This window comes from Trinickia camelliae, assembly GCF_053525655.1.
Genome location: NZ_JBCHAA010000009.1, coordinates 227,474 through 270,163, shown reverse-complemented (window position 1 = coordinate 270,163; position 42,690 = coordinate 227,474). Strand labels below are relative to the sequence as shown.

Genomic DNA, 42,690 nt, shown 5'->3' with positions numbered 1-42,690 from the left:
CGCGCAGCGCGTTCGTGGCGTTGGGCTGGGTCGCGAGCGAAGCGAACGAGGCGGGCGGAGTGGACTGTGTGCCGGACGAGTTGCCGCCGCCGGAGGTTGACGAACCCGTGGAGCTCGATGGCGGGGTGTTGATCTTGGCGCTGTCCACCGTCACCACGAGGTCGGTGTGACCGTTCGTGCTGACCGTGACGCCGGTCAGCGTCGACGTGTAGCCGGCGATCGAATAGTTCAGCGAGTTCGCGTTATAAGTGCCGACGCCGGCCGCATCCACCACCACGAAACGCTGACCGGCCGCGAAGCCATAGCCGCCCGTCGTGCTCTTGAACTGCACGGACGAGCCCGCCGCGATCGTCGCATCGCCCGACACCACGAGGCGCCCGTAGCCCGTATCGGTCAGGCTGCCGGAGGAGGTCGCGCCGTTGGCGACGCCGATCAGCAGCGTGGCCGCCTGGCCCTGCGAGTAATTGCCGGTGATCGTCGTGAGGCTGTCGACTTCGAGCGTCGCACCGGTGTTCTTGACCGTGTGCGAGCCGACGATGATGGTGTCGTTCAGCAGCAAGTTGCCCGAAGCGAAGTTCAGATCCGCCGAGGTGCTGATGATCGCGCCCGCCGTGCCGTTGTAGCCGGTCAGCGTGCCGAAGACGGAGCCCGTGCCGCCGCTGATCGTGAACGCCTGGCTCGAGGCGTTCACGATGTTGCCCGCGATCACGCCCGAGTTGGTGATCGGGCCGATCGTGCCGTTCGTGTCGTTGTAGATCGCGTAGCCATTGCTCGTGATCGTGCCGCTGTTCGAGATCGTATCGATCTTGCCGAGGTTGTCGATGCCGATGCTGCCGCCGCTGATCAAGCCGCCGGTGTTCGCCAGCGAGCCGATCGAGCCGCCGCTCTCATTGACGATGCCGTAATAGCCGCTGCCCGTGATCGTGCCGCTGTTGATGAGCGCTTCGATCGTGGCGCCGGAGTTGTTATGGATGCCGTCGTTGCTGCTCGTGATCGCGCCACTACTGTTCAGCGTGGTGATCGAGCCGTTGTTCACAACGCCGTAGTAGCCGCTCGCGCTGATCGTGCCGCTGTTCGTGAGCGTGCCGATCGTGCTGCCGGCGTCGTTCCGGATGCCGGAATTGCCGCTAGTGGCACGGACCGTGCCGCTGTTCGTGAGCGCGTCGATCGTGCCGGCGTTGTAGATGCCGTAGCCGCTGTTCGTGATCGAGCCGCTATTGCTCAGCGTGGTGATCGAGCGGGCGTTGAAGATGCCGTTGATCGAGCCGCTGTTCTTGAGCGCGATGATGGTGCCGACGTTCATGATGATGCCGCCGATGAACTGACCGTCGTTCGTGATCGTGCCGATCGTGCCGTAGTTGAGGACGGCGATGAGGCCAAAGCCGGGGCTGATCGAACCGTCGTTCGTGAGCGCACCGATCGAGCCGCTGTTATAGATGGCGGCGTTATTGCCGATGATCAAACCGTTGTTCGTGACCGCGCTGATCGAGCCGGCGTTGTCGATGCCGTAAATGCCGCCGCTGATCGTGCCGTTGTTCGTGAGCGTACCGAGCGACGACCCGCTCGCCAACACCGCTTCGGGCCCGGCGGGGAGCGTGGCCCCGTTGGCGACCGTGAAATCGCCGCTAGTCCATGCCACCTGGGCCCTCGCCGCGGGCGGCGTCATCGCAGCGAGCGCCGCCGTCACCGCGAGGCTGATCGCCGTCAGCCGTCTTGCCGCCGGCTGCGGCCGAGGTCCCGATTTGCGCATGCTCTTCCACCCGATGATTGTCAGTTTTTCTATCGCTATCGGAGGCCATGCATAGGCTGGCGGCGCGGCCATTTTCCAGCCGCGCAGTGCGCTCGACGCATCTTCCCCGTATATCGATTTTTCAGAATCGGGGCGATTTTATGGGTGCGGGGCGAATTCATCTGTAGCACAAACGTGCTACATCGGGCCTGGCTGGACCGCCCGTAAAATGCCACCTCCGAGCCGAGCGTCCTAAGCCCTTATTCAAAAACAAAATATTTCCGGACCAAGACTGAAGGAAGACACGATAAGGCCGGTGCATCGCGCCGATCGTTTTTGCGTTTGTTCCAAGATCTTTTTTGCGCGGTCTGTTACTCACGAAACGTTGACCCAAGTTTTACCCAACCAGAAAGAACAGGAGCCCATCATGAATGAGCAGCACGCTAAGGAACTCGGAAAGATCGTCGCCAAATGCTGGTCGGACGATGTATTCAAGCAGACGCTGTTGGCCGATCCGGTCGCGACGCTGAAGGCCGAAGGCGTGACGTTGCCTGCCGGCATTACCGTCAAGGCGCTCGAAAATACGGAACAGACATTTCACCTGGTTATCCCTGCCAAGCCGACGGAATTGAGCGACGAGCAACTGGACAGCGTGGCTGGCGGATTCAGCATTCCCACCTTTTGGTGTGGTTGCAGATAAGCGAGCACTGGCCGAATTCGGCTGGACACAAGCGGAAGAAGCACGGCCCCAGGTTTTACCAATCCGGAAAGAACAGGAGCACATCATGAATGAGCAACACGCTAAGGAATTCGGAAAGATCATCGCCAAATGCTGGTCGGACGATGTATTCAAGCAGACGCTGTTGGCCGATCCGGTCGCGACGCTGAAGGCCGAAGGCGTGACGTTGCCTGCCGGCATTACCGTCAAGGCGCTCGAAAATACGGAACAGACATTTCACTTGGTCATTCCCGCCAAGCCGACGGCATTGAGCGACGAGCAATTGGACAGCGTGGCTGGCGGACTCTGCTGGTACGGCGGCTGCTATCGCTGGTAGTTTCAGATAAGAGCGCGCTGGGTGCCTGCGCGGTCTTGGCTCTCACGAAACATCGACCTGAGTTGTACTAATCCAAAACGAACAGGAGCCCATCATGAATGAGCAACAAGCCAAGGAATTCGGAAAGATCGTCGCTAAGTGCTGGTCGGACGATGCATTCAAGCAGAAGCTGTTGACCGATCCGGCAGCAACGCTGAAGGCCGAAGGCGTGACGTTGCCTGCTGGCGTTGCCATCAAGGCGCTTGAAAATACGGAACAGACATTTCACCTGGTCATTCCGGCCAAGCCGGCGGAATTGAGCGACGAGCAACTGGACAGCGTGGCTGGCGGACTCTCCTGCAATTACTGCACTAGATAAGGACGCGCTGGGCGCATACGCGCCCAGCGTCCTCATTTCCCGGTCAATGCCCGCCTCGATCGTCTTGCGTAAAGTCCCATGATTAAAGTGCCTGCTTTCAAAGCCAACCTGCACGCGGCATCCATTTCCGGAGAGGGAGCACTGATACTCTCGGAAGACAAGACCTGGGCCTTGACCGGCACTCCTTACGAAAAAATTGTCCCGTTGATCGACGGCCGTCGCAGTACCGACGAGATTGTCGACGCCTTGGCCAGAACCGTCGATGCGGCCACGGTGTACTACGCCATCGGCAAATTGCGCGACCAAGGGTATGTGGTGGAGGCCACGCCGGAGATTGCACCCTCTGTCGCCGCGTTCTGGCAGGCTGCGGGCATCGAAGCCGCCGCGGCGCAGGCTGCGCTGCGCGAGAAATCGGTGGCGCTGCAAACCCTCGGCCTGGCGGACGCCGCTGGCTTGCGCGCGGCGCTCGAAGCGATGGCGATTACCATGGCGCCGCCCGCGCATGCCGATTTGCTGATCGTGCTGACGGACGATTATCTTCGCCCCGAACTGGCCGCCATCAATGCCAATGCCTTGTCGGCAAAACAGCCTTGGCTTCTGGTGCGCGTAACGGGGCCGGAATTGTGGCTGGGCCCCTTGTTCGAACCGAGCCACAGCGCGTGCTGGGCATGCCTGCGTCAGCGGCTGGAACGCAATCGCGTCGGACACGGCTTCGTCGCGCAGAAGAACCAGCTGGCGACCTTTCCGCTGACCGCGCAAAGCATGCTGCCGGCAACCCAGGCAGCCGCATCCAGCATGGCGGCCACTGCGGCAGCGCAGTTTCTGGCGGGCGCCGCCACCGGATTGCGCGACAGCATGCTCAGTTTGCGTTGGAGCGGGTTCGTCCCGCACACGCACACGCTCGTGCGCCATCCTCATTGCGCGGCCTGCGGCGCGGCCGATGAGCCTGTCTTGCGGACGTTGCAGCTCAGACCGGGGAATGCCAACTTTGTACGCGACGGCGGCCATCGCAGCATTGCGCCGGAAGAGACATTAAAGAAATACGAACACCTGGTCAGTCCGATTACCGGTGTGGTCTCGCGGCTGGAGCCGGTCCCGCTTGCAGATGGGATTGCCCATGTCTACATGGCGGGTCACAACAGTGCCGTCAAGCTCGAACACGTGCAGCAGCTCAAGCAGGGCTTGCGCAGCGCCAGCGCGGGCAAAGGCGTATCGGAAGCGCAGGCCAAGACCAGTGCATTGTGCGAGGCCATCGAACGCTACAGCGGCGAATTCACCGGCTCCGAGTTGCGCCGTACTCGTGCCTTCAGCGACTGGACCGAAGGCGACGCGATCCATCCTCGCGACATCATGTTTTACAGTCAGCGCCAGTATGCCGAGCGCGCAGCCTGGAACGGGAAACACTCGCGTTTCAATAACGTTCCCGAGTGCCTGGATGACGATGCGCTCATCGACTGGACGCCGTTGTGGTCGCTCACGGCACAGCGCCACAAGTATGTGCCGACGCAACTGGTGTATTACGGCGCGCCGGCAAAAGAGGGCGACACCCGCTTTTACAGCATGAGTTGTTCGAACGGGAACGCATCCGGCAATACGCTGGAAGAGGCGATTTTGCAGGGCTTCTTCGAACTGGTGGAACGCGATTCGGTGGCGCTCTGGTGGTACAACCGCCTATCCAGGCCCGGCGTGGACATCGCGTCTTTCGGCGAGCCTTTCTTGCTGCAAATGCAAGATCACTACCGCCAACGACACCAACGCCAGATCTGGGCCCTGGATGTGACGTCCGACCTGGGGATTCCCGCTTTTGTCGCGGTGTCGAAATTGGAGGGGGGCGAGCGGGAACAGATACTGTTCGGCCTGGGCTGTCATCTGGATGCGCGGATCGCCTTGCAGCGCGCCTTCGCCGAAATGAATCAGATGACAGGGTTGGCCTACGCGGTCGACGGGGTGGCCCCGCACGCGCAGGACGCGGAGCTCGTGAACTGGCTGCATCACGCCACCGTGGCCAACCAGCCGTATATGGCGGCCGATTCCAGGCAAGCCCTCAAGCGCCTGAGCGATTATCCGGTGCAGCACAGCGGCGAGTTCCTGAAGGACATCCACCATTGCCGCGGCATCGTCGAAAGCAAGGGCATGGAAATGCTGGTCCTGAACCAGACCCGGCCGGATGTCGGCATGCCCGTTGCCAAGGTGGTGGTGCCGGGGCTGCGACATTTCTGGGCGCGTTTTGCGCCAGGCCGTCTCTACGATGTGCCGGTCCAGATGGGATGGCTGGAAAAGCCGCAGCGCGAAGAAGAGTTGAATCCGATTCCCATCTTCATTTGAGCCGTCGCGGCAGCGCTATTTCTTCGTAACGGGCCAACCCGCCGGCATTGCCGTGCCGGCGGCCGACAACCACTCCAGTTCCTGATCGCTCAAATGGCGGCCGCCGTCGAGGTTAGCCGAATAGCCCGGAAGCGTTTGCAGTTTCTCGACAATGCGTTGAATCAACGGGTCGTTGAGCGGCGGGTGCCCGGCATGCGACTTCTCTAGCGCTGTCGAGCCAGCGGCCCGCAGTTCTTTCAGCAACGCGTCGTCTCTCATCAGCTTTGCCGCTTCGTCCCGGCATTCGCGGCACGCACACAGGTGGGCTTCGATCGTCGCCGGATCGACTGCAAGCGGTGCGCCGTCGAGCCGGTCGCAAACCAGCGCCAGAAATTCTTCGCACGCGATATCGTTCACAGTTGTTGTCTCTTGGCTAGTGCAGCGAAATGGCCATTCAGGGCAAGCAGCTCGTCGTAGCTTCCGGTTTCGACAATCTTGCCGGCATCGATGACGACAATACGGTCGGCTTGCTGGATGGTCGATAGCCGGTGCGCGATGACAATGCGGGTTGCGCCCAGCCGCCCGATGCTGTCGGCCACGATCGCCTGGGTCTGGTTGTCGAGTGCGCTGGTTGCTTCGTCGAACAGCAGCACGGCGGGCCGGTTGACCAGCGCCCTGGCGATCATCAGGCGTTGGCGTTGACCTCCCGAGATCGTGTTCATCCCTTCAGCGATCATCGTATGCATGCCCATGGGCATGGCGCGGATGTCCTCTTCCACGCCTGCCATGCGCGCGGCCGCCCAGGCTTCGTCCAGGGTTCGCGGCGCGGAGCCGACGATGTTGGTGAAGATGTCGCCCGGCATCAGCTTGCCGTTTTGCAGCACCACGCCGAGTTGTCTGCGCACCGATCCGGCATCCAGCCCCGCCAGATCCTGCCCATCGTAATAGACCGCCCCCGATGCCGGTTTTTCGAACCCGAGCAAGAGCCGGAACAGCGTCGACTTGCCGGAGCCGGACGGTCCGACCAGGGCGACGAATTCGCCCTGGCGCACGTGCAGGGAAAGGTCGTCGAGGATCGGCGGGCCGTCCTTGGCATAACTGAACGTGACCCGGCTGATATCGATGCCGCCTTGCAGCGGGCCGGCTTGCGTTTGCGAGGCTTGTTCTTCAGGCGCGGTGTCCAGGATAGGCCGGGCGCGCTCGAAGAGCGGGATGGCGCCGAGCGATTGGGTCAGCGCGGTGGCCAGTGTCAGCGTCGCCGTGAGGAATTGCATGAAGGCGGTGTTGAAGGCAACGAACAGACCCGTGGTGACGCCGCCCCGGAACAACGCGATGGCCGCGAACAGCATGCCCGAGGCGATGACGATGAAGCTGGCGTTGAACACTTCAAGGATATTGCCGAGTGCGCGCACCGCCATGCCGAGTTGCTTTTGGCGTGCAAAGTCGCGTGCCCACAAGACGAAGGCGCGGTTTTCCGCGCCGCCGATGCGCAGCTTGCCGATGCCGTTGAGTATCTGCAGCACCCGGCTTGCGACGGCGCCTTGCAAGGTGAACATGCGCCGTTCGATCCGCAGCCGCCAGAGATTGAAGCCGACCGTCACCAGCAGGATCAGCGCCACCAGCGCGGTCGCGACCAGGCCCAATTGCCAGTTCAGCAGGAACATGTAGACGAAGCTGAACAAGCCGAACATCCAGCTCAGCACCGCGGACTGGGTGGCATGGGTCATCAGGTGCAGGATGCTGTTGATCGACAGCGCGCGCTGCGCCAGATCGCCGGCGGCGTAGTTCCTGAAGAATGGCGCTGGCAGGCTGATCAGGCGTTCCATGATGGCCGCTTCGGCGGCAACGCCCAGACGTCCCTCTATGCGCAACAGAGACCAGGCCCTCAGCAGTTCGAATGCCGCCACGCCCAAGGTCGCCGTGACCAGCAACAGCACCAGTTGCACCAGTTCGCCGCTGCGCGCATCCGGAATGACGTGATCCACCAGGACGCCGGTCGCCATCGGCGTGAACAGGGCCAGCATCCCACCCAGCAAGCCGCAAGCTATCACGGTCAAGCCGTCCTTGCGCGTGCCGGCCAGCCCGAAGCGCAGCAGATCCAGCATGCCGATCGCCCGCGCCGGAAAGGTGCGGAAAAACATCCAGGCGTTTTGCTCCAGCTCGGCCGCGCTGATCGCGTCGAGCTGGGTCACGCGGCCGCTCTCGAGGTCTTCCATGCGGTAGCCGCCGCCTGACAGCGGCAGCAGCGCCACCGGCCGTCCGCCGTCCTTCAGGCTGCCCAGCATGGGCCCGGCATCGTCCCGCCACCAGTGCCGGCCTTCGAGCTTGACTTTGCGCATGGCGACGCGGGCTTGCCGGGCGAGTTGCCGCAAGCTGTCGAACGCATCGAGCGCGGGATCGACGGCCTTGAAGGAGGCATTGACGCCGCTTGCCGCCAGTACGCGCGCCAACGTTGCGGCCAATAGCGTTTCCGGGCCGCCGTCGGCCGGCGCAGGCGCGGCGCCGGCGTCGAGCAGGGCGGCCATCGCGCCCAGCGCCCGGTTCAGATTGCGTTGGTCGGTGCGCTGGCGAAGTTGCAGCGCCAGCGCATCCTGATCGCTGCCGAGGTCCGCATCCGCCGACGGCGCGGGGCTGGATAGTGCGTGCATGGAGGTATCCGACATCAATCGCTCCTGATGAGCCGGCTGTATGCGCCATTGCCGGCAAGCAACTGCTCGTGCGTGCCGCGTTCGACGATGCGTCCGCGATCCATGACGATGATTTCGTCGGCATCGCGCACCGTCGACAAGCGGTGCGCGATGATCAGGCAGGCGCAGCCGCGTGCGCGGATATTGGCGTCGATCGTCATTTCGGTCAGCGGGTCCAGTGCCGAGGTGGCTTCGTCCAGAACCAGGATGCTGGGCCTCAGCGCCAGCGCGCGTGCGATGTCCAGCCGCTGGATCTGACCGCCGCTGAAGCCGGCGCCGGCTTCCCCTACGTAGCTGTCGTAACCGTCCGGGCGGCCGACGATCGTGTCGTGGATCATGGCGTCACGGGCCGCCTGGATCATCTCCGCTTGCGGCAGCGTCGAATCCCATAGCGTGAGGTTGTCGCGCACGCTGCCTTCGAACAGATAGGGTTCCTGCTCGACCCCGGCCAGCGAGCCGACCAGCACCTGACGCTCCACCTGATGACGTGGCGCGCCGTCGAACAAGACCTCGCCGGACCAAGGATGATGGAGCCCCAGGACGATGCGGGCCACCGTCGATTTGCCGCTGCCGGAACCGCCCACCAGCGCCACACGGCGCCCTGGCGCCAGGCTCAGGTTGAAATCCTCGATCAGCGCGGGCTCCAGCCGGCTGTAGCCGAAGCTGACGTTGCGCAGCTCCAGATGGCCCCGCAATTTCGCATGGGCCGGCGGCGCGGCATCGACGGCCGGCGTCGACGCCGCAAAATCGCGATCCACGGGATAGCGCATGACGTCGTTTAGCCTGGCCATGTCGCCCTTGGCTTCCTGATACTTGCCGGCCAGCGTCATCAACTTGCTCACGGGCGCCGTGAAACTGCTCATGAGGCTTTGGAACGCCACCAGCGTGCCGACCGACATGGCGCCGGCGATGACCTGCGCGCCGCCCATGCCGAGAATGGCGACGCCGATCAGTGCATTGAGCAAGCCGGGCAAAGCCGACAGCAGCCGGGTGTGGAACTCCAGCCGTTGCTCGGTGTTGTTGACCTTGGCCCGGTAGCCCGTCCAGCGCGTGAAAAAATCGCTCTCGGCGCCGCTGGCCTTGATGGTCTCGATCGTCTGGATGCCGCCTATCGTGGCTGCCATGAGTTTGCCGCGATCTTGCAACAGCAGCATGTTGCCGTCGGTGCGCAGCCGGTCGATCGCCTTGAGGGCGATCAGGTTGAGCGTCGTCAGCGCCACGCCTGTCAGCGTCAAGCCCCAGTCGTACGTCAGCATGACCGCGAGGTAGAAGACCAGCATGACCGTGTTGACGGCATTGGTGGCGAGCTCGCCCGACAACAGCTGCGCCACGCGGTCGTTGGCTTCGACACGCTGGCTGATGTCGCCCGCATGACGCTGCGCGAAGAACTCGAGCGGCAGCCGCAGCACATGCCAGAAAAAGGTGCTGGAGCCGGTTACCGAGAGATGCGTCTCCAGTCGCAACAGATACTTTTGCTGCAGCCAGGTCAGCATGCCGCGCACGGCGGCGGTGGCGGCCATGCCGATCAACAGCGGTTTGATCCATCCGTCCATGCGGCCGATCAGGTAGTTGTCGACAAAGACTTTTGAAAACACCGGGATGAGCAAGCCGGGAATGACCAGCGCCAGGCTGGCCAGCGTCACGAACCACAACGCGCTCTTCACATGGCTCAGGCGCGCGCCAAGGGCCTTGATTATGCCGGGCGTGCGTCCACTGGGCTCAAAGCCGGGGGCGCGGTCGAACAGCAGGGTCACGCCGGTGAAGGCTTTTTCGAATTCCTCGTAGCTGACTTGGCGCGGGCCGCCGGCCGGGTCGTTGAGGTACACGCCACGCCTGCCGAAACCTTCGAGCACAACGAAATGGTTGAAATTCCAGAACAGGATGGCGGGAAATGTCTGCTTGCGCAGTTCGGCGATTTCGAGGCGCGCGCCGCGCGCCGTCAGGCCGTAGGTACGCGCGGCCTTGACCACGCTGCTGGCCTTGGCGCCGTCGCGGGAAACGCCGCAAACGATGCGCAGTTCTTCCAGTGGCACGTACCGGCCGTGAAAACCCAGCACGATGCCCAGCGCGGCTGCGCCGCATTCCACGGCTTCCATTTGCAAGACGGTAGGCGTGCGCACCCGCGGGCTGGCGGCGGCCGTTTTGCCGGGTCTGCGCAGGCCGGTGCGCCAGGCGAGGAAGGATCTTAGCGGCATGAGCTTGCGTGGCTTGTCGTTTGCATGGCGTGCCCGAGGTTCACAGGCCGCCGGCTTGTTTGAGCAGGGGAATCACCAGGCTGATCGGCTTTTGCACTTCAAGGGTGACTGTCGCCGAGGCCAGCGTGCCGCTGTTGAGGTCCAACTGGCTCGCGGCGCGCGACGACCATCGATACCCGCTCCTCGTCGTGGCGTCGGGGATCAGATCCACCGTGACGGCAACCGGCGGACCGTCGCGGGACAGCTCGCGCACCAGGCCGGGGTTGTCGACGACGGCCAGCATGCCGCGATCCGTGGCTGGATACTTGGACACGGACCTGACCTTGCCGACCAGGTAGCCGTAGCGCTCCTTGCGCGCGGTGGCGGGCGACAGTTGAACGGTCATGCCGGGGCGGATGGCCGCGGCTTCGCTGCGTGGAGGCACATAGATCAGCGCTTCGAGCGAGTGCTGCGCGGCTTCCACCGACAGCAAGGGCTGGTTGGCGGCGACGACATCGCCCTGATTGGCCAGGACCTCCACCACGACGCCGTCGTACGGGCTGACCACCTTATCGTTCAACGCCAGCTGGGCCGACAATTCATCCAGACGATGGCGCGCGCTCAGAACCTGGGCATCGATCTGCCGGGTGAGCGGGTCAATAGGTCCGCGGGCGGTGATGCCGGCGCGCTTCTGATCGAGTTGCTGCAGTTCCTTGCGTGCGGCATCGCGCTGGAGGGTCAGCAGAGGTTGGGCGATGCCGCCGAGCACTTGCCCCTTGTGGATGGCTTGCCCGCCCTGAAAACCGCCGAATTCCGTCAGCACGCCGCCGCCGGTCGCGACGATGTTGTACGTGCCGCCCTCGCGAATGAGGATGCCTTGCCCGCTGATCGTGCTGGGCAGGGAACCGAACACGCTCCACAACAAGACGGCGGCGAGCACGAGACCCAGGATGAGCAGGACGATCCAGGCACGGGGCCGGGTGATCCGGATGGCTTGGTCCAACTGCTCTGGCGAGGCCAGGTTCTGCAGGGCGGCATCCCGAAACAAGGGGCTGGGCATGATGCGATTACCAGAAAATTTCGTCGGATTTGATGGGAGCGGATGCTTCCGGTATGGCTAGTCAACCAGGCCGTGATGTTCCAGGGTCTTGCGCAACAGCCGCCGTGCGCGGTTCAGGCGGCTTTTGAGTGTGCCTATCGGTATCGCGAGCACGACCGCTGCCTGGTCGTAGGGAATGTCATCCAGCGCGATCAGCGTCAGTGGCAGGCGCAACTCGGTGGGCAATTGTCCGAGCGCGGCCAGCAAGGCATGGTGGCGGCTGCTTTCGGCAAAGGTGCGCTCCGGGTCGTGGCTGTTGCTTGGGCCAGTCGCTTCGTCATCCTCATCGAGCGTGCCGTGGACGTGCCGCAGATGCGGGTTGCGATTGGCATGGTTGCGCGCGAGATTGAGGGCGATGCCGATCAGCCAGGTCGAGAATTTCGCTTCCGCCCGCCAGCTCGGCAGCTTGAGATAGGCCTGGACAAAGGTTTCCTGCGTCAGGTCGGCGACGTCGTCCGGCTGCTGGGCATGGCGTAGCAAAAAGCGCCTCACCCTAGGCTGGTGGCGGATCACGAGTTCAGTGAAACGGTCTCTGCGGCCATTCAATACATCGACGATGCAGGCCGAGTCGGCTGCATCGTCATCGGGGAGGGCCGAGCCTTTGGCGTGGACTCCTGGCGCTTGCGCACGAGCGTCTACGGCAACTACAGAATCTGTCGACGCGGCAATGTCCTCGGTCGCTCCGGGCGAATCGTGCGTTAAATTCATTTACTTTTCGCGCGGCCCGCTCATGACGGCTTGCTGGAAAGCATGAACTCACCGACCGACGATTCCTCGAAAGCGTCGAGGCCCGCCGCGCGTACAAATTTATCGGGGTTGCCGGAGCCCAAGGCGCAAGGCGCAAGCCCGAGCGCTGTGGCAACCAGATACATTTGCTGGTACATCACGCCGACGTGTTTCAGCGTGGCAGCGTAGGCCATGCCCTGGTATTTCCACGCGATGCGATCGAAGCGGGAGGCGAGGGTAATCAAGATGTCGGGCATCTCTTGCATACCCGACGCGCTTCTTGCATCACTGAGCAACGCAATCTGCGGTTGTATAGGATCGCTGATGAATTCGAGTTCGTGATTCAGCGGGGCATAACGATACATCCCTGGCGTCAGGCCTTGGCATCGATGCACGGTCAAATAGAGTTCCAGCTCATGCATGGCTCCGCCACCCGCGCAAGGTCGATGCGTCCTCTCGTATTCTTGTGGACGGCCGGGGGTGGCCAGGACGTGAGACTTGATGCGCGCCACATGCCAGAGAAACTCGCTGAGTTGACCGATCTCCAGCGCTTGCTCGCCTTTTTCCCTGATCGAACACCGGCTTTCCAGGACTTCGAAAAATTCGGCATGTCGCGTCGGCGGGGGAGCCAGCACGATTTTTTGCCCTTGGCCGGCCGGTTTGATGGCAGGGACGCGCGGCGGCGTGTCAAAGAAACGCGGCCTGACGCCGAACGCGGGGTTATCGCCACGAAGACGCGAACGCGTATGAAACAGCAGCTCGTGATAATCCCAGTGCTGCAGTACCGGATCGCTATCCTCGGCGATCAGGCCGTCGGCATCGCACGGAAATACCGCTCGCATGTGTCTTAGCAGCCAGACGAAACCGGCAGCCGTTTGCGGCGTCGTGCCGGGCAACGCGGCTGCCAGGGAACTGGCCGTCTGGGGCTGCGCCAACATACCGATCCAGGCCGCCATGCGGCCATCGAAGAGCGACAAGCTGGCGTGGCCCAGGCCGCATTCCAGCAGGGTCGCATCGCCCGCGCGACGCAGCCAGGCAAACCGCGAAAGGCGGAATGCGGCCGTCATATCTTCCGGCGGCAGGAGTTCGAAACCGGGCGCGACAGGTTCCAGGCTCGCGAGTGGAGCGGTGGCTGCCGTCAGCGTGAACGCAAGAAATCCCTTGGCTGCCAGCCGGTCGAGCAATCGCAGCAGCCTGGCTTCATCGGCATCTGGGCAGCCGGCGGCGACCTGTGCGATCAAGTCGTCCCGGAATCCTCCGCCGTTCGATAAGGCGGCAAGAAGCGCGTGTTGATCAGGCTGGATGGCATGACAGCGTATTGCCGAGCCGTCGGTATTGACGATCAATCTGTCGCTGCCGTCGTCGCGCATTTCCACGCGTTGGCGCAGATGAAGGCGGTAATCGCTCCACATGATGGTTACGACCTCGCCCTTCGATGCTCGCCGCGCATGGTGATTCCCCGTTCTGTCTTGGCTTTCTAGATGGAATTTGCGCGAATATATTTCCGTCGGCGGATCTCGTCTGTAGCCCAAACGTGCTACAGACGCCGTGTCCCATCCGTCGTAGCCGGCAGCGGATATCGCCCGGTCTACCGCCTCGCCACGGCGAGCACGACCGGCACGCTCAACGCGTAGATCGCCACGCCCGCGATCCACACGAAGCCGTTCCATCCCGGCCGCGACAGCGCGTAAATCCAACTGAAGACGAGCGGGCCCAAAATCGCGGCCAGGCTGACGAGGCTCGCGATGACCCCCTGCAACTGGCCCTGACGTTCGCGATCGACCGCCTTGGTCTGCAGCGATCGCAGCGCGGGCAGCCCGATGCCACCGAACGCGAGCAGCGGTATCACCGCGAACGCAATCCAGCCCGCCCGCGCGAAGGCGAGGACGAGCAAGGCCGCCGCTTCGCAGACGATGCCGACGAGCAGCGTGCCGCGCTCGCCGAGCCGTCGCGTGACCGGACCCACGGCGAAACCCTGCGCCAGGGCGACGAGCGCGCCGAAGGCGCCGAGCGAAAGGCCGACTTCGGTTGCGGTCCAGCCGAAGCGATCTTCGACGAAGAGCACCCAGACGGTGGAGTAGGTCTGGCCGACGAGACTGATCAGCAGGAACACGGCGAGCAGCGGAACGAGCGCGCGGAAGGTGAGCGCCCAACGCAGCGGCACGAAAGGATTGAGCGCTCCCCAGTCGATCGGCTTGCGCTCGGGGCGATGCGACTCGGGCAGAAAGAACAGCGCGAGCAACAGGTTCAGGCCATTGAGCGCGGCGGCGGCGAGGAACGGGTCGCGCACCGAAACGTCGCCAAGCGCGCCGCCGATCACCGGACCCATGACGAAGCCTGCGCCGAAGAAGGCATGGAACAGGCCATATCGGCGCGCTCGCTGAGCCTCGGGCGTGATGTCGGCGAGGTAAGCGATGGCGACCGCCGTGTTCGCCGCCGTCAGCCCGGCCACGGCACGGCCGGCGAACAGCAGCCACAGATGCGGCGTGAACGCCATGACCCAATAGTCGATGGCCGTGCCCGCGAGGGACAGGAGCAGCACCGGCCGGCGCCCATGGCGATCCGACAGGACACCGAGGACGGGCGCGAAAACGAACTGCGTCAACGCGTGTATCGCCAGCATCGCGCCGAACAGCGAGGACACCTCGTTGGCGCCGGTCATCGAGCGGAGCAGCCCCGGCAGGATCGGGAAGATCAGCGCGATGCCGGCCGCATCGAGCGCGACGGTGGCGAAGATCACGGCCAGCGCTCGGCTCATGGTCCGCGCGTCACGCCGTCAGCGTCGAGTGCACCGCTTCCACCGCCAACGCCGCCGCTTCATCGTCCGCGATCGTCGCGGCCGCCGAGTGCAGGAGGTCGGGCCGCTGCCGCTGCGCAACGGCCAAAAATGGATCATTGGGGATCGGATGCCAGAGCCAAAACGCCGCCGGCTGTTCAGCCGTGAACCTGCCGATCTGGATGGCGAGCCTTTGGGTGAGATCGGCAGCCGCGTCCTGCTCGGGCATCGATGGGTCGTATTCGATCGGGGCGAGAATGTTCATCGAGAAACCCGTCGCGTCCCGGCGCGATGCGAAGCCCGGAAGGACCAGCGTTCCGGACCGCGCGTACCTTGCAGGTCCGGGGGGATAGGTGAACTCGGCATCATGCACCCGGGCCGCGATGCCTTTGTATCGGGCGCTGGGGTAGACATCCACGACCATCAACACGACACCGTTGTTCTCGAGAACCCGTGATATCTCGGCCCCGGTGTGCCTTCGCCCGAAGGCGATCGGTGTTCCGTGAGTGGCATGCCGGCCTTCATGAATCCACTGTTCCGTGGGCGTTGGCCGATCGCCGATCGAATAGACGAAGCCGAGGTTGAATCCGCGATCTGTGAGGCAAGCGGCGAACAGTTCGATGCTGCCGATGTGGGGGACCGCAAGGATGCAGCCGTGGCGCGATCTCGACAGCGCCTGGGCAAGACTCGCCAGCGCCTCGCCGGGAATGCCGGCTTCGAGGTCCAGCGCGCGGCGCCGGTCGTGTTGCAGGTTGCCGAGATCGAAGAGGACTGTGACCCACGCGGCCAGGCCCTCGATCACATGTTCCTCGGTCGCCGTGCCTCCGCGGATGATGCTTTGGCGCAGGAACATGGCGTTGGCCATGGAACTGGGTCCGCCGGCGATCACTTCAGCGATGGTTCGCGCGACAAATGGCTGATTTGCTATGGGGACAAGCGGCGCCACGCGGTCGACGAGGTTCACGACCGCGGTTTGGATGTCTCCGTACCGACGCGGCAGTGGCGTGATGGGGCCGGTGCGCGATAGGGGCTCTTGACCGGCGCGTGCGGGTTCCATAGGGACGTCATTCTATGCGCAGTAGGAGGCCCGCCGATGTAGCACGTTTGTGCTACAGAAGGGATCGGTCCGCATCCCTATACTCGTGCCCGTCTTAAAAAATCATATTCCACGGGGAAACGATGCGCCACGCCCACCGCATGGCGGGGAAGCTGACGGCAATCAGTCTGGCGGCGAGCTCGCTCGCGACTTGCCCGCCCGCCTGGGCCGCACCGGCCGGCGGACAAGTCACGGCCGGCACGGGCGCGATCAATGCCACGGCGAATTCCGCCGGCGGCACCAGCACGGTGATCCAGCAAAACAGCAACCGGCTCGCGATCAACTGGACGAGCTTCGACATCGGCGCGAAAGACACCGTCACGTTCGCGCAGCCGAGCGCGAGCGCCATTGCCTTGAATCGCGTGACGAGCCAGAGCGCGACGCAGATCCTCGGCACGCTGAACGCGAACGGGCAGGTGTTCATCCTGAACCCGAACGGCGTGCTGTTCGGCAAATCGGCGCAGGTCAACGTCGGCGGGCTGCTGGCGACGACGCTGAGCCTCTCCGACAGCGACTTTCTCGCGGGCAACTATCGCTTCACCGATAGCGGCGGCACCGGCAGCATCGTCAACGAAGGGCAGATCACGGCGAACGGCGGCTATATCGCGTTCATCGCGCCGCACGTCTCGAACCAGGGCACGCTCGTGGCTGACAACGGCACGGTGGAACTCGCGGCGGGCGCGGCAGCCACCGTGACGCTCGCCGGCGATCAGCTCGTTTCGCTGACGATCGACCAAGGCACGCTCGACGCGCTCGCCGAAAACGGCGACTTGATCCGCGCCGACGGCGGCATCGTGATCCTGACGAGCAAAGGCCGCGACGCCGTGCTGTCCGGCGTCGTCAACAACACGGGCGAAATCCAGGCGCGCACGGCCGCGAACGTGGGCGGCACGATCAAGCTGCTGGCGGACGGCGGCACGACGCTCGCCGGCGGCACGCTCGACGCCTCCGCGCCCGACGGCGGCAACGGCGGCACGATCGAAACCTCGGGGCAGGCGTTCCAGCTTCTCTCTGGCGCGACGATCACGACGCTCGCCGCGAGCGGCAAGACCGGCACCTGGCTCATCGATCCGTCGGACATCACGGTGGCGGCGTCGGGCGGCAGCATGACGGGCGCGAGCCTCGCTTCGCAATTGGCGAGCACGAACGTCCAGTTGCAGACGAGCACGGGCACGGGCGGCAACGGCGACATCACGATCAGCGACAACGTCGCATGGAGCTCGGGCAACACGCTCACGCTGACCGCCGATCGCAACATCGACATCACCGGCACGCTCAATGCCGGCACGACCGGCTCGCTCGTGGCCAATGCGACGGGCAACGTAACGCTGGCGGGAGCGTTCACCGGGCTTGCGCTCACGGCGACGAGCTCGACCGGCAACATCGCGCTTTCCGCGCCGGTCACGCTCAATTCGACGAGCGGCACGCTCACGCTGTCGGCCGCCGGCACGATCACGCCCGATCAGAACGCGTCGATCACGACGGGCACGTTCGATCTCACGGGCGGCCAGTGGGTCCAGGTCGGCAGCGGCTCCGTCGCGAGCTTCAGCGCCTCGAACTTCGAAGTGACGGGCGGCTCGTTCCTGCGCGCCTTGAGCGGCAGCGGCACCACGGCCGATCCCTATCTGATCGGCGACGTCTACGGCCTGCAGGGCATCGGCACGTCCCCGGCGCTGCTCGCGGATGCCTACCGGCTCGCCAATTCGATCGACGCGAGCGGCACGGCGAACTGGAACAGCGGCGCGGGCTTCGTGCCGATCGGCAGCGTCGACGCGCCGTTCACGGGCGCCTTCAACGGCAACGGCAAGACCATCAGCGGCCTGACGATCAACCTGCCCAGTACCGACGACGTCGGCCTGTTCGGCCTCATCAAGGACGGCTCGGTATCGAACCTTTCGCTGACGAACTTCACGGTCGTCGGCTCGCGCTTCGTCGGCGCGCTGGCCGGCATCAACGAAGGCGGGACGATCTCCGGCGTCTCCGTCGATACCGGGACGGTGACGGGCACGGGCACGGGCACGAGCGCCTCCGACATCCTGGCGGGCTCGAACGCCACGACCAACGTCGGCGGCTTGGTTGGAGAAAACCTCGACGACGGGGCGACGATCGCGACGATCGCCGACTCGAGCAGCGGCCTGGGCGTGACCGTGACGGCCAGCGACGGCAGCAGCGGCCCGCTCACGCTGGGCCAGGTCGGCGGCCTCGTCGGCTTGAACGTGGACGGATTGGTCACGAGCTCGTGGTCTGCGGCCTCCGTCACGGGCGACCGGTTCGTCGGCGGGCTCGCCGGCAGGAACGACGGCACCGTCTCGCAGTCGTTCGCGAGCGGGGCGGTGGACTCGGTCTGGGGCTATGTCGGCGGCCTGGTCGGCCTGAACACGGGCACGATCACCGACAGCTACGCGCTCGGCTCGGTGACAGGCCCCTTCGCGACCGCCGGCCTGGTCGGCCAGAACATGGGCACGATCACGGACAGCTACGCGGCCGGTTTCGTGCAAGGCGGGACCGGCGTGGCGGGCGGCTTGGCCGCGGTCGGCATCGGCACCGTCACCAACAGCTACTGGAATATCGACACGACCGGTCAGAGCACGAGCAACGGCGGCACGGACCTCACCAACGCGCAGATGCTGACGAGCACGGCGGCGAGCTTCGCCGGCTTCGATTTCAGCAGCGTCTGGCGCTTCATTCCCGGCACCTCGTATCCGTATCTCGCATCGATCTTCACGAGCACGCCGACGGTGTTGTCCGGCACCTACACCGGCACATCGGGGACGATCAAAACCGGCTCGACCCTCGACTTCGCCGCGAACGATTCGCTGATCGGCCGCGTCGTGACGGGCGCGAACGGCTTCTACTATCTGATGCTGCCCTCGACGACGTTCAGCAGCGGCACGACGGCCGTGGCCGTGTTCTCGCCGAGCGGCAGCGGCACCACGTTCGGCGCGGCCGAGACCTCGGGCGCGAGCGTGGCGATGAACCTCCAGGACAACGTCGTCACGCTGGGCGGCACGAGTGTGAGCCTCGGCGACATCGCGGCGGCGCTCGGCAATCCGTTCTCGGGCGGGACCGTTTCGGCGGTGGCCTCGCTGTTGCCGTCCGTGCTGACCAACTTGCAATCGAACGCGCTCGCGACGGCAAGCGGCGTCTCGCTCGTGTTCAACTCGGGCACGACGCTCGACTTGAGCGGCGACACGACGATCTCCGCGTCGCAAATGACGCTCGGCTCCGTAAGCGGCAGCGGCTCGACGCTGACCTTGCAGACCTCGGGCGGCGACATCACGCAAAGCGGCGCGTTCACGCTCGGCGCGCTCGGCGTCACGAGCGCGGGCAACGTGACGCTCGACGGCGCCAATCAGATCGGCACGGTGGCCGCCAACGTGAGCGGCGCGTTCAGCCTCGACGATTCGACGAGCCTGACCGTCGGCCAGGTCGGATCGACGGCGGGCATCACGGCGGGCGGCGCGGTCGCGCTGTCCGCCGCCGGCAATGCGTTGACGCTCGCCCAAGGCATCACGTCGTCGGCGAGCGGCGACGCGGTCGTGCTCGCGAGCTCCGCCTTCGCGAACCTCGCAGGCTCCAGTGCGATCACCGCGAGCAATGGGCGCTGGCTCGTGTCCTCGAGCAGCCCCGACGCCGACACGTTCGGCGGCCTGCAAAGCGGCAACGATGCGTTGTGGGGGCAAAGCTACCAAATCGGCTCGACGGTCTCGGCGAGCGGCAATCGCTACCTCTTCTCGACCGACCAAGTGATTCTCGTCAACGCGAACGCCAATCAGAAGGTGGTGGGCACCACCGCGCAGGAAAGCGCGACGCTGTCGTTGAAGTACGCCGGTTCGAACTACGGCAACGCCTTTACCGATGCCAGCGTGCCGGCGGGCGTGTCGGTCTTCGTCTACAGCAACGGCGACGCGGCGAGCGCGACGCGCGCGAACGGCGACGACGGCGTGGGCCGCTATCGCATCCGCTACTCGGTGTCGGGCCTGCCGGCGGGCTATGCCGTGGCCGACGGCCAAACGGCGGACCTGACCGTCACGGGCTCGACTTCACTCGCGGTCGTCGATCAGGTCAACGCGATCGCGAACAGCGACGCCGACAGCGGCGCCTCGGGCAACAGCACCGTGCGCAGAAGGGAAGCCGCGGCCGTCGCCGCGGCGTTCAGCACGGCCCAGCAAACGATCGTCGTTGCCAATGGCGGCCATTCGTCGGCGCTGCCGGCATGGCCGGTGGCCGCGGCATGCGTGCCGTGAGCGTCAGCGAGATGATTGCCACTGACTTCATGAGTTCGCGCCATCCGGCTCGGCTGACAGTCCTCGCCGGTCTCGGCGCGGCGCTCGCTTGCGCGGCGATGTCCGATGCCTCGGCGCAATCGTTCACGCCGGTGCCGAACATGCCCAATGTGCCCGACGCCGGCAGCACGCTGCGCAATCAATTGCAGAGCCTGCCGCCGCCGGCGCTGCCCGCATCGAATGCCGAGATCCACATCGAGGCGCCCGCCGCAACACGGCCGTCGGCTTCGACGCTGCGCTTCGCCGTCAAGGGTTTCCAGATCGACGGCAACACGAAGTTCAGCAGCGCGAAGCTGATGCCGCTGCTCGCGCCGGCGCTCGGCGACGAGCGCACGCTGGGCGATCTCGACGAAGCCGCCGCGCGCATCACGCGCTTCTATCGCGCGCACGGCTATCTCGTGGCGCGCGCCTATGTGCCCGCGCAGGACATTCGCGACGGCATCGTCGGCATCGCCGTCGTCGAGGGCCGCTATGGCAAGGTCGAGTTGCACAACAGCTCGCCCGTGCGCGACGCCGTGCTGCAGCGCTACGCGAGCCCCGCGCATCTCGGCGACGTGATCGACGAGCGGCGCCTCGATCGCGCCGCCTTGCTGATGCAGGACGTGACGGGCGCGAGCGCCGTCACCGGCAACCTGAGCGCGGGCGAAGTGCCGGGCACCTCCGATCTCGCGCTCGACGTGCCGCCGGTGCGCGCGCTCACGGCGAGCCTGCAGGCCGACAACTACGGCATCCGGCCGACAGGGCGCGTGCGCACCGGCGGCGCGCTGCAATGGCTGAGCCCGCTCGGCTTCGGCGACAGGCTCGATGCGTACGCGCTGACGTCGATCACGGGGCAGACGCTGGGCCAGCTCGGCTACAGCGTGCCGGTCGGCAGCGACGGCCTGCGCACGGGCCTCACGCTCACCGAATCGACGTACCGGCTCGGCGCCGATTTTTCGTCGCTCGATGGCTATGGTCACGCCACGGTGCTCTCGTGGACGACGAGCTACCCGCTGATCCGCTCGCGCACCCTCAACCTCAACGCGGAAGGCGGGTTCGACCGCAAGAGCCTGACCGATCACGCGGACGGCAGCGTCGACCAGAAGTTCGACAACGTCTATCGCGCCGGCATCAACGGCAATGTGCTCGCCGGCAAGACGTTCGCCAGCTACGCGCTGCGCGTCGAGGCGGGCGACGTGCATTTCGAATCGGCCGATGCGCTCGCCGCGGACCAGGCCTCGGCGCAATCGGCCGGGCATTACCGCAAGACCGCCTATTCGTTCGCGCTCTATCAGGCGCTTACGCCGAAGCTGCAGCTTTACCTCGCGCTCTCCGGGCAGCAGGCCTCGAAGAATCTCATCTCGTCGGAGAAGTTCTCGTTGGGCGGCCCGTACGGCGTGCGTGCGTATCCGACCGGCGAAGCGCCAGGCGACGAAGGCTATCTCGCGACGGCGGAAGTGCGCTGGGCCGTTACGCAGTCGCTGTTGCCGGGGCAGCTCGGCGTCTATGGGTTCGTCGACACGGGGTTCGTGCGCGACAACGTCGATCCGTTCACGACCGACTCCAATCACCGGCGGCTGTCCGGCGCGGGCGTTGGTGTCACGCTCGCGAACGCGCCGAGCTACGAGGTGCGCCTCGTCTATGCGCACAAGCTCGGCGACGCGGTAGCGGTGGCCGACACCGACCACGCGGGCCGCGTGTGGCTTCAGTTGACCAAGGCGTTCTGATGAGGCGGCCAATGCATGCATTCATCCGTCTCCTCGCGTGGCTCGCGGCGCTGGCTGCCGCCTCGTCCATCTCGTCCGCCGCGTGGGCGGCCGATCCGGCCGGCACGGTGGCCTATACGTCCGGCGTCGTGGCGATCCAGGCGGCGGCAGGCGCGAAACGTTTCGCGGTGGCGGGCTCCGCGATCGAGAGCGGCGACACGATCCAGACCACGAAAAACGCCGAAGCGGTGCTGCTGATGGCCGATCACCAGCGCGTCTACCTGAAGGGCGACACGGTCTACCGGATCGACGACTACCGGTTCGGCGCGGACGATCCGAAGAGCAACGTCAGCGTCTCGTCGCTCGTGAGGGGCGGGCTGCGCGTGATCTCGGGGCTGATCGGCAAGCAGGGCAACCCCGACGCGTACCAATTGAAGACGCAGACCGCGACGATCGGCATTCGCGGCACCGAGTGGTCGGTGCTCGAATGCGGGATCGAATGCCCGAGCGGCGAGGCCGGCGAGCATCTGCGCGTCTATCACGGCACGATCGACGTCCGCACCGACACTGACCATCACGAATTGTCCGAGGGCTACGGCACGATCATCCGCTCGCGGCATTCGACCTTCGCCCCCTTGCCAGGGACCAGCGTCAAGCCTGTCATCCCGTCTCCCGCCGCCTGCAAGTAATGCCCATGAACGACAAGACCCTCTCGCTGGAAACGTCCGCCAGTGCTACCTCCGCCAGCGGCGCCTCCGCGGCCGGCGCGGGCGCGCAAGCCCACGCCGGCACGCCGGTGGCGGCCAACGTCGTCGCCGGCCTGCTGTCCGGCTTCGTTTCGCTCTGCTATTCGATTGCCTACGGCTCGCTGATCTTCAGCGGCAGCCTCGCGCATTTCGTGAACGTCGGCATCATGGTCACGCTGGTGAGCGGCGGCATCATCGCGCTCGTCGTCGCGGTGAAGAGCTCGCTGCCGTTCACGATCGGCGGACCCGACAGTAATGCGGTCGCGGTCCTCGTGGGTCTCGCGGGCAGCGTCGCGGCCGGCGCGAGCGCCGCGGGCCTCCCGCCGAGCGGCGTGCTCGCCACCGTGCTCGCCGCGATCGCGGTGAGCTCGCTCGTGACCGGGGCGCTGCTCTATCTGGTGGGCTGGTCGCGCCGCAGCGCGGTGATCCAGTTCCTGCCGTTTCCGGTCGTCGGCGGCTTTCTCGGCGGCTCGGGCTATCTGCTGCTCTCCGGCGCGATGCGCACGCTGACCGGGCACAGCATCGGCTGGCCGGCGTTCGCCGCGCTGCCCGATCTGCCCTGGCTCGCGTGGCTGCCGGCGCTGGTGGTGTGCGGCACGCTGATCGCCGCGCAAGGCCGCGTCAAGCCCTTTCTGCTGACGCCGCTCGGCCTCGGCGCGGGCGTCGCCGTGTTCTTCGCCGGGATGGCCGCGATGGGGCAGTCGGCCCAGCAACTGCATGCGGCGGGCCTGCTGTTCGACCGGGAATCGCTGTCGTCGATGCAAGTGCCGCTCTTGCTGCCGCGGCGCGAGATCGACTGGGCCACGATCGCCGTGCATCTGCCCGAGTGCCTGGCGGTGGCGGCGGTCTCCGCGTTGACGATTCTGCTCAACGCGAGCGGGGCGAGCGTCGCGACCGGGTTCGACGCCGACTTCAACCAGGAGATGCGCGCAGCCGGTCTCGCCAACCTGTTCGCGGGCGTGACGGGCGGGGTCGTCGGCTATCAATCGATGACGCGCACGCTGCTGAACCGCCGCGCCGGCGCCACGGCGCGCTTGAGCGGGATCGTCGCGGGGCTCGGCTGCTTCGCTGTCGTCGGGCTCGTGCCGGGCGCCATCGCGTGGCTGCCGAAGCCCGTGCTCGTCGGGCTGCAGCTCTATCTCTCGTGGGGGATCCTGCGCGAGTGGCTCGTCGCCTCCTATCGCAAGCTGGGTCTCGCCGACTATCTGCTGGTCGTGGTGATCGTCGCCGTCATCGCCGTGAAGGGGGCCGTGGCGGGGATCGTGCTCGGCATCGCCGCGGCCTGCGCGCTGTTCGTCTTCAACTACAGCCGCATCAGCGCGATCGCGCGCGAGTTCGATACGCACGCGTGCCATTCGAACGTCGAGCGCTCGATCGAGGATACGCAGCGGCTTCGCGAGCAGCGCGACGCCGTGGTCGGCGTGCGCCTGCAAGGCTTCCTGTTCTTCGGCACGGCGAACCTCGTGCTGCGCCGGCTCGCCAAGCGGCTCGGCGAGTCCGCCGGCAGGCATCCGCGCTATGTGATGCTCGATTTCCGCCAGGTGAGCGGTCTCGACGTCTCGACTTCGGCCACCTTTCTCCGGCTCAAGCAGCGCTGCGCGGCCAGCGGGGACACGCTCGTCCTCACCGCGCTGCCTCCCAGGGCGCAGGAGCTGCTCGAGCGGGCCGGCGTGCTGAGCGCGGAGGTCAGGACCTTCGTCGATCTCGACGCTGGCCTCGAATGGGTCGAGGACAGGCTGCTCGAGCCGCAGCCCGATAGTCAAGCGGAGGAGGCCGGCTCGCCCGGCCTCGCGGCGATCCGGCCGCACTTCACCGAGACGGCGCTGGCGCAGCTCGAGCGCTGCACGCAGGTGCGCTGGCTCATGAAAGGCGAGCCGCTGTTTGCGCGCGGCGATGCGGGCGATGCGGTGTACTTCGTCGAAGCGGGCCGCGTGACCGTTTCGCTGCCGCTCGCGGACGGCAAGTCCATGCGGCTGCGCTCGTTTGGCGCGGGCACGGTGGTCGGCGAAATGGCGCTCTATACGCAGCAGGCGCGCAGCGCCGACGTGCGCGCCGACGAGCCGACCATGGTGCGGCGTCTCTCGTTCGACGCGCTGCAGCGGCTCGAATCGACGGACGCCGACACCGCGCGGCAATTCCACCGCTTCGTCGTGAAGGTGCTGGCCTCGCGGCTCGCCGTCGCGAACGAAGCCGTGCGGGCCGCCCAATGAGCGCCGCGCTGAAACGCAATCTGCTGCGCTGGATTGCCGGCGCCGCCGTGCTCGCCGTGCTGCTCGGCCACGTCGCCGGCTGCTACCGGCTGCTCGCCGTCGATGTGCTCGACAACCTCATCTACGACGCGCGCCTGCGGCTGACGATGCCGCGCACGCCCGACGACCGGATCGTGATCGTCGACATCGACGAACGGAGCTTGGCTGAAGTCGGCCGCTGGCCGTGGGGGAGGGACCGGATGGCGATGCTCGTCAACCGGCTCTTCGAAGCGGGCGCCAAGGTGGTCGGCTTCGACATCGTGATGGCCGAGCCGGACGGCAGCTCGGGGCTGGCTTCGCTCGACCGGCTGGCCGCCGGCGCATTGCGCGACGACGCCAGGTATGCCGCGGTCCTGGCCGGCCTGCGAGGGCAGCTCGATTTCGATGCGCGGTTTGCCGCCACGCTGGCGGGCCGCCCGGTCGTGCTCGGCTACTACATGAACGGCCGCGGCGCGGCGCATGGCGCGTTGCCGGCTCCGGTCCTGCCGGCGATCGAGTTCGCCGGGCATCGCGGCGGCTTGAGGGAGGCGGAGGGCTACGGCGGGAATCTGCCGGTCTTCCAGCGGGCCGCGGCCGGCGCGGGCTTCTTCAATCCGGTGATCGACTTCGACGGCAATGTGCGGCGCGTGCCGCTGCTGATCCAGCACGGCAACGCGGTGTACGAATCGCTGTCGCTTGCGGTCGTGCGCAGCATGCTCGGCAATCCTGCTGTCGTGGCGGGCTTCGGCGAACGAGGCGAGAACGGCGACGACCCGCTCGACACGCTGGAGATGAAGGGGCTGGACGGGCTGGATGGGCGGAAGGGCGCCCTGTGGATTCCGGTGGACGAGCACGGCGCGGCACTCGTTCCCTATCGCGGCCGCGACCACAGTTTTCCGTATGTGTCGGCGGCCGATGTGCTCGCCGGCCGCGTGCCGCATGCCCAGCTCGCGAATCGCGTGGTGCTGGTCGGCACCACGGCGCCGGGCTTGCTCGACATGCGCTCGACGCCCGTCGGCAGCGTCTACCCGGGCGTCGAGATTCACGCCAATCTCGTGAGCGGCATGCTCGACGGCACGATCAAGCACGAGCTCGACTATGCCGACGCGATCCAGGTGGTGGCGATGGCCGTCATCAGTCTCGTGATGATTTTTGTGCTGCCGTGGCAGGCGCCGTTGCGCGCGACGGCGGGCGCGGTTGCCTTGCTCGCACTCTTGATTGCCGGCGACTTCGCGCTCTGGCAATACGACAACGCCGTGCTGCCGGTGGCCGCGAGCGTCGTGCTGATCGCGGCGCTGTTCGTGCTCAACATGTCACTCGGGTTCTTCCTGGAATCTCGCCATCGCCGCCAGTTCGCCAACCTGTTCGGCCAGTACGTGCCGCCCGAACTGGTCGAGGAGATGAGCCGCGAGCCGAATCGCTACAGCATGAACGGGCGGCGCGCCGAATTGACGGTGCTATTCAGCGACGTGCGCGGCTTCACGACGATCGCCGAATCGCTCGAGCCGGAGGAGCTTACGCGCTGGATGAACGAGTACCTCGGCGCGATGACGGCGGTGATCCGCGCGCAGCGCGGCACGCTCGACAAATACATCGGCGACGCGATCATGGCGTTCTGGGGCGCGCCCGTCGCGGACCCTCGGCACGCGCAGCATGCGGTGCTCGCCGCGCTGCGGATGCGCGAGGCGCTGGCGCCGCTCAATGCCGCGCTGGCGCAACGCGGCAAGCCGACGATTCGCATCGGCATCGGCATCAATACGGGGCCGATGACGGTCGGCGACATGGGTTCCGACGTGCGACGCGCCTATACGGTGATGGGCGACGCGGTCAATCTCGGCGCGCGGCTCGAGGGCATCTCGAAGCACTATGGCGTCGAGATCGTGGTAGGCGAAACGACGCGGGAGCAAACTGACGGCATTGTCTGGCGCGAACTCGATCGCGTGCGCGTCAAGGGCAAGCGCGAAGCGGTGGCGATCTACGAGCCGGTGGCCGAAGCGGACCGGTTGCATCCCGCGTCGAGCGGCGAGCTCGCGCGTTGGCACGAGGCGCTGCGGCACTATCGCAGCGGGGATTGGGACACGGCCGAGGCGGTGCTGCGCCCGCTTGCGGATGCCGCGCCCGAAAGCCGTCTTTACGCGCTCTATCTCGAGCGTCTCGCGACGATGCGCGAGCGGATGAGCGTCGAAGCGTGGGACGGCGTCCACGAGTTCGACACCAAGTGAGCGCAAAACGCTGATGATGAAATTGACCGTGCTTGGCTGCAGCGGAGGGATCGGCGGCGACGCGCATCGCACGACGGCGCTGCTCGTCGACGACGATGCGCTCATCGACGCGGGCACCGGCGTCGCCGATCTCGACATCGACGCGCTCGCCCGCATCGATCACGTGTTCGTCACGCATGCGCACATCGACCATATCGCCTGCCTGCCGTTGATGCTCGATACGGTGGGTGCCAGGCGCGCGAAGCCGCTCGTCGTGCATTGCACGGTGGCGACGGAAGCGATCCTGCGCGCCCACCTGTTCAACGGCGTGCTGTGGCCGGACTTCACGCGGATACCTTCGCGCAGCAAGCCGTTCGTGCGCTTTGCGCCGCTGGAAGAGGGGGAGTCGTGCGCCATCGGCGAGCGGATCTTCACCGCGTTGCCGGCCGAGCACGGGGTGCCGGCGGTGGGCTATCGCGTCGCGACGCCACGCGGTAGTCTCGTGTTCGGCGGCGATTCGACCACGTGCCCGGCATTCTGGGAGGCGGTCGCGCAAATCTCCGATCTGCGTTATCTGATCGTCGAGTCGGCGTTTCCCGATTCACAACGCGAGCTTGCGATCCTCTCGGAGCATCTGTGCCCGGCCTTGCTGGCTGAGCAACTGCCGTCGCACGCCGGCGCGTACCGCGTGCTGATCACGCATGTGAAGCCGGGCTACGCCGACGAGACGATGCGCGATCTGCAGCGCGTGGCCGCGCGCCATGCGCCGGCGATGCTGGCAAGAGGGGACGTTTACTGGATTTGACCAACGTGAATAGTGCAGTGCCTGATATCCGCGCCATCGAGCTTCGCGTTCGTCCGCTCCTCGACGCCGGACGGTTCGAGGAGGCCGAGGCGATCCTGCGTCCTTATCTGGCCGGCGGCAGCGGGCCGCTCGTGCTTTGGAAGCTGCTCGCGGCAGCGCTTCGTCCGCAGGGCCGTATCGCCGAAACGCGCGCGATTCAGGAAATGATCGTCGGCGTGACACCCGGCGATTTCCCGGCGCGTTTCGATCTTTCCGAAACGCTGCTGCTCTCTGGCGAGTTCGAGCGCGGCTGGCGCGAATATCGCTACCGCTACAGCCTCGCGCATACGACGGCCATCGAGCGCAAGGTGCAACGCCCGCGCTGGGACGGCCGCGCCATGCCGGGCAAGACGCTGCTGATTCACGACGAGCAGGGCTATGGCGATACCTTCCAGTTCATGCGCCTGGTGCCATGGGCCAAGGCGAAGAGCGGCGCGCGGGTCGTCCTCGAGATCAACGCGGAAACGCTGTCGCTCGCTCAACGCAGCGCGGGTTTCGACGACATCGTGGTGCGCGGAACGCTGCCGCCCGCATTCGACATGCACTGCGAGATGATGAGCCTGCCGATGGCGCTCGGCCTGAAGCTCGACGATCTGCCCGGCCCGGTTCCGTACTTGAGCGCCGATCCGCAGCGTCTCGCGCACTGGCGGCAGCGCCTCCGCGATCTGCCGCGCCCGCTCGTCGCACTTGTCTGGGCGGGGCGGCCCACGCATTTCAACGATGCGAACCGCTCGCTGAAGCTCGCGCAGCTGGCGCCGCTCGCGCAGGCCGGCGTGTCGTTCGTGTCGATTCAGAAAGGCCCGGCTGCCGCCCAGGCCGACTCGCCGCCGGAAGGCATGCGGCTGCTGTCCTTGAGCGGCGAGATCGCCGATTTCGATGACACCGCGGCCATCCTCTCGATCGCCGATCTGCTGATCTCGGTCGACTCGTCCCCGGTCCACCTCGCCGGCGCATTGGGACGCCCCGTGTGGGTCATGTTGCCGAAGGTGCCGGACTGGCGCTGGTTACTCGAGAGAACCGATACGCCGTGGTATCCGGATATGCGTTTGTTCCGTCAGGACGTGCGTGCGGACTGGGCGGGCGTCATTGCTCGGATGGCGGCCGAACTGGCGCGTTTTACACCGCTATGAGGGGCGTGCCGGGGATGCACAGGTGCAATCGTCTGACGCGATCTGCCGCGTACCGTGCGGCGAGCGCGCTGCTCGTGCCGCTCGTGCTGCTGCTCGCCGGCACGCTGGCGGGATGCGCCGCGCTCGACCCGGACGCGCATGCCGACGCGCTGGCGCAGCCCGCGCATCTGCAGCGCGAAACCGTCGACACCGGCCGCTTCGTGCTGACCGCCTTCTCGCGCATCTCGCAGCCCGGCAAGCCGCTGCGCGTCTACATCGAAGGCGACGGCCTCGCGTGGCTCTCGCGCACCGAGCCCTCGCTCGATCCGACACCGCGTCAGGCCGCCGGCCTCGCGCTCGCAGCGCTTGACCCCGCGCCCAACGTCGTGTATCTGGCCCGCCCCTGCCAGTTCACGCCGATGGCGATGAATCCGCGCTGCGGCATTCCGTACTGGACCGGCAAGCGCTTCGCGCCGGAGGTGATCGCGTCGATGAACGACGCTGTCAACCACTTTGCCGCGCTGACGCCCGGGCAACCTGTCGAGCTGGTCGGTTATTCAGGCGGCGGCGCCGTCGCGGTGCTGATCGCGTCGCGCCGCTCCGACGTCGCTTCGATTCGAACGGTAGCCGGCAACCTCGACGACGAATTCGTCAACCGGCTGCACGGCGTGTCGCCGATGCCGGAGTCGGAAAACGCGATCGATGTCGCGAGCCGGGTCGCCACCATTCCCCAGATTCATTTCAGCGGCGCCGACGATGAGACGGTTCCGCCCTCGGTCGCACAGCGCTTCATCGAGGCAACGGGCAAACAGTGCGCGCGAGCGCTGACGGTTCCCGGCGTGTCGCACGACGGTGACTGGAGCACTCGCTGGCCGGCATTGCTGGACATGGCGCCGACCTGTGTGGACACGGCATCACGGCAGTAACGCGGAAGGTAAGGATCGCTCTAGGGGGCATCGCTTCGGATCCGCTGCGAATTTTGGAGTCACGGATTGTTTCGCAAACCGCGTCGTGGGAAGAGCGTGCTGGCGAGGCGGGCTGGCGATGGCCTGCTAATATCTGCTTTTTTGAGGGACAGTCACAGGACGAAGCATGGGTTTCGAACAACTCGCAGTACTTAAGCAGCAGCTGGCAAACGAAGCGAAGGAAGCAAAGCGGCAGGCGGCGAAGTCCCTTCGACCCGCACAGCCTGCCGAATCCAAGACGGCTGGCCGTACGGGCGCGAAGAGCGGGGCGGTCGATCCGGTCCTGCGTGTGATCGGCAAGTTACAGAAGCGCTTTCCGTCCGCCTTCCCGAAAAATCCAGCGCCGAAGTTGCCGCTGAAGATCGGGATTCTGGCAGACCTCCTTACCCACGCTGGAGAACTCGCGCTGAATGAGGCAGAGATCCGTCAAGCGGTCAGCACGTGGTGCCGCGGCAGCCGTTACTGGGCATGCCTGACCGATGGAGCAGCACGGGTCGACTTGACCGGCGCGTCGGCCGGCCAAGTTACCGCGCGCGACGCTGCGTTCGCGCGCAACCAGGCGAAGGGCGCGCACGCTTCGCGTCGGCAGGGCCGAGGAGCACCACCGCCGAACAACGCGCCAACGGGGCAGCCGCAGTCCGCCGCGGGCGAGGTAGCGTAATCGCGGCTGTTCCATTCGGACATCGATGTGTCCGATAGGTATCGAACTAGCGGCGCGGCGAACCGTCGGAAGAGCGCAGGATCAATTCGGGTGGAGTGAGCGCCACGGTCTCGCCGGTCCGCGCGGAGCGTGTTGCCGCCTCGGCACAGGCGAGTGCCGCGATCCCATCTGCAAGCGTGACGGGCACGGGCTGATCTGTCTTGACGGAATGGATGAACGCGGCCCACTCGGCCTCGTAGGCTCGCATGTAGCGCTCGAGGAAGAAATAGACGGGCTTTGCGGATTGTGTGCCTTCGGCGGTGGTTTTTTCGACCGTATTTTCCAGCTCATTCTTCGCCGCGAGTAGCCCCCCCGAGCCGAGGAGTTCGATACGTTGATCGTATCCATAACCTGCACGACGCGAATTCTTTATCACGGCGATGCGGCCATCGGCCCAGGTGAGCGTCACGACAGCCGTGTCGACGTCGCCGGCCGCGCCGATTTCAGGCTCGACGAGCGATGAGGCGGCCGCTGTCACCTTTGATGGCGCGCTGCCCATGATCCAGCAGGCGATGTCAAAGTCGTGGATCATCATGTCGCGGAACAAGCCACCAGACACCTTGATATAGGCAATGGGAGGGGGCGCGGGATCAAAGGATGTAATGGCCAGCATTTCAGCTTTGCCAATTTCCCCGTTGTCGAAGGCCGTTTTGAGCGCGGCGAAATTTGGGTCGAATCGGCGATTGAAGCCGATCATGACTGGTTTGCCTGTTCTCGCGACCTTGGTCTGGCATTGCAGTGCGCGCTCGAGCGCCAGATCCACCGGCTTTTCGCACAAGACCGCCTTTCCCGCTGCCGAGGCGCGCTCGATGAGGTCGGAATGCGTGTCCGTTGAGGTTGCGATCAGCACCGCGTCGATTGCGGCGTCGGCGAGAATATCGTCGACGGAACGAACCTCGGCGCGATAACGGGCGGCAAGCGTCTGAGCAGCTTCCACGGCGACGTCGGCAACGGCCACGAGCTGGCAATCGGGATTGGCGGAGATGGACCTGGCGTGAACTTGACCAATCCGGCCGGCACCCAAAAGGGCAATTCTTAGCATTTTGAAGGATCTTCCATTCAAAGATTGATGGGCAATCAGATCAAGTTATTGATTGTCGATAATTAATTTGGATTGCTATGTATATAGGAGAAGCGAAGGAATCTTTTTTAGCGCATGTCGCAATGCTGGCAACGAGCTAGACGGTGAAAGCGTCCCTGAATCGGCGCAACGCAACTTCGTCGTCACCGCTTGCCCACGCCTCCATAGCGACCACGCCACGATAGCCGGCTTCCGCCAGTGCACGGGAAACGGCTGGGTAATTGATCTCTCCCGTACCCGGCTCGCAGCGTCCTGGAACGTCGGCAACCTGCACTTCACCAATAAATGGCAATGCGCTGCGGATCAGTTCGATCAGATCGCCCTCGCCAATCTGCGCGTGATATAGATCGAGATTAAGGCGCAAATTCGGGCTGTCGACTGCCTTCACCAGTGCAAGCGTGTCGGCCGCTTTGCCGAAAGGAACGCCGGGGTGGTCCACTTTCGTATTGAGGTTTTCGAGGCAGAAGACCACATCGGCAAGGCGTCCAAGGTCGGCTACCTGGCTGAGCGTATGCTGTGCGGCAAGCCACATCGCACCCGTCACGACGGGCGTCGGCTTGACCGGCATGCCGTTGCCGTCGAGGCCCGTTCCATGCAGGTTCAAACGAGGGCAATGCAGCCGCTTCGCTACCTCGATGGATTGCTCGGCGGTCAGCATCAGCCGCTGGGCTCCCTCATCCGTGATCAGGTCGCCCTCGACATATCCCGTCATCGAAGAAAACGATGCTCCCGTTTCCTGCAGCGCCGCGATATCGTGTTTCGTCCAGTCCCATATCTCCACATGGAATCCGAGTTCAGCAATCTTTCTCACGCGATCGATGATCGGGAGATGGCGAAATACCATTTCTGCGCATACTGCCAGTTGAAACATAGTGAGCCTCTATAGGGGGTGTCCGGGATCGCATCGCGCGCATCAGGGCGAATTTCGACTCGGCGGTGAAATCAGCTTCAGCGATATTGCCCAGCGTACTTTTCGACGAGCGCGACGTTATCGCGCGTCACGAAGCCCGGCCCCGTGTCGACGCCATTGGGGCCGAAGCGCGGTGCGAGACCGTAAGTCTTGATACGTTGCTGAAACTGCGGATTGGCTTGCAGCGTTGCGATAGCCTTGTGGATATCGAGCGATTTGTCCTGTTTCATGATCGCCAGTAGTGCGACCGGGATATATCCCTGCAGGTAGGGCTGCTGGTCAATAGCGAACGCTACCGAGCCTGCCTCAATGCCTTTGTCGATTTCCGGTGTGAGGTCGAACGTGGCGAAGAAGATCTTACCCGTCAGCCCGAGCTTGGCGACTGCCCGCAGGGCGGGAACAGCGGACGTCGGACCAAGCGCCAACACCGCCCGTGTTTCCGGGTGCGTATGCAGCGCGGCAAAAACCTTGTTCTCGACCTGGATCGGGTCATTGCCGGAATCAAGCGTCGATTTCTTGAAATCGGCGCCAATGGCCTCGGCGAAACCGCGGCAACGGTCAAAAGACGAAGGGTTGGTGACGTTGTTATTCACGCAGAGGAAGCTTTTGACTCCGGCCGCCCTGGCGCGCTCGCCGGCCTCCTTGCCCGCGAGATACTCCGGTTGGCCGACATGTAATAGCGCGCCTAGTTCCTTGCTCTCCTGCGCCGTTCCTGAGTTGTAGGTGATGACGGGGATACTCTTTGCGACGATGGTCTTAACAGGCGCACGTACGACATCGAGGTCGGCGATTGTCGTAGCCACACCGTCATAGTTGCGAGCCGCGGCCTGCTGCAGCAGGTGAACCATGTCGGCCAGGTCGCCATTGGGTGGATTCCGGTAGTCGGCTGAGACGCCGAAGTCTTTTTGGGCATCTGCGATGCCGTTCTTCACGACGTTCCAGAACGGATCCGCGTCGGGCGCATGGGATACGACCACAAACCTATCTCCCTGCGCGGCAGCGCTCACACTGAACGCCACTGTCGCCAGTAGGGCGACGAGGCGGGCTACTCCTTTCATGCATGTCTCCTTCTGTTTATAGCCGGACGGTTCGCAAGCAAGTCCGTACGTGCATCCTATGGCAACGCTCCAAAAACGCTGCCAAAAGAAATGACCACTTTGGTTATTTTCATTGTTATCATGAATTTAGGATGATATTCGCTGACAGCAAAGAGTCCCAACATGCATACGCAAGACCGGCTCGCAGCCATCGCCGTGCTCGACAAAGTGGGGGAGATACTGCGCGCCGAACTGGGCGACGAGGCGCAGGCGATCTGGCCGGTCCTGGGCGCTCTTTTGCGGGATCATCTGCGTGACCGGCCAATCACCATCACCGCGCTTGCCGATCTGTCGGGCCTGCCGCGAACCAGCGCGCGTCGTATCGTGTTTGCACTGAAGGCCAAAGGGTGGCTGCAGTTTCGCGCTGTATTGGGTTCAGGTAATCGCTCCGTGGTGTTGCCGACTGCGTCGTTGCTCGATCGACTCGACAGAATCACGGAAGAGACGGTGAGGATGATTGTGGGCGCGAGTCACGACGGCTCAGTCGATCGCTTCGACGCCGGGAGTCTTACGCGAGATTCGGGTATTCCGTGGCCGCGTCCTGCGACGGATGGTTTCAATGACTCCGTCGAGCTAACACTCGTCGCCTATGAGGACCCGGTATTCGACATCCTCAAACGCAACCGGACTGACGTCGAGCGCTTCGTCGGGCATCGCGTGCGCATCATGACATTTCCTCAGGATACCTACCGTTTGGCTCTGGACAAGGCGCTCACGGACACTTCGCCAGTCGAAACCACAGCGCCGCTACTTGTGGCGATTCCGTTTCCGTGGCTCGCGGAAAGGTGCGACGACGGTCATTTGCTCGAGCTGCAAGCCTTGCACGCGGAAAGCAGCTTTTCGGGTGCGGACTTCTATGATGCGGTGTGGCAGGCTGGGTGGTTCGAAAGGCAGTTGTATGCCATTCCGCTGCAACCTGCGGTTGACTTTCTCTGGTACCGGCAAGATCTGTTCGAAGCGGAAGGGCTCGAACCTCCTCGAAGCTTCGACGACGTGCTTCGCTGCGCAGCTCGACTGCAACGCCCGAGTCAAGATCGGGCCGGCATCACATGGAGTGCGGCTTCGGGCTTGCCGATTGCGGAATCGTTCCTGCAGATTCTCGGCGCCCAGGGAGGGCGGATTTTCGAGGACGGCATCTTGCAGGTGGACAATGAAACAGGCAGGCAGGTCATCGACTATCTTCGCGCGCTGGTTCCCTTATCGCCTGCCCAGCTCCGCAGCGTGGGCTGGTCGCGCAATGCGCAGATCTTTGGTTCGGGCAAGGCTGCGATGTGCTATCACTGGTCGAATCGCTACGGCATGCTTGACAGCCATGCGTTGTGGCAAAAGGGTGGCCGCGTTGGACTTCAACTTCACCCGACATTCGCGCCTGGTGTAACGCCGGTATCACCGCTTGGCGGCGCCTTGCTCGCGATACCTGCGAGGAATGGCGAAATTGCTGCACGCCAGGCTTGGCGGGCGATAGAGACCTTGGCATCGCCCGAACTCATGAAGTATTTTGTGCTTCACGGTGCCGCGGGGAGTTCCCGCTATTCGGTCGCCGAAGACTATTACGTATTGCAACGCAATCGCGTCATTGAAGTCATCGATCAACTGGCAAAGAAACGCCAGATCAGAACGGTTCCGTCCCCGGCGATCCCCGGGTATCACGGCCTGGTCCACCTCCTGAGTGATCATCTCGAATCCCTGTTGTTTGACGGGAGTCAGGACATCCGCAAGCGGATTGGTAAGCTTCAGAGTGCTTTGGCACGGGCGCATCGGCAGCGTCAGTCAAGCAAGTAGGTTGTCGTCGCCATCGGGTGATGAATATTGCTTCCCTCGAACGGCGGGAATTTCTCGAAGTCGGTGCGCATCTCGTGACGAACCGATGAGTTCATCGCGGCAGTGATTGCCGCGGCGCTGTCGAACACGAGCTTGTTGCGCTGCATGTAGTGGACGCGTGTCCACGGCATCGCGTCGATCCAGTCGACGCGCGTAAAGATCTCGATCTCGCGCACACCCTCGAAGAATTTCATGATCTGCGGATGATGAGCCAGATAGTAGTTGAGCCACGCGTCGAAGTCGGCGGCGTGCCCGGGGTAGTGGACCAGGAAGCTGCAAGGCAACGTTCCCGGCGTCACGCGCGGTTGCGGATCGAGCACCGGAAACGGTCGTCGCACCATCGCTTGCTGTGTGACGGTGCAGCCAGCAAGACTCGGGTATTCGGTGCGGGCCAGTCCCTGCAAATGGCCGTCGGCCGCTATCGCCGCTTCGAGCGCCGACAAGGTGTCGAAGTCGAGTTGCAGCGCGAACTGCGGAGACGGGCCGTCGTCGGTGTAGAAGTCCTTCGCGGCTTCGGGCGTGTAAAGGCGCGCACGTCGCAGTTGCGGGGTGCCTCTGATGATGTGCGCAATCGACTCGAAATCCTGTGCGTCGATCCTCGCATCGGGATCGGCGTTTTCGAAGGTGACGAGATAGGAAAAGTGCATCGTTGAAGTCCGTCTGAAGTTCAGGCCGCGAGCAGCAGGCGTTGCAGAGCACTGCGCTCGCTCGTCTGCGTGAGCGCGAGTATCAGCAGAATGCGTAGCTTTTGCGGCGCGAGGTCACCGCCAGCCAGGATACCGTCGACCTCGAGAAATCGCTGTGGCGGGACGTAGCCGCGCGGCGTTCGCGTCGCCTGGACGACGACCACGCCTTGCCCAACGGCGTCCGCCAACGCCTGCGTCTGTCCCTTCGCCGGTCGTCCCGGCGCGAGCCCGGCACAGACGATGCCCCGTGCGCCCGCCGCCACGCACGCGTCGATCATCACGCGATCCACGCCCGCATAGGACAAGACGATATCGACTCGCGGCAACGCATCCAAGGCGTCGAGGGCGAACGAGGGCAGTGGGCCCGGCTCACGGGACAGGCGGCGCCGCCAGATCACCTGCGCGTCGGCGTCGACCCAGCCGAGCGGGCCGAACGGCGGCGCTTCGAATGCCGCGAGTTCGAAGCTTGCCGCCTTGCTGACATCGCGGGCCGCGAAGATCTGGTTGTTCATCACCACCAGCGCACCTGCGCCGCGTGAGCCCGGCGCGGTCGCGACCGCGAGCGCGGCGCGCAGGTTCGCGGCGGCGTCGCTGCCGTCGGTGTTGGCGGGACGTTGCGCGCCTGTGACGACAATCGCAGCCTGAGCCGGGGCGGTGAGATCGAGGAACCAGGCAGTCTCTTCAAGAGTCGCCGTGCCATGCGTGACGACGAAGCCATCGAGCGTCGGATCGGCGCTCGCATGCTGTGCAATCAGACGGGCAAGTTCGAGCCAGTCAGCGGGTTCGATTGCGGTGCTGCCGAGCATGCGGAACGGAATCGGCACGAGGTCGACATCCGGCGCGAGTTCGCCCATTTGCTCGATCAGCGTTCCGATTGGATGGACGACGCCGCTTTCGCCGTATTCGACCCAGTCGAAACGGTGCCGGCCGTGCATCGCAAAGGTTCCACCCGTGCCGATTACCGCGATCCGAGCGCGGCGAGCCGCGGGCAGCGAGGAGACGGTCATGGTCGGCTTCCTCTCAATCAGCGAGCCGCACGAAGAGCGTGTCGCCTTCGACGCGGGTTTCGTGCGCGCGCGCGTCGCGCGTCAGCGGCGGCGTGAGGGCTTTGCCGCAGCGCACGTCGAAGAGTCCGGCATGCAGCGGGCATTCGATTTCGTGTCCGTCGAATTCGCCGTCGCTGAGCAGGGCCTGGCCGTGCGTGCAGATGTCGTCGATCGCGAACACGAGCCCCTCGACCCGGAACAGCCCGATTTTCACGCCATCGATCTCGACGCCCTTGCAAGCGCGCTCGCCGAAGAGGTCGCCAAGCGTGCCGATGCAGTGCCAGGTATCGGTAACGGTACTCATAGTGCGGCCCTCCGTTCGAGCATCATGGGTTCGTGCATCTGCATCGCGCCAATCAGGTCGCGAACGTGTGCGAGTCCGCGTCGCGCGCAGAACGCGGTCAGGTCGTCGATCAGCTTCGGCATCGCATTGGGCGACAGGAAGTTGGCGGTTCCAACCTGCACGGCGGTGGCGCCGGCAAGCAAATACTCGACCGCGTCGGCCGCGTCGGTGATCCCGCCGCAGCCAATCACCGGTATCGACACGGCTTGCGCGCATTGATAGGCGAGACGCAGCATGATGGGCTTGGTCGCGCGCCCCGTGAGTCCGCCCATCAAATTGGCGACTTTCGGACGAAAGGTTTCGACGTCGATCGCCATCGCCAGGATCGCGTTGCTGACCACGAGCGCATCGGCGCCGGCTTCTTGCGCGGCCAGTGCGACTTCGACCACATTGCCTGCGTTCGGCGTCATCTTTGGCCAGATCGGCAGCGTGGTGGCCGCCTTCATCGCGCGCACCACTTGATAGGTTGCTTCGGGGTCCATACCGAACGCCTGGCCGTCTTTTTTCAGGTTCGGACACGACACGTTCGCCTCGATCGCGGCGACGCCGGGCACGGCGATCTTGCGCGCCAGGCGGCCGAAATCTTCGGCCGTGTTGGCCGATACGCTCGCGACGAGAGGCGGCGTGTAGCGCCGGTAGAACGGCACCACCTCACGCACATAATGCTCGGCGCCTTTGCTCGGAATGCCGATCGAAAACAGCGTGGCGTCCCGGAATTCGGCGACGCGCGGCGGCGGGTTGCCTTCGCGCACGTCGTCGGTGATGGTCTTGGTGACGATGGCGCCGAGCCGGTTGAGATCGAACACGTTGGCGAGTTGCTCGCCGAACGTGCCCGACCCCGGCATCACGGGATTCGCGAGCGTGAGCCCGCCGATATTGACGCTCAGATCTACCATGAGACGGTCTCCTGCAGGTCGAATACCGGGCCATCGCAACAGACGCGCCGGTAGGTGAGTTGAGTTTCGCCGCCGGGCTTGCGGAACGGCCGCACGCAGGCAAAGCAGGCGCCTAGCGCGCAGCCCATGTGCTGCTCGAGCGCGGTTTGGCCCGGAATGCCGAACTCCTTGGCAAGCTGCTGCAACAGGATCAACAGACGGTTGGAGCCGCACGTGGCCAGCAGGTCGAACGGCTGCTGCGCATGCGTCTCGCGGATCAGCTGCTCGACGTGCACGACGTCGCTATTGTCTTCGTCATCGGTCACGATCCGAATCCGGGCGCCCACCTCGCGCAGGTAGTCCGCCGACATCACGAGGCCGCGCGAGCGCGCACTCAGCAGCGCCGTAACAGCAGCGCCTTGCGCCACCGCGAACTCGGCAAGCGGCGCGAGGGTCGCGAGCCCGACGCCGCGGGCGAGCAGCAGCACGTGCTGTGCGCCTTCAGGCAGCGTGAAGCCGCGGCCGACCGGTCCGAGCGCGTCGAGCGTGTCGCCGGCCTCGAGGAACGCCAGCCCGCGCGTGCCGACGCCTTGCACCTTGTACAGGAATTCAATTTGACCGCGAGCCGGCGATACGCGATAGAGGCTCATCGGGCGGCGCAGGAACGCGGCCTGGTCGTCCGCGGGCGGGCACGCCAGGTGGAAGAACTGGCCCGGCTTTGCCGTGAGCGCGGTAGGGGGCGCGTCGAGCACCAGATGTTTGTATTCGGGATTGACCCATTCGTTGCTGACGACCCGGCACAGGTTCTCTGCGACGGGGAACACCGGATCGCTTGCGCACGAGGGCGATTCGTCGTCTCGCAAGCGGATGTCCGATAGCGATATAAGCTGCTGCATCATTTCCTCTCAGGGCAACCGAGGCCGGCGCGTAACGCGTCGAGCCCCGCAAATGTGGGGGAGAGCGGGAAGGACAGGTCGCTTGCCTGCATCATCTGCAACTCGGCGAAGCGCATCTCGCGGATTCGCCAGATTCCGTCTGCTCCGCGCCGGTAAGCCTCGTCGGTTACACCGGCGAGGAACACCGCGCTGGTGTCGTCATCGCGCAGCGCGAGTTGCCAGAGCCGCCAGTTCGCGCGGGCGCTATCACCGTCGACGACGATGGACTCGCCGTTGTAGAAGTGGATGGCGAAACGCCACGGCGAACGCATGAACCATAGACGCAAGGCCTCGCGGCCGATTCGTTTGTCGCCGAAGCCTTCGCCGCCATGCCAGACCGCGTCTTCGGTAAAGCATTGCGCCTGCTGCGAGGCGACTGCGTTCATGGTTCGCTCGTCGACACGGTCGTAGCCGTCGCTCGTGTACTTCGCGTCCGCCAGTGCGGTGTAGTGGGCCTTGAGCTCGCGAATCGCCTCGATGGCCTCGAGCCTGGCGACACGCGACGCCAGGTCGTCGTGTTGCGGCGGTTCCGTGGTGGAGCGGGTTGGTTCGCCGTTCATTCAGACCATCCCTTTCAATGGCATCGCCGGATCGGCAAGCTGCTCGAGCGAAACCTTTGGTGCGCGGCCGAGCAACGCTTCCAGGTAACGGCGATCGCGGCCCTGGTCGATCATCACGCCGCCCGTCACGCGGCCTTCGCGCAGCAGCACCACGGTGGCCGGGCCCAAGTCGGCGTTCCCGCGGACGATCGCCGTATCACCTGCGTCCGGCAGGCCGACGACCTGGATGTTGTGGCCGAATTGGTCGGTCCACATCCACGGAATTTCGACGTAGGGATCCGTGCGTCCAAGGATGAATTCGGCCACGGCGCGTGCCTGGTTCTCGGCGTTGCGCCAAGTCTCCAGGCGCACATTGCGGCCATAGTGCGTGTTGAACGTGCTCGCCACGTCTCCCGCCGCATAGCACCAAGGCGCGGCCGGGCTGCGGCAATACGCGTCGACAGGCACACCCGCGGCGCCGGCGATGCCGGTTCCGTCGAGGAACGCGAGATCGCATTCGATGCCGACCGCGATCAACACGAGGTCGGCGTTGATTTCCTTAGTGCCTCCTTCGCGTGACGCCAGCACGCGCAGCACGCGCCCGTTCGTGCCGCGTGAGATGGCTTCGACCCGGACTCCGGTCTCGATCGAGACGCCGTGTGCTCGATGCAGCGCCGCGATCCATTCGCTGACCATCGGCGGCACGCTGCGCGCCATTACGCGCTCGCCCGCCTCCAGCACCGTGACGGACACGCCGAGCTCGGAGGCACTCGCTGCGACTTCCATGCCGATGACTCCGGCACCGATGATTACGAGCGACTGCGCGCTTCGCAAAGCCTCCTTGAGCGCGAGCGAATCGTCGATGGTGCGTAGATAGACGACGCCGGGCAGTTGCGTGCCTTCAAGCGCGAACCGCCGCGCCGCGCCGCCCGTTGCGATGACGAGTTGGTCGAATTCGAGCTCGACGCCGTTGTCGAGCAGCAGCGTGCGTTCGGCGGCTCTGAGCCGCTGTGCCCGCGCGTGGTGACGCTCGATGCGTGCATCGTCCGAGCCGCTCGTCCAGAACGTGTGTGGCGTCAGGGCGAGATCGTCTGGTGACTTTCGGCCGAGCAGGAGTTCTTTTGACAGGGCGGGGCGTTCGTACGGGACGTGTGCTTCGTCGCCGATCAGCGCAATGGGGCCGTCGTGCCCCATTGCGCGCAGGTGCTGCGCGACGCGGCCACCGGCATGCCCGGCGCCGACTATCGCGACGCGGCTCGCGGGGGAAGGGGCGTTCATGCGGAGACTCCGGGCAGCGCTGGGATCTTGACGACGACGCGGTAAGCCACGCCGCGCGCCGAGCGGCAACGCCAGCGCCGCTTTGCGCCCGGCGGGATCAGAATCGCTTCGCCCGCTCTCAGCACGTAGCGCTCGCCGGCAGCCTCCACTTCAAATTCGCCGTCGAGAATGGCGCCGATCTCCTCGCCGAGCGCTTGCTCGGCAGCTTCGATCGACTCGTCCGCGTCGAACACACGGATCGACACGTCGAGCGCTTCGCCGCTTGCCGCATACATTGCCTTCGGGACGCTCGGATCGGACCAGCGCGATCCGGCATCGAGGCGCACGCAATGGGCGTCATCCGCGACCGGCTTGTCAGGAAAGCGAGTCATGCGTGCCCCCGATCTCGATCCGCCAGCGGGTAATAAGGCGCAGCCTGGTCTTGCTGGCCATATTCCTCGCGTGGCGGCGTCACGACGTTCAGCCGAAGGCTCACGCCCGCCGGCTCGAAACGGTTGACCCCGTAGTGACTGCAACCCGCGGGGATGAGCGTCGCGTCGCCCTGGTTCATGACCGATTCGCGATCGGCTTCTGCGCCAACCGCGAAAATCGAGCACGAACCGCTCACTTGTAGCGACGCTTCTTCGCCGTGGCTATGTGCTTTCGCCGACAGTTCGCGCCCGGCCTTCTCGACGAACTTGACGACGGCGACGCTGACAGACTGGCCACGGAGCGTCTTCATGTATAGGCCGTCCGCGACGACCTCGTTGAGACCGTCATCGATTGCAAATACGCGGCATTGGGTCATCTTCATTCTCCAAGTACGAAGCCGCTTAAAGCGCCGGGCGCAACACGAACGTCTCGTCGGCCGCGAAGCGGCGCGGATCGTAGCCGTCGACAACTGCGGGCTGCCGGTAAAACTCAATGGCGGGCGCGATCTCGGCAAGCGACAGCAAAAGCTGCATGAGTGCTGTGGCCTCAGCCGGCAACGCGTTCACGTCAAACGCGTTCAGGTAGGACACGATCGCGTCGGCGTGGGCAAGCATCGCGTCGCTGAAGGCGACGATGTCGGCCATCGAGGTTTGGTGGCGCCGGATATTCCGCTCAGTCTCGGTAGGAAGCGCCCAGACACTCACGAACGGCTGCAGCGCGGTGAAGGGTTCGGGCAGCACAGCCTCGGGACGGCTCGAGCGGGCGGGGACGATGACGATGGGTTGTTCGTTCATGGCAGTGACTCTCGTTCAGGCGGCGCGGGCGGCCAGCACCCGTTCGACCACGTGATAGTTGTGTCGCACAAGCAGTTCGTGGTCCTGCAGGATCATGTGTTTCTTA

General features: G+C 65.0%; 37 protein-coding genes (1 of these 37 running past the window's edge). 14 read left to right on the top strand and 23 right to left on the bottom strand.

What is annotated here, in order from left to right:
- A partial coding sequence (locus AAHK20_RS17370; protein WP_449182724.1) for a beta strand repeat-containing protein occupies positions 1-1,750 on the bottom strand: 1,750 nt, incomplete at its 3' end.
- Between the two features lie 406 nt (positions 1,751-2,156).
- Between AAHK20_RS17370 and AAHK20_RS17365 the strand changes: the two genes are divergently transcribed.
- The 4 genes from AAHK20_RS17365 (at position 2,157) to AAHK20_RS17350 (ending at position 5,467) form a co-directional block, all read left to right on the top strand.
- Entirely contained in the window at positions 2,157-2,429 is a 273-nt protein-coding gene (locus AAHK20_RS17365; protein ID WP_449182723.1) for an NHLP leader peptide family RiPP precursor, read from the top strand.
- Positions 2,430-2,514: 85 nt separating this feature from the next.
- On the top strand, positions 2,515-2,784 hold the full coding sequence (locus AAHK20_RS17360; RefSeq protein ID WP_449182722.1) for an NHLP leader peptide family RiPP precursor: 270 nt from the start codon (positions 2,515-2,517) through the stop codon (positions 2,782-2,784).
- 94 nt (positions 2,785-2,878) lie between these two features.
- Positions 2,879-3,142: an NHLP leader peptide family RiPP precursor gene (locus tag AAHK20_RS17355; protein ID WP_449182721.1), complete on the top strand. Its 264-nt coding sequence runs from the start codon at positions 2,879-2,881 to the stop codon at positions 3,140-3,142.
- A 78-nt stretch (positions 3,143-3,220) separates the two neighbouring features.
- Entirely contained in the window at positions 3,221-5,467 is a 2,247-nt protein-coding gene (locus AAHK20_RS17350; RefSeq protein WP_449182720.1) for a TOMM precursor leader peptide-binding protein, read from the top strand.
- Between the two features lie 15 nt (positions 5,468-5,482).
- Here the strand turns inward: AAHK20_RS17350 and AAHK20_RS17345 are convergent, their stop codons facing one another.
- The 8 genes from AAHK20_RS17345 to AAHK20_RS17310 all read right to left on the bottom strand — a co-directional run bounded on the left by AAHK20_RS17345 (position 5,483) and on the right by AAHK20_RS17310 (position 15,872).
- Positions 5,483-5,863: an anti-sigma factor gene (locus tag AAHK20_RS17345; protein WP_449182719.1), complete on the bottom strand. Its 381-nt coding sequence runs from the start codon at positions 5,861-5,863 to the stop codon at positions 5,483-5,485.
- Positions 5,860-8,109 carry an NHLP bacteriocin export ABC transporter permease/ATPase subunit gene (locus AAHK20_RS17340; RefSeq protein ID WP_449182718.1) on the bottom strand — a complete coding sequence of 750 codons (2,250 nt, stop codon included), beginning with the start codon at positions 8,107-8,109 and terminating at the stop codon, positions 5,860-5,862. The genes AAHK20_RS17345 and AAHK20_RS17340 overlap by 4 nt, the downstream gene beginning before the upstream one ends.
- Positions 8,109-10,328 (bottom strand): NHLP family bacteriocin export ABC transporter peptidase/permease/ATPase subunit, encoded by a 2,220-nt coding sequence (locus AAHK20_RS17335; protein WP_449182717.1) that lies wholly within the window; start codon positions 10,326-10,328, stop codon positions 8,109-8,111. Before AAHK20_RS17335 ends, AAHK20_RS17340 begins: the two co-directional genes overlap by 1 nt.
- Positions 10,329-10,368: 40 nt before the next feature.
- The gene (locus AAHK20_RS17330) at positions 10,369-11,367 is read right to left on the bottom strand and encodes an NHLP bacteriocin system secretion protein (RefSeq protein WP_449182716.1); all 999 of its coding nucleotides are present in this window, start codon (positions 11,365-11,367) and stop codon (positions 10,369-10,371) included.
- Positions 11,368-11,424: 57 nt separating this feature from the next.
- On the bottom strand, positions 11,425-12,114 hold the full coding sequence (locus tag AAHK20_RS17325; protein ID WP_449182715.1) for an RNA polymerase sigma factor: 690 nt from the start codon (positions 12,112-12,114) through the stop codon (positions 11,425-11,427).
- A gap of 20 nt (positions 12,115-12,134) precedes the next feature.
- Positions 12,135-13,544, bottom strand: coding sequence for a SagB/ThcOx family dehydrogenase (locus AAHK20_RS17320; RefSeq protein WP_449182714.1), 1,410 nt, complete (start codon positions 13,542-13,544; stop codon positions 12,135-12,137).
- Between the two features lie 176 nt (positions 13,545-13,720).
- On the bottom strand, positions 13,721-14,890 hold the full coding sequence (locus AAHK20_RS17315; protein WP_449182713.1) for a TCR/Tet family MFS transporter: 1,170 nt from the start codon (positions 14,888-14,890) through the stop codon (positions 13,721-13,723).
- Positions 14,891-14,900: 10 nt separating this feature from the next.
- Positions 14,901-15,872, bottom strand: a complete 972-nt coding sequence (locus AAHK20_RS17310) for a lysophospholipid acyltransferase family protein (protein WP_449182712.1) — start codon at positions 15,870-15,872, stop codon at positions 14,901-14,903.
- Positions 15,873-16,087: 215 nt separating this feature from the next.
- Between AAHK20_RS17310 and AAHK20_RS17305 the strand changes: the two genes are divergently transcribed.
- From AAHK20_RS17305 to AAHK20_RS17265, 9 genes are all read left to right on the top strand, one after another.
- The gene (locus AAHK20_RS17305) at positions 16,088-20,251 is read left to right on the top strand and encodes a beta strand repeat-containing protein (protein WP_449182711.1); all 4,164 of its coding nucleotides are present in this window, start codon (positions 16,088-16,090) and stop codon (positions 20,249-20,251) included.
- On the top strand, positions 20,239-21,996 hold the full coding sequence (locus AAHK20_RS17300; protein WP_449182710.1) for a ShlB/FhaC/HecB family hemolysin secretion/activation protein: 1,758 nt from the start codon (positions 20,239-20,241) through the stop codon (positions 21,994-21,996). The genes AAHK20_RS17305 and AAHK20_RS17300 overlap by 13 nt, the downstream gene beginning before the upstream one ends.
- An 11-nt stretch (positions 21,997-22,007) precedes the next feature.
- On the top strand, positions 22,008-22,664 hold the full coding sequence (locus tag AAHK20_RS17295) for a FecR family protein (RefSeq protein WP_449182709.1): 657 nt from the start codon (positions 22,008-22,010) through the stop codon (positions 22,662-22,664).
- A gap of 5 nt (positions 22,665-22,669) precedes the next feature.
- Positions 22,670-24,931 (top strand): SulP family inorganic anion transporter, encoded by a 2,262-nt coding sequence (locus tag AAHK20_RS17290; protein WP_449182708.1) that lies wholly within the window; start codon positions 22,670-22,672, stop codon positions 24,929-24,931.
- Positions 24,928-27,171, top strand: coding sequence for a CHASE2 domain-containing protein (locus AAHK20_RS17285; RefSeq protein ID WP_449182707.1), 2,244 nt, complete (start codon positions 24,928-24,930; stop codon positions 27,169-27,171). The genes AAHK20_RS17290 and AAHK20_RS17285 overlap by 4 nt, the downstream gene beginning before the upstream one ends.
- Positions 27,172-27,187: 16 nt before the next feature.
- Entirely contained in the window at positions 27,188-27,955 is a 768-nt protein-coding gene (locus tag AAHK20_RS17280; RefSeq protein WP_449182734.1) for a 3',5'-cyclic-nucleotide phosphodiesterase, read from the top strand.
- A 5-nt stretch (positions 27,956-27,960) separates the two neighbouring features.
- Positions 27,961-29,124, top strand: a complete 1,164-nt coding sequence (locus AAHK20_RS17275) for a glycosyltransferase family 9 protein (RefSeq protein ID WP_449182706.1) — start codon at positions 27,961-27,963, stop codon at positions 29,122-29,124.
- A gap of 14 nt (positions 29,125-29,138) precedes the next feature.
- A complete protein-coding gene (locus tag AAHK20_RS17270; protein WP_449182705.1) occupies positions 29,139-30,029 on the top strand; it encodes an alpha/beta fold hydrolase in 891 nt (296 codons plus the stop codon).
- Between the two features lie 166 nt (positions 30,030-30,195).
- Positions 30,196-30,729 (top strand): ProQ/FinO family protein, encoded by a 534-nt coding sequence (locus AAHK20_RS17265; RefSeq protein ID WP_449182704.1) that lies wholly within the window; start codon positions 30,196-30,198, stop codon positions 30,727-30,729.
- Positions 30,730-30,775: 46 nt separating this feature from the next.
- On the opposite strand, the gene iolG is transcribed toward AAHK20_RS17265, so the two are convergent.
- The 3 genes from iolG to AAHK20_RS17250 form a co-directional block, all read right to left on the bottom strand.
- Positions 30,776-31,831: an inositol 2-dehydrogenase gene (gene iolG, locus AAHK20_RS17260; RefSeq protein ID WP_449182703.1), complete on the bottom strand. Its 1,056-nt coding sequence runs from the start codon at positions 31,829-31,831 to the stop codon at positions 30,776-30,778.
- Positions 31,832-31,946: 115 nt separating this feature from the next.
- Positions 31,947-32,720 carry a TIM barrel protein gene (locus tag AAHK20_RS17255; RefSeq protein ID WP_449182702.1) on the bottom strand — a complete coding sequence of 258 codons (774 nt, stop codon included), beginning with the start codon at positions 32,718-32,720 and terminating at the stop codon, positions 31,947-31,949.
- Between the two features lie 77 nt (positions 32,721-32,797).
- Positions 32,798-33,817, bottom strand: coding sequence for a sugar ABC transporter substrate-binding protein (locus AAHK20_RS17250; RefSeq protein WP_449182701.1), 1,020 nt, complete (start codon positions 33,815-33,817; stop codon positions 32,798-32,800).
- 162 nt (positions 33,818-33,979) lie between these two features.
- Between AAHK20_RS17250 and AAHK20_RS17245 the strand changes: the two genes are divergently transcribed.
- On the top strand, positions 33,980-35,638 hold the full coding sequence (locus AAHK20_RS17245) for an extracellular solute-binding protein (RefSeq protein ID WP_449182700.1): 1,659 nt from the start codon (positions 33,980-33,982) through the stop codon (positions 35,636-35,638).
- Here the strand turns inward: AAHK20_RS17245 and AAHK20_RS17240 are convergent.
- The 11 genes in view from AAHK20_RS17240 to AAHK20_RS17190 are tightly spaced (at most 25 nt apart) and all read right to left on the bottom strand, a layout consistent with a single transcriptional unit that may run on beyond the window.
- Complete coding sequence (locus AAHK20_RS17240; RefSeq protein ID WP_449182699.1) at positions 35,623-36,324, bottom strand: hypothetical protein; 702 nt, start codon at positions 36,322-36,324, stop codon at positions 35,623-35,625. The genes AAHK20_RS17245 and AAHK20_RS17240 overlap by 16 nt on opposite strands.
- A gap of 20 nt (positions 36,325-36,344) precedes the next feature.
- The gene (locus AAHK20_RS17235; protein WP_449182698.1) at positions 36,345-37,370 is read right to left on the bottom strand and encodes an asparaginase; all 1,026 of its coding nucleotides are present in this window, start codon (positions 37,368-37,370) and stop codon (positions 36,345-36,347) included.
- 13 nt (positions 37,371-37,383) lie between these two features.
- Positions 37,384-37,713: a non-heme iron oxygenase ferredoxin subunit gene (locus AAHK20_RS17230; RefSeq protein ID WP_449182697.1), complete on the bottom strand. Its 330-nt coding sequence runs from the start codon at positions 37,711-37,713 to the stop codon at positions 37,384-37,386.
- A complete protein-coding gene (locus AAHK20_RS17225; protein WP_449182696.1) occupies positions 37,710-38,648 on the bottom strand; it encodes a dihydroorotate dehydrogenase in 939 nt (312 codons plus the stop codon). Before AAHK20_RS17225 ends, AAHK20_RS17230 begins: the two co-directional genes overlap by 4 nt.
- On the bottom strand, positions 38,642-39,526 hold the full coding sequence (locus tag AAHK20_RS17220) for a dihydroorotate dehydrogenase electron transfer subunit (protein WP_449182695.1): 885 nt from the start codon (positions 39,524-39,526) through the stop codon (positions 38,642-38,644). Before AAHK20_RS17220 ends, AAHK20_RS17225 begins: the two co-directional genes overlap by 7 nt.
- Complete coding sequence (locus AAHK20_RS17215) at positions 39,523-40,122, bottom strand: nuclear transport factor 2 family protein (protein WP_449182694.1); 600 nt, start codon at positions 40,120-40,122, stop codon at positions 39,523-39,525. Before AAHK20_RS17215 ends, AAHK20_RS17220 begins: the two co-directional genes overlap by 4 nt.
- Positions 40,123-41,379: an NAD(P)/FAD-dependent oxidoreductase gene (locus AAHK20_RS17210; RefSeq protein WP_449182693.1), complete on the bottom strand. Its 1,257-nt coding sequence runs from the start codon at positions 41,377-41,379 to the stop codon at positions 40,123-40,125.
- On the bottom strand, positions 41,376-41,750 hold the full coding sequence (locus tag AAHK20_RS17205) for a cupin domain-containing protein (protein WP_449182692.1): 375 nt from the start codon (positions 41,748-41,750) through the stop codon (positions 41,376-41,378). The genes AAHK20_RS17210 and AAHK20_RS17205 overlap by 4 nt, the downstream gene beginning before the upstream one ends.
- Positions 41,747-42,166, bottom strand: a complete 420-nt coding sequence (locus AAHK20_RS17200; RefSeq protein WP_449182691.1) for a cupin domain-containing protein — start codon at positions 42,164-42,166, stop codon at positions 41,747-41,749. Before AAHK20_RS17200 ends, AAHK20_RS17205 begins: the two co-directional genes overlap by 4 nt.
- A gap of 25 nt (positions 42,167-42,191) precedes the next feature.
- Positions 42,192-42,584 (bottom strand): hypothetical protein, encoded by a 393-nt coding sequence (locus AAHK20_RS17195; RefSeq protein WP_449182690.1) that lies wholly within the window; start codon positions 42,582-42,584, stop codon positions 42,192-42,194.
- Positions 42,585-42,599: 15 nt separating this feature from the next.
- Positions 42,600-42,690 carry the 3' portion of an aromatic ring-hydroxylating oxygenase subunit alpha gene (locus AAHK20_RS17190; RefSeq protein WP_449182689.1) on the bottom strand. The gene runs 1,190 nt beyond the window's last position, so only the last 91 of its 1,281 coding nucleotides appear in the window; the start codon falls outside the window, past its right edge; it ends in the stop codon at positions 42,600-42,602.

Bases quoted from the DNA above. Each gene is read 5' to 3' on its own strand.
- AAHK20_RS17365 (WP_449182723.1), top strand. From the start codon at position 2,157: ATGAATGAGCAGCACGCTAAGGAACTCGGAAAGATCGTCGCCAAATGC.
- AAHK20_RS17360 (WP_449182722.1), top strand. From the start codon at position 2,515: ATGAATGAGCAACACGCTAAGGAATTCGGAAAGATCATCGCCAAATGC.
- AAHK20_RS17355 (WP_449182721.1), top strand. From the start codon at position 2,879: ATGAATGAGCAACAAGCCAAGGAATTCGGAAAGATCGTCGCTAAGTGC.
- AAHK20_RS17350 (WP_449182720.1), top strand. From the start codon at position 3,221: ATGATTAAAGTGCCTGCTTTCAAAGCCAACCTGCACGCGGCATCCATT.
- AAHK20_RS17340 (WP_449182718.1), bottom strand. From the start codon at position 8,109: ATGTCGGATACCTCCATGCACGCACTATCCAGCCCCGCGCCGTCGGCG.
- AAHK20_RS17335 (WP_449182717.1), bottom strand. From the start codon at position 10,328: ATGCCGCTAAGATCCTTCCTCGCCTGGCGCACCGGCCTGCGCAGACCC.
- AAHK20_RS17330 (WP_449182716.1), bottom strand. From the start codon at position 11,367: ATGCCCAGCCCCTTGTTTCGGGATGCCGCCCTGCAGAACCTGGCCTCG.
- AAHK20_RS17325 (WP_449182715.1), bottom strand. From the start codon at position 12,114: ATGAATTTAACGCACGATTCGCCCGGAGCGACCGAGGACATTGCCGCG.
- AAHK20_RS17320 (WP_449182714.1), bottom strand. From the start codon at position 13,544: ATGTGGAGCGATTACCGCCTTCATCTGCGCCAACGCGTGGAAATGCGC.
- AAHK20_RS17315 (WP_449182713.1), bottom strand. From the start codon at position 14,890: ATGAGCCGAGCGCTGGCCGTGATCTTCGCCACCGTCGCGCTCGATGCG.
- AAHK20_RS17305 (WP_449182711.1), top strand. From the start codon at position 16,088: ATGCGCCACGCCCACCGCATGGCGGGGAAGCTGACGGCAATCAGTCTG.
- AAHK20_RS17300 (WP_449182710.1), top strand. From the start codon at position 20,239: ATGCGTGCCGTGAGCGTCAGCGAGATGATTGCCACTGACTTCATGAGT.
- AAHK20_RS17295 (WP_449182709.1), top strand. From the start codon at position 22,008: ATGCATGCATTCATCCGTCTCCTCGCGTGGCTCGCGGCGCTGGCTGCC.
- AAHK20_RS17290 (WP_449182708.1), top strand. From the start codon at position 22,670: ATGAACGACAAGACCCTCTCGCTGGAAACGTCCGCCAGTGCTACCTCC.
- AAHK20_RS17285 (WP_449182707.1), top strand. From the start codon at position 24,928: ATGAGCGCCGCGCTGAAACGCAATCTGCTGCGCTGGATTGCCGGCGCC.
- AAHK20_RS17280 (WP_449182734.1), top strand. From the start codon at position 27,188: ATGAAATTGACCGTGCTTGGCTGCAGCGGAGGGATCGGCGGCGACGCG.
- AAHK20_RS17270 (WP_449182705.1), top strand. From the start codon at position 29,139: ATGCACAGGTGCAATCGTCTGACGCGATCTGCCGCGTACCGTGCGGCG.
- AAHK20_RS17265 (WP_449182704.1), top strand. From the start codon at position 30,196: ATGGGTTTCGAACAACTCGCAGTACTTAAGCAGCAGCTGGCAAACGAA.
- AAHK20_RS17255 (WP_449182702.1), bottom strand. From the start codon at position 32,720: ATGTTTCAACTGGCAGTATGCGCAGAAATGGTATTTCGCCATCTCCCG.
- AAHK20_RS17250 (WP_449182701.1), bottom strand. From the start codon at position 33,817: ATGAAAGGAGTAGCCCGCCTCGTCGCCCTACTGGCGACAGTGGCGTTC.
- AAHK20_RS17245 (WP_449182700.1), top strand. From the start codon at position 33,980: ATGCATACGCAAGACCGGCTCGCAGCCATCGCCGTGCTCGACAAAGTG.
- AAHK20_RS17240 (WP_449182699.1), bottom strand. From the start codon at position 36,324: ATGCACTTTTCCTATCTCGTCACCTTCGAAAACGCCGATCCCGATGCG.
- AAHK20_RS17235 (WP_449182698.1), bottom strand. From the start codon at position 37,370: ATGACCGTCTCCTCGCTGCCCGCGGCTCGCCGCGCTCGGATCGCGGTA.
- AAHK20_RS17230 (WP_449182697.1), bottom strand. From the start codon at position 37,713: ATGAGTACCGTTACCGATACCTGGCACTGCATCGGCACGCTTGGCGAC.
- AAHK20_RS17225 (WP_449182696.1), bottom strand. From the start codon at position 38,648: ATGGTAGATCTGAGCGTCAATATCGGCGGGCTCACGCTCGCGAATCCC.
- AAHK20_RS17220 (WP_449182695.1), bottom strand. From the start codon at position 39,526: ATGATGCAGCAGCTTATATCGCTATCGGACATCCGCTTGCGAGACGAC.
- AAHK20_RS17215 (WP_449182694.1), bottom strand. From the start codon at position 40,122: ATGAACGGCGAACCAACCCGCTCCACCACGGAACCGCCGCAACACGAC.
- AAHK20_RS17210 (WP_449182693.1), bottom strand. From the start codon at position 41,379: ATGAACGCCCCTTCCCCCGCGAGCCGCGTCGCGATAGTCGGCGCCGGG.
- AAHK20_RS17205 (WP_449182692.1), bottom strand. From the start codon at position 41,750: ATGACTCGCTTTCCTGACAAGCCGGTCGCGGATGACGCCCATTGCGTG.
- AAHK20_RS17200 (WP_449182691.1), bottom strand. From the start codon at position 42,166: ATGACCCAATGCCGCGTATTTGCAATCGATGACGGTCTCAACGAGGTC.
- AAHK20_RS17195 (WP_449182690.1), bottom strand. From the start codon at position 42,584: ATGAACGAACAACCCATCGTCATCGTCCCCGCCCGCTCGAGCCGTCCC.